General features: G+C 42.0%; 39 protein-coding genes (2 of these 39 cut by a window edge). 13 read left to right on the forward strand and 26 right to left on the reverse strand.

Features of this window, described 5'->3' with window-relative positions:
• The 10 genes from F580_RS0104085 to F580_RS0104145 form a co-directional block, all read right to left on the reverse strand.
• Nucleotides 1-3,356, reverse strand: partial view of a choice-of-anchor U domain-containing protein gene (locus tag F580_RS0104085; protein ID WP_019026417.1) — the 5' portion only. The gene continues 10 nt to the left of window position 1, outside the view; the window shows 3,356 of its 3,366 coding nt (coding positions 1-3,356); the start codon lies at nucleotides 3,354-3,356; its stop codon lies beyond the left edge, outside the window.
• A gap of 128 nt (nucleotides 3,357-3,484) precedes the next feature.
• Nucleotides 3,485-3,721 carry a hypothetical protein gene (locus F580_RS0104090; protein WP_019026418.1) on the reverse strand — a complete coding sequence of 79 codons (237 nt, stop codon included), beginning with the start codon at nucleotides 3,719-3,721 and terminating at the stop codon, nucleotides 3,485-3,487.
• Nucleotides 3,722-4,348: 627 nt separating this feature from the next.
• Nucleotides 4,349-4,963, reverse strand: a complete 615-nt coding sequence (locus F580_RS0104095) for a nuclear transport factor 2 family protein (protein ID WP_019026419.1) — start codon at nucleotides 4,961-4,963, stop codon at nucleotides 4,349-4,351.
• A gap of 42 nt (nucleotides 4,964-5,005) precedes the next feature.
• Nucleotides 5,006-6,427, reverse strand: a complete 1,422-nt coding sequence (locus F580_RS0104100; RefSeq protein WP_157442994.1) for a hypothetical protein — start codon at nucleotides 6,425-6,427, stop codon at nucleotides 5,006-5,008.
• 46 nt (nucleotides 6,428-6,473) lie between these two features.
• Nucleotides 6,474-7,661 carry an alpha/beta hydrolase gene (locus F580_RS25385; RefSeq protein ID WP_083926939.1) on the reverse strand — a complete coding sequence of 396 codons (1,188 nt, stop codon included), beginning with the start codon at nucleotides 7,659-7,661 and terminating at the stop codon, nucleotides 6,474-6,476.
• A gap of 54 nt (nucleotides 7,662-7,715) precedes the next feature.
• Complete coding sequence (locus F580_RS0104110; RefSeq protein ID WP_019026422.1) at nucleotides 7,716-9,761, reverse strand: sulfatase-like hydrolase/transferase; 2,046 nt, start codon at nucleotides 9,759-9,761, stop codon at nucleotides 7,716-7,718.
• On the reverse strand, nucleotides 9,716-11,257 hold the full coding sequence (locus F580_RS23935; RefSeq protein ID WP_019026423.1) for a sulfatase: 1,542 nt from the start codon (nucleotides 11,255-11,257) through the stop codon (nucleotides 9,716-9,718). Before F580_RS23935 ends, F580_RS0104110 begins: the two co-directional genes overlap by 46 nt.
• Nucleotides 11,258-11,397: 140 nt before the next feature.
• On the reverse strand, nucleotides 11,398-13,890 hold the full coding sequence (locus F580_RS0104120) for a fibronectin type III domain-containing protein (protein WP_019026424.1): 2,493 nt from the start codon (nucleotides 13,888-13,890) through the stop codon (nucleotides 11,398-11,400).
• 799 nt (nucleotides 13,891-14,689) lie between these two features.
• The gene (locus tag F580_RS0104135) at nucleotides 14,690-16,261 is read right to left on the reverse strand and encodes a glycoside hydrolase family 30 protein (RefSeq protein ID WP_169338294.1); all 1,572 of its coding nucleotides are present in this window, start codon (nucleotides 16,259-16,261) and stop codon (nucleotides 14,690-14,692) included.
• Nucleotides 16,262-16,439: 178 nt separating this feature from the next.
• On the reverse strand, nucleotides 16,440-18,188 hold the full coding sequence (locus tag F580_RS0104145) for a fibronectin type III domain-containing protein (protein WP_019026428.1): 1,749 nt from the start codon (nucleotides 18,186-18,188) through the stop codon (nucleotides 16,440-16,442).
• A gap of 276 nt (nucleotides 18,189-18,464) precedes the next feature.
• Between F580_RS0104145 and F580_RS0104150 the strand changes: the two genes are divergently transcribed.
• The 4 genes from F580_RS0104150 to F580_RS0104165 all read left to right on the forward strand — a co-directional run bounded on the left by F580_RS0104150 (nucleotide 18,465) and on the right by F580_RS0104165 (nucleotide 23,721).
• Nucleotides 18,465-19,181 carry a response regulator gene (locus F580_RS0104150; protein ID WP_019026429.1) on the forward strand — a complete coding sequence of 239 codons (717 nt, stop codon included), beginning with the start codon at nucleotides 18,465-18,467 and terminating at the stop codon, nucleotides 19,179-19,181.
• Complete coding sequence (locus F580_RS0104155) at nucleotides 19,178-20,626, forward strand: sensor histidine kinase (RefSeq protein WP_019026430.1); 1,449 nt, start codon at nucleotides 19,178-19,180, stop codon at nucleotides 20,624-20,626. Before F580_RS0104150 ends, F580_RS0104155 begins: the two co-directional genes overlap by 4 nt.
• Before the next feature lie 62 nt (nucleotides 20,627-20,688).
• On the forward strand, nucleotides 20,689-22,170 hold the full coding sequence (locus F580_RS23940; protein ID WP_019026431.1) for a sulfatase: 1,482 nt from the start codon (nucleotides 20,689-20,691) through the stop codon (nucleotides 22,168-22,170).
• 6 nt (nucleotides 22,171-22,176) lie between these two features.
• The gene (locus F580_RS0104165) at nucleotides 22,177-23,721 is read left to right on the forward strand and encodes an arylsulfatase (RefSeq protein ID WP_019026432.1); all 1,545 of its coding nucleotides are present in this window, start codon (nucleotides 22,177-22,179) and stop codon (nucleotides 23,719-23,721) included.
• Between the two features lie 357 nt (nucleotides 23,722-24,078).
• Here the strand turns inward: F580_RS0104165 and F580_RS0104170 are convergent, their stop codons facing one another.
• The 10 genes from F580_RS0104170 to F580_RS0104220 form a co-directional block, all read right to left on the reverse strand.
• Complete coding sequence (locus F580_RS0104170; protein WP_019026433.1) at nucleotides 24,079-25,800, reverse strand: sulfatase family protein; 1,722 nt, start codon at nucleotides 25,798-25,800, stop codon at nucleotides 24,079-24,081.
• Between the two features lie 84 nt (nucleotides 25,801-25,884).
• A complete protein-coding gene (locus F580_RS0104175) occupies nucleotides 25,885-27,369 on the reverse strand; it encodes an arylsulfatase (protein ID WP_211215606.1) in 1,485 nt (494 codons plus the stop codon).
• 112 nt (nucleotides 27,370-27,481) lie between these two features.
• A complete protein-coding gene (locus F580_RS0104185; protein ID WP_019026436.1) occupies nucleotides 27,482-29,095 on the reverse strand; it encodes an alpha-L-fucosidase in 1,614 nt (537 codons plus the stop codon).
• 264 nt (nucleotides 29,096-29,359) lie between these two features.
• The gene (locus F580_RS26800; protein ID WP_019026437.1) at nucleotides 29,360-29,494 is read right to left on the reverse strand and encodes a LacI family DNA-binding transcriptional regulator; all 135 of its coding nucleotides are present in this window, start codon (nucleotides 29,492-29,494) and stop codon (nucleotides 29,360-29,362) included.
• A gap of 81 nt (nucleotides 29,495-29,575) precedes the next feature.
• Nucleotides 29,576-32,242 carry a TonB-dependent receptor gene (locus F580_RS0104195; protein WP_019026438.1) on the reverse strand — a complete coding sequence of 889 codons (2,667 nt, stop codon included), beginning with the start codon at nucleotides 32,240-32,242 and terminating at the stop codon, nucleotides 29,576-29,578.
• 505 nt (nucleotides 32,243-32,747) lie between these two features.
• Nucleotides 32,748-35,165, reverse strand: coding sequence for a glycoside hydrolase family 2 TIM barrel-domain containing protein (locus tag F580_RS0104200; RefSeq protein ID WP_019026439.1), 2,418 nt, complete (start codon nucleotides 35,163-35,165; stop codon nucleotides 32,748-32,750).
• Between the two features lie 70 nt (nucleotides 35,166-35,235).
• Nucleotides 35,236-36,723, reverse strand: a complete 1,488-nt coding sequence (locus F580_RS0104205) for an arylsulfatase (protein ID WP_157442995.1) — start codon at nucleotides 36,721-36,723, stop codon at nucleotides 35,236-35,238.
• 85 nt (nucleotides 36,724-36,808) lie between these two features.
• Nucleotides 36,809-38,314: a sulfatase family protein gene (locus F580_RS23945; RefSeq protein WP_211215607.1), complete on the reverse strand. Its 1,506-nt coding sequence runs from the start codon at nucleotides 38,312-38,314 to the stop codon at nucleotides 36,809-36,811.
• 41 nt (nucleotides 38,315-38,355) lie between these two features.
• Complete coding sequence (locus tag F580_RS0104215) at nucleotides 38,356-40,896, reverse strand: glycoside hydrolase family 2 TIM barrel-domain containing protein (protein WP_019026442.1); 2,541 nt, start codon at nucleotides 40,894-40,896, stop codon at nucleotides 38,356-38,358.
• Entirely contained in the window at nucleotides 40,893-42,458 is a 1,566-nt protein-coding gene (locus F580_RS0104220; protein WP_019026443.1) for a sulfatase family protein, read from the reverse strand. The genes F580_RS0104215 and F580_RS0104220 overlap by 4 nt, the downstream gene beginning before the upstream one ends.
• Before the next feature lie 281 nt (nucleotides 42,459-42,739).
• Here F580_RS0104220 and F580_RS27085 point away from each other — a divergent pair, with 281 nt between their 5' ends.
• The 3 genes from F580_RS27085 to F580_RS27090 all read left to right on the forward strand — a co-directional run bounded on the left by F580_RS27085 (nucleotide 42,740) and on the right by F580_RS27090 (nucleotide 43,533).
• The gene (locus tag F580_RS27085) at nucleotides 42,740-42,874 is read left to right on the forward strand and encodes a hypothetical protein (RefSeq protein ID WP_281167205.1); all 135 of its coding nucleotides are present in this window, start codon (nucleotides 42,740-42,742) and stop codon (nucleotides 42,872-42,874) included.
• 12 nt (nucleotides 42,875-42,886) lie between these two features.
• The gene (locus F580_RS26685) at nucleotides 42,887-43,177 is read left to right on the forward strand and encodes a response regulator transcription factor (RefSeq protein ID WP_281167206.1); all 291 of its coding nucleotides are present in this window, start codon (nucleotides 42,887-42,889) and stop codon (nucleotides 43,175-43,177) included.
• A gap of 230 nt (nucleotides 43,178-43,407) precedes the next feature.
• Nucleotides 43,408-43,533, forward strand: a complete 126-nt coding sequence (locus F580_RS27090; RefSeq protein WP_019026446.1) for a hypothetical protein — start codon at nucleotides 43,408-43,410, stop codon at nucleotides 43,531-43,533.
• Between the two features lie 817 nt (nucleotides 43,534-44,350).
• Here F580_RS27090 and groL read toward each other — a convergent pair.
• The 3 genes from groL to F580_RS0104250 all read right to left on the reverse strand — a co-directional run bounded on the left by groL (nucleotide 44,351) and on the right by F580_RS0104250 (nucleotide 47,212).
• Entirely contained in the window at nucleotides 44,351-45,997 is a 1,647-nt protein-coding gene (gene groL / locus F580_RS0104240; RefSeq protein ID WP_019026447.1) for a chaperonin GroEL, read from the reverse strand.
• A 249-nt stretch (nucleotides 45,998-46,246) separates the two neighbouring features.
• The gene (locus F580_RS0104245) at nucleotides 46,247-46,537 is read right to left on the reverse strand and encodes a co-chaperone GroES (RefSeq protein WP_019026448.1); all 291 of its coding nucleotides are present in this window, start codon (nucleotides 46,535-46,537) and stop codon (nucleotides 46,247-46,249) included.
• A gap of 156 nt (nucleotides 46,538-46,693) precedes the next feature.
• Entirely contained in the window at nucleotides 46,694-47,212 is a 519-nt protein-coding gene (locus F580_RS0104250; protein ID WP_019026449.1) for an FxsA family protein, read from the reverse strand.
• Nucleotides 47,213-47,368: 156 nt separating this feature from the next.
• On the opposite strand from F580_RS0104250, the gene cutA reads away from it, so the two are divergent.
• From cutA to accC, 5 genes are all read left to right on the forward strand, one after another.
• Nucleotides 47,369-47,680: a divalent-cation tolerance protein CutA gene (gene cutA, locus F580_RS0104255; RefSeq protein WP_019026450.1), complete on the forward strand. Its 312-nt coding sequence runs from the start codon at nucleotides 47,369-47,371 to the stop codon at nucleotides 47,678-47,680.
• A gap of 5 nt (nucleotides 47,681-47,685) precedes the next feature.
• A complete protein-coding gene (locus F580_RS0104260) occupies nucleotides 47,686-49,551 on the forward strand; it encodes a protein-disulfide reductase DsbD (protein WP_026301241.1) in 1,866 nt (621 codons plus the stop codon).
• A 567-nt stretch (nucleotides 49,552-50,118) separates the two neighbouring features.
• Nucleotides 50,119-50,586 carry a type II 3-dehydroquinate dehydratase gene (gene aroQ / locus F580_RS0104265; RefSeq protein ID WP_019026452.1) on the forward strand — a complete coding sequence of 156 codons (468 nt, stop codon included), beginning with the start codon at nucleotides 50,119-50,121 and terminating at the stop codon, nucleotides 50,584-50,586.
• An 82-nt stretch (nucleotides 50,587-50,668) separates the two neighbouring features.
• Nucleotides 50,669-51,106 (forward strand): acetyl-CoA carboxylase biotin carboxyl carrier protein, encoded by a 438-nt coding sequence (gene accB / locus F580_RS0104270; protein ID WP_019026453.1) that lies wholly within the window; start codon nucleotides 50,669-50,671, stop codon nucleotides 51,104-51,106.
• A 48-nt stretch (nucleotides 51,107-51,154) separates the two neighbouring features.
• Nucleotides 51,155-52,501 carry an acetyl-CoA carboxylase biotin carboxylase subunit gene (gene accC, locus F580_RS0104275; protein WP_019026454.1) on the forward strand — a complete coding sequence of 449 codons (1,347 nt, stop codon included), beginning with the start codon at nucleotides 51,155-51,157 and terminating at the stop codon, nucleotides 52,499-52,501.
• A gap of 59 nt (nucleotides 52,502-52,560) precedes the next feature.
• Here accC and F580_RS0104280 read toward each other — a convergent pair whose 3' ends face one another.
• Nucleotides 52,561-52,872 (reverse strand): hypothetical protein, encoded by a 312-nt coding sequence (locus tag F580_RS0104280; RefSeq protein ID WP_019026455.1) that lies wholly within the window; start codon nucleotides 52,870-52,872, stop codon nucleotides 52,561-52,563.
• Between the two features lie 92 nt (nucleotides 52,873-52,964).
• Here F580_RS0104280 and F580_RS25875 point away from each other — a divergent pair, with 92 nt between their 5' ends.
• Nucleotides 52,965-53,132, forward strand: a complete 168-nt coding sequence (locus F580_RS25875; RefSeq protein WP_019026456.1) for an oxidoreductase-like domain-containing protein — start codon at nucleotides 52,965-52,967, stop codon at nucleotides 53,130-53,132.
• 110 nt (nucleotides 53,133-53,242) lie between these two features.
• Here F580_RS25875 and F580_RS0104290 read toward each other — a convergent pair whose 3' ends face one another.
• Together F580_RS0104290 and F580_RS0104295 are read right to left on the reverse strand one after the other, a co-directional pair.
• On the reverse strand, nucleotides 53,243-56,362 hold the full coding sequence (locus tag F580_RS0104290; protein ID WP_019026457.1) for an efflux RND transporter permease subunit: 3,120 nt from the start codon (nucleotides 56,360-56,362) through the stop codon (nucleotides 53,243-53,245).
• On the reverse strand, nucleotides 56,355-57,671 hold the end of the coding sequence (locus tag F580_RS0104295; RefSeq protein ID WP_019026458.1) for an efflux RND transporter permease subunit. It continues 1,998 nt past the right edge of the window; the window shows 1,317 of its 3,315 coding nt (coding positions 1,999-3,315); its start codon lies off the right edge, out of view; it ends in the stop codon at nucleotides 56,355-56,357. Before F580_RS0104295 ends, F580_RS0104290 begins: the two co-directional genes overlap by 8 nt.

Genomic DNA, 57,671 nt, shown 5'->3' on the forward strand with positions numbered 1-57,671 from the left:
CGCTTTGCTCTTCTGCGTAAACCCGCTAAGCCAGCCAAGAACAATAAGGCACTAGTGCCTAAACTACCACCACCACTGGTCTTTTCCTCCCCAACTTCGCTTACCTCAACATTCACAGACGCTGTGGTCGAAGAAACACCATCGCTCACCGTAACTTCAAATGTTAAAGTGGTCGTTGCGTTTGGTCCAACAATCATTGCTACCTTTTTATCAGCGTCATTAAAAACCGTTACAGTTTCACCGGCTGTTTGAACCCAGCTATAGGTTAAATCATCGTTATCTGCATCCGATGCACTTGCGGTCAAATCGACTAAACCACCACCAACAATGTTGATAGAACTCGCACTGGCAGACACATCTGTTGGCGCAGAATTCACTTCAACAATAACGGCTGGGTCAACAATAACACCATTGGCTTCACCATCGGCATCATTAACACCACCGTCTACAATCGTCAGTTTCACACAATCGTTGTCTAGGTTTAAACCACTTTGCCAATCAATTGAATCCGCCGCTGGACAATCGCCCTGTGCATCACTTATTGCCGACTTAATAGTATTACCATTGTTAGTATCAAAGACGACTAGCGAACCGTCTTCTTGAACTTTACGGTATTCAGAATTTATCGGTAGCGCAGTAGGTAACGGTATGATGATATTAACCGCTTCGCCCGCATTTGCGCCGGTAATCTTAAAATCTATCAACGGAATTAAGAAAGCCTTAACATCAACTAACGATGCTGCAATATCTGCATCAATAACATCACCTTGATCATCAACCGCAACGTCAACTAATAAGACATAGTCATCCATTGTTGCTACTTCAACACCGATGGAATTAGCCAAACCTGATTCAAGCTCTTTCAATACGTCACCAATTGACAGGGTCAAGCCTTCATCAACCGTGATAGTCACCGCATCGTCACCAGTACCTATGTTTTGCTGATGTTTTTCTAAAGTGGAATCATCAAGGTAGTTGGCAATGCCGTCACCATCGTCGTCACCATAACCTTCGATTGAATCTGAAACACCATCACCATCAGTATCATCACCAGTTAAAACGGCTAACTCTGGTTCAACACTAACTTTCAGTGTTTGTGATGCACTATACAGATCATCAGTCGCTAATTCTGTAACGACAACGCTAATATCTAAGCTACCCGACGCTAAGGCATCAGCATCAACTGGAACGACTATTTCCGGGTTAGTCACATCATTGGTGGCATTAAACACTTCGACGTTATTGATGGTAACAACCACACTATGCTCGGTATCCATATCAATATCAGTGATATTAATAGCAATAGCAGCATTGGCAGTTTGGTCTAGTACGGTAACCACTTCACCATTATTTAATAGTGCAACATCAACTGCCGGAGCGGTATTACCTAGTGATATAATCTTGGTTACTGAATTAGCCGAGATAGCAGCGTTTCTTTCAGAGCCTTCAAAGAATACCACTTGATAATCGCCGATAACTTGCCCTGGCAATACCACTGACAGTGTTTCACCTTCATCAATGGTTAACACAGCTTCATCAATAATGAAGGGAACTTCTTCCATCGTTTCAAATCGGTAGGAGAAAGTCACTGGGTATAATAGTGGCGCGCCAGATAAATCTAAGTTAAAGGCTATCTCTTTATTTTCGCTTACCACAACCGTTTCAGGGATAAAAACTGTCGGAATAATGTTTAAAACAAGGTCAAATGAAATAATCGAGCCAGCGTTATTAATAAGCGCTACTGTTAGGTTATGACTACCTGAGCTTCTTAACGCATCACCGTCAATACTGTTAACCGAAACACCAGTAATACCTGCTTCTGCTAACACTTGACTAACAAAAGCGTCAACAGCGGGGCTAATCTCAGTGTCAGCACCTGTGGCATCAATACTTAATGTGCCTGCAGTTTCAATCGCATTAATCGCAGTTACTATATCTGCAGCATCATTCGCATCATTTGGGAAAAGGTCTAAAGCAAGCCCTGTAGTCGAGTCGTCAGCACTATAACCGTCATTCCAGCTATCTGGCGCACCGTCATTATCTGTGTCGATACTGGCGGCGATATCATCTGGGAAAGCGTCATCGCCATCTGACACACCATCGCCATCAGCATCGTTAGCTTGATTTGGGAAAAGGTCTAAGGCAAGCCCTGTGGTCGAGTCATCAGCACTATAACCGTCATTCCAGCTATCTGGTGCACCATCACCATCGGTGTCGATGCTGGCGGCGACATCATTTGGGAAAGCGTCTAAGGCAAGCCCTGTGGTCGAGTCGTCAGCACTATAACCATCATTCCAGCTATCTGGCGCACCATCATTATCGGTGTCGATACTGGCGGCGACATCATTTGGGAAAACATCTAAGGCAAGCCCCGTGGTCGAGTCGTCAGCACTTTTATCTGCATTCCAGCTATCTGGCGCACCATCATTATCGGTGTCGATACTGGCGGCGACATCATTGGGGAAAGCGTCTAAGGCAAGCCCCGTGGTCGAGTCGTTAGCACTTTTTTCTGCATTCCAGCTATCTGGCGCACCATCATTATCGGTGTCGATACTGGCGGCGACATCGTTGGGGAAAGCATCATCATCATCTTGCACACCGTCGCCATCGCTATCGACGTTGTCACCGCCATCTTGAGGTGGTCCCATTAAAGATAAATTATCAACCCACATTGGTGCACGTTCATCTTTAAAAATACCCCCTGTTTTCGGGTAGGCCTCGCTAGGTGGAGTTTTAATAAAGACAATAAAAGGTTGAGCCAAGTCAATATCATCGGGCGCAACAAAGCTGTCCGTGACCGTTATCCAGGCATTATCAGACACCACAATGTTAGTTAAATTTACAGTGGTTACTTCTGCTAAACCATCAACAATAGGCGCGCCTACTTTGCTGTAGGAGTAGGCCCAGCGCAGGCTGCCTTTGTTTGCACCATCACCGGATAAGTAATAGGTTGCGCCTGGTACAATATTATCTACTTGCCTGCCTATGCCGTGGCTATCTTTACCACGTTTAGGAGTACAAGCGGCGTAATCGCTGGAGTAGTTAGCACCATCTTTTTGGGGAGCAAGAATAAACCCTGTATGTGCTGTACTAACAAACTTACATTGCCCTGTTTGATTATAATAAGAGCCGGCATTGTCATCAACATTCCAAGCTAATGTTGGGTTGGGTTTCGGGGCAGTTTCAGCATTAAACTCGAGTGTGCCGGCGCTGGAAAAACCAGTCAAGCCCTCTAAATCACCATCAGTAAAATTTTCAATGTAATTGTTCGGTATATCTTCAGCAAGTGTCGGTGCACTTGCCAATAAAAGTGCTGCAGCAACGGCGCCGGCAATGTTGTATTTTGAAGTAATCATTATCAATTCCCCTATGTACATTTTGTAAGTTTGGCCATGAAAATGGCTCTTTATGTTATTAATTGTCGTTAGCGATATGGTAAGGGTCTTTTACTATGAGTAAATTAGAAAAACCCATCTAGAGCTATTTAAAGACCTATGGCCACACATTTCGCCTTTTTGTTTTCAGCTTGTTTAATTCTTCTAGCGGGAGCTTTTTCGGCTTTGACATCGGCTTTGGCTTTTATTATTTGAGCATCTATTCTACCGCATGATTGTTCCGTAGCCGTCCATTTAAATTTTTCTTTTTTTACTTCATCAGCTTCAGCAAAGGTTAAAGCTGAAACTGATAATAATAGGGTTACTAACGCGATTTTTTTGTACATAATAGGTCTCTCATATATTGTTTAATTAGCGGCTTTTGTAAATAATACCAATCGGACTAATTTATTGATCACTTAGCCAGAATTAAAAGGCTTAGAGGCAAGCCATTGATTGACGAGAATGGTTTTTCCCTTGTCAAAATCAATAACGCCGCATGTAAGCCTTTTAAACTCGCCCTTCGGGAGCTCAGTAGCAACCTGATAACTTCACAAAATGAATGAAATATAGAAAAACTATGTTTAACACATTTCGTTTGTTCTAATCTTGCTACTGAAGCTCAAAGTTGGTCAATTAATTAATCCGTTTGGTATAAATCTCCCTGCAAGTTTGCATACCAGCATCCTGCTAAGTATTTTTCCTAATACGGCATCTAGCTAACACTACTAAAACACATGAATATGTCAAAGATATGCCCGAACAATACGATATTGTCTCAATTGAGTTACGTAAGGATACATTTTGATACAAGCCGAAATCCCCGCCTCTGAAGATCATTTGATAAATACAAAAACATTTAGTAAAAAGAGTAAAAAATAGTAAAAAACTCTCTATATTCCATACTAATACAGTTATTTAGATATCATCAATTTATTCATAACAAAGGAGGCATGTTTGAAGAGTCTGTTGATTCACTTCTTTCTGCTGGGAACTAAACGCATGAGATTGATCCTCCAGCCTTTGGTGGTTTTCTTCAATACGTATCGATATTGTCCGATCATCACCCTCTCTTGACTACGCTTGCCACCTTCAGGAAAATGCCTCGCATGTAGAGTGGATTTGACAAAAGCGGTGTCTCCATCAATGTTTATAGAGTAGATAGAAGCCATGTGCTGAGTGGAAGCCCATTTCACTGCAGATTCCTCTCTCAATGCGATGCGATCATCGATGCTTATGGCTAAAAACTTTCCGTTTTTGTAGTGTTCATATCTTTCAGTAAAGATCTCCCGCTGAAAATCCCAATCTCTAGAGTCCATGGTCAGGGCATAATATTTGATGACTGCGGTGATCTCTTCTCTGTCTAGGAGGAATTGAATTTTTTCCTCTATACTTTTTTGGCTGACCGTAGAAAATTGCTCCCCTAACCCTTTTTGTGAATGATCTTCTACAATGAAACGTTGCTCTTTTGACAGCTTTGCAGTTTGAGTTGTCTTTTCAGAGGATGATGCCTCATCGGCAAAGCTAGTTGAACAAATTAGTAACGATAGTGTTAAGACGGCTAGAGGCTTTTTGATAATACTTGTCATGTTAGTTCCCTGTACTATGGAATAAAGTGATGAAAAAACAACTTAATTTGAAGGTACTGATACCATCAATTTATTCATAGACCATGCGGGTAATGACACCTTTTTATCTTGTTTAGGGCGATAACTCACTTTTTTATCTTTTTGTAAAATCCCAGGAGTAACATAGGACTCTTTACTGATAGTTATTTTTTTACCCTGTAGAGAGTCATCAAAACCAATGACAACATCTACGGCTTCATTTGACTTATTGATTAAATATAATTGAAGTTCAGATGTGATAGGGTCTTTAACCGAAAACCCATATACGTGCCTTTTAGAAGATTCAATAAAGAGCAGTTCTTTCTCCATAGCGGAAGCAAACAATGTAAACACGCTAGCGCTTGGATTCAAGCCAACGAGTTTACCTTTATTAGTATTTAATATTCTACTATCACCACTTCCCATGTTTAAATTCCAATAACAAGCCTGAAAGACCTTATTACGAAAAATTTCGATTAGGAAGTCTGCTGCAATCAAGCCATAATCAAATTTTGAAGCCCCGTTAATATTACCTAATCCCCATTCATTCAACGATAGTCGCATTTCAGGTTTGTTGATCAGCTTCATGTTTTCATGAAAATCATTGATATAATTTGCTAGACGGCCGTTATATAAAGGAAACTCTTCTCTCCATTGTGATATTGATGTGCCTGTTTCTAATCCCCATTCATTTCCCCATTTTTCATGAAATTCGAGCACGTCTAAATGCTGTGATTGTTTGGCAATGTTGATGGCTTGTTTATAGCGTTGTTTTTTAATAGGACCAAACTTCCAATCGCCAATGATAGTAATATCAGGGTCAACTGATTTGAGCACACTGGCATACATATCAATATATTGGGCATATTTCTTAGCACTGAATCCTTTAGCATAACCCTCGTTACCTATATACCAAAACTTTACCTTGTAGCCATTAGACTTTACATGCTCAATTAAACGTTTAGCTTCATCCAACCCATCTTGATCACGGCCATACTTTTTACCAGAACGAATATTTAATCCAATCATAGGTTCGATATTTAATTTCTTTGTATAAGCTAAATATTCGTCAACATCCATAAAGTTGTCTGGAGATTTTGCCACTGAATTATATTCCGGATCCCAGCTATCAATTTTAAAGGGAATGCCGTTTAAATCATCCCAATGGTAATACTGAACCGCAGTGCCGCCAGGCCAACGTATAGTGCCAACCTTACTTTCTTGCATCCAAGCACTAATGCGTTGTTCTTTGTACAAGTTGTCACTCTCAACCGCATAAACAAAATGCGAGCCTGTCAAATATTTCGAGGTCTGCCAACGTTCAATTTCGGTATTAACATTGACGAAAACAGTTTCTTTGCCAGTTTCTTTGCCAGTTTCTTGGCAAAGAGCTGGCAAAGACACTGATAAGAGTGCAATAAACAATAATTTGAATAAATTCGACATATAATATTTTTCACTGTTACATTTTTTCATAGACTGACTGTTGACCTTATTGTGCCTTCAGATACACCGTTTTCCCGATCTTGATTTTATCGGCATCGCTGATTTCTATCTTGGCCCCATTTCCGTTCTTCCAAAAGAGCATATAGTTGCCATCGCGCACTTGCCACTTCAACTGGACTTCAGCCGGACTGATCGCGATATTATTGGTCTTAAACTCAAAAACCTTCGCAGAACTGCCTTGCTTGAGCCACTTTCCAATCAGTTGAAATCCGGCGGGCAGCTCGACCGGTTTTGACACAAGGGCCTTTTTTGACACATTGGCTTGTTTTGGCGGTAGGGCATAGTCGGAAAGCACCGGCTTTTTATTGGTCAAGCCGAAGACAAACGAGGTGTGATCAAGCAGCGCTTGTGTGGTCACTACTTGGTAAGGAGCCTTGTTGAAAAAGGCATGGCCTGCTCCGTTATAAGCTAAAACATCTGCGTTTCCGCCCTTAGCGCGGATAGCCTCACTAAAGCGGTAAGCTTGCTTGACGACAACCGTTGTATCGGCAGTGCCATGATAGAGCAAGGTGTCCGGCGGATTATCCTTTATCATGTACATCGCTGAAGCACTTTTCTTTTGAGCTTCAGTGGTGCCGGTATAGTCACCACCACCAAACCTGCCGCCATTGCGCTCAAAGGCATCGAACAAGCCGTTAAAACCATCGTAAGAAATACATTCAGGAGTTAATTGTGCCGCGATTGATGAAAGATGCCCACCTGCAGAGCCGCCAGCCAGCCCGACGCGGTTGAAATCTAAATTAAATTCATCCGCACGCTGGCGAACAAAGTCTATCGCGTCCATAACATCAGAGATTGCTTGTGGATATTTCGCGCCGTGTTTTTTCCAGCGATATTCCAAGCGAACACCGGCAATTCCGTTATCAGCCAGCTCGAACGACTCATGAGTAAATTGCGCCTTGCTACCGGTCCCCCATGCTCCGCCATGAACAAAAAACACCACAGGAAACGGACCACCGGTTTTCGGGCGGACTATTCGGAAATCGAGCTCCAGCTCCGAACCATCTGGCAGCGCTACCTTTTTAAACACAATGCGGTCCGATCTTACCTGTGGATACTTCGCCTGATACTGAGCTGAAATATCCTCAGCACGTGCCTGTTGTTCTTGCCAGCTTGACTTGCCCCAGCAAGTAAACGCCCCCAACAGCAATCCTATCAAAACCAAAAGCCGCATTACTTCAAACTCCCGTAATTCTCAACCATCACAACTACCAATTTTTCTATGACCTTAACCATTAACATTAGCAACCCTTAAAAATTTTTGAAAATCATTGTACAAATGTTCATCTGGACGATACGGCCCGGATTTCTCGCTAAATTTCACTTTAAACGGCTTGGTTTTTCCCTTAATAAAGACTGAAACAGTGACCGTCTTACCGTAATTTTTATTGACTAGGCGATCAAAGTCAGCAAGACCAGAGACAGAATCGCCATTAATCTTCTCTATGATCATCGATGTCGCTAATTTTGTGCTGACTCCTTTGACCTTGTCTGAGCCAACAATGATCACGCCACCCTTTTTGTTGAATGAAAAGTTATGACGCAAGTCATCGTTAAGGGCCATCACCACCAGAGGGCCAGCTTGACGATAGGCGCTTTGTTCATTGCTCTTTTTAACTGGTACCTTGGCGCCAGTTTTTTCGCGCCATTGCACCAACTGTTGCCACAATTTATGCGTTAATTCCGGGTTTCCTTTACTTATGTCTTTGGTCTCGCCCATATCATCGGCTATGGCATAAAGCTCTAAGCGGCTACCATCTCCGGGAACCTCTTCACCAACAAAGTGCTCCACCAGCTTGTGGCTACGGGTACGAATTACACTAACAGGCGTAGAGCGCCAATAAGCTTGTGTCTTTCCCTTACCCCAATAACCCAGGGCATAAGCGGGAAAATGGAAGGCCAGAGTGTCACGATCCAGTTTGGCATCGGCATTATTCATCAGCGGCAGCATACTTTCACCGTCAAGGACTTGATTGTGCTTTTTCTCAAAGGTGGCTTTATCGGTTCCTGCCAGCGCTAATAGGGTTGGAAAAAAGTCGATACCCGCCACCATTTCATTAGTCACTTGCGCAGGCGCAATTTTGCCTTTCCAATACATGATCAGTGGCACACGGATGCCACCTTCGTAGAGCATGGTTTTGCCCCCTTTTAGCGGCTCGTTACCTGTATGCTCACTTGCCCCATTAATGCCAAGACTTTTATATCCGCCAACGCCGCCATTATCTGAATAGACAATCACTAGGGTATTATCGAGTAGATCGAGTTTTTCCAGATTTTGCATCAATAAGCCTAGACTATCATCCAGCTTCTTCACCATAGCAGCAAAGACCGGATTTTTATCAGCGCCATCTGTCACTCGAGATCTAAAAGGTTTAATATCTTGTTCAGGCGCATTGACTGGGCCATGAACCAGATAATGATTCATCATCAACAGGAAAGGCTTACCTTGGGATTTTAAGTCTGCCAACATGACTGGTGTTTTGCGATCAATATAGTCGCTGAGGTATTCGCCCCTCAAAGCTAAAGAGTCATCAGCTACGGTAAAATTATCCGATTTGTTATTGCGCTTGTCATTCATGTCACCGTATATCATTTGAAAACCGCCCTCAGCCTTCTGAGATCCTGTTCCGCCCATAGCACCCATGCCTTCACTATCGTGGAAATGTGCCCAGCGTGATGGTTTATAAAGAATTTCACTCATAAAAGAGCCCGCATAAGGGCCACTGCTATAACGCGCTTTAAAACCCCGCTGTGGCGGAAGTGTTTTTGCTGTATAACCCAGATGCCACTTGCCAAACTGCACCGCATTGTAACCTTGATCGGTGAGGGCATCGGCAAAGGTTTTAACATTAAGGGTCAGATCACCTCGGTTGGGCGGGGGAATAAGGCTGCGATGAATACCTTTACCACGCTCGGCATAACCCACGTTATACATGCCGGTTCGGCCATTGTATTGCCCGGAATAAAGCGCGCCCCGTGCAGGCGCACAATTAGGTGAGTTTGCATAGGCATCAGTGAACTTCAATCCCTGGGCTGCCAAACGATCGATATTGGGAGTCGTATAGTATTTAGCCCCATAAGCGCCTAGATCGCTATAACCTAGATCATCGGCATAAAACACCACGATATTAGGCTTGTTCTGAGTTAGAACAGATTGTTTTGCCAGGGTATTAGATGCTTGTAGCGCTGCGACCAACACGCATATAATTGAAATAAACCTTGTTACTCTCATGACCTTGCCCTTTTTTTCTGTATCTTCTTGTATGCTGTCCATTCTATTTTGCTCATCACTCCATCCTTATCGCTATCAGCAGTTGGGTTTGATTTAAACATTTCCTTTAGATACTTAGTGTTTTGTGAGGTTCTCTCAACCTCTACTGGTGGCTTAAGTGGAAAACCACCTTGGACCAAATGCTGCTTGAGTTGATTGCGAATCAAGGCATGAAACTCTGGCCGCTTGTTATTGGTCGGGTGCAACAGGTTAACAGACTCAGCCTGATCGCTGCGGTGATCATAAAGCTCTTCCCCACCACTGGCGTAGCGGGTGTAACGCCAATGCTCACTGCGCACCGAATGTGAACCACTAAAATTAGTGCTGATCGCCGGGTGCTCCCAGCTCAGTTGTGGATTTTTAAGTAATGGCACTATGGATATACCATCGCTTTGCCCTGCAGGGGCTTTTACACCGAGTAATTCGAAAACAGTATTAAAAATGGAGATGGAATCGGCTGTTCGAGTGGTCACACTGCCCGCCTGTGTCATACCGGGCACGACCATGGCAAAAGGGGTACGGGTAGCTTCTTCCCACAAGGTCTGTTTATGCCAGTTATTCTTCTCGCCAAAGTGCCAACCGTGATCAGACCAAAACACAATGATGGTATTGTCTATTTCGCCACTATCTTCAAGCATATCCAAAATACGACCAATTTGCTGATCGGCAAAATAAGTAGAAGCTAGGTAAGCCTGCACCGCTTGTTTTTCCAAATCATTGTCAACCATCAGCTGATGCTCACGCTCGCGTTTTTTGTAGTTCTCGATGTGCTCCACAGGAATATCAGCAGTATCGTTATGACCCTTCTCAGGTAGAATTATGCTTTCTAATGGGAACATATCGAAATATTTTTTCGGTAAAATCCACGGCAGATGAGGGAAAAACTGGCCAACAAAAGCGGCAAAGGGTTTATTCTTGGGGCGGTTGTTAAAATTATTAATAAAGTCGGTGGTTATACGATGATCTGGTACCAGCTCATCATTATTAGGCAATTGATACCAATCAAAGCCACGAAACTTCATCGGTTTTTTGATCTCGTCTTTATGGCTGTCAGGAATGTCGGCGTGCAGTGAGTTGACTTTATTAGTCTCGTTCTGCACATTTTTATAACTGGTATACTTATCCCAATACTCGACGACTCTGCCACCGCCACTGCCCCCGTGAAATATTTTACCTGCACCAATGGTGTAAAAACCATTATTTTGCAGGTGCTCATGCAACACTGTTGAGCCATCCATATAATGAGCATCATTGTTAGTGTGAATACCCGATACATGAGGCCGTATACCTGTCCAAACAGCTGCTCTTGAGGGATTACATAAAGGCACGGCGGTATGAAAATTTTCAAACCTCACACCCATGGATGCAAGCCGATCGATATTAGGCGTCTTCGCCTGTGGGTGACCGCCGTAAGCACCCACCCAATCATTTAAATCATCGGCCATAATCACCAGCAGATTTTTCTGACTATGGTCTTTGTTGGCCATAGCAGCGGACATGTTAAGCCCCGCTAGTGATACCAATAGGATAAATAGTATGCGCGTTATTTTCAAAACCGGGTCCTTCTGTAATGAGTCTGTAAAATGTAAGTCAAGTCGCTTATTTAATTAACAAGCGCATTAGAGCAGTTGATTCTCGATCAAATCACCCGCTCCCTTTGTTTTTTTTGTATCTTTTTTGTTCTACGACGCAAACAGGCAACTCCTGCTAAACCAAACAAAAATATCGAGAAACTACCACCACTGCTGTCATTACCACTGCTGTCGGGGGTGGGATCTGGAATGGGGGTAGGAACTGGAATTGGCGTACTACCCGGTGTAGCTGAAATTTCCATAGCAACCGACTCATGATCGGCTGTGTCAACGGCGACGACACGATAGGTATAGAGTATATCCACCACTACATCCGTATCAGTGTAAGTGGTGGCCGTTAGGTTTGATGTTAACAATTCAAAAGGCACATTGGGGTTAATCTGACGGTAAATACGGTACTCAGAAAATTCATTCAACCCGGCATGAGACCAAGTCAGCTGCACTTGATCGGTGTCCGCACTAACGCTTAGATTGGTCACCGGGTCTGGAATGGAAGTACTACCCAGTGTAGCTGAAATTTCCATAGCAACCGACTCATGATCGGCTGTGTCAACGACGACGACACGATAGGTATAGAGTATATCCACCACCACATCCGTATCAGTGTAAGTGGTAGCCGTTAGGTTTGATGTTAACAATTCAAAAGGCACATTGGGGTTAATCTGCCGGTAAATACGGTACTCAGAAAATTCATTCAACCCGGCATGAGACCAAGTCAGCTGCACTTGATCGGTGTCCTCACTAACGCTTAGATTGGTCACCGGGTCTGGGCTGTTACTGCTGTCACTATCGCTGTTGGGTGGGCAGGGCTCTGGAATGGAAGTACTACTCGGTATAGCTGAAATTTCCATAGCAACCGACTCATGATCGGCTGTGTCAACAGCGACAACACGATAGGTATAGGGTATATCCACCACCACATCCGTATCAGTGTAAATGGTGGTCGTCAGGCTTGATGTTAACAATTCAAAAGGCGCATTAGGGTTGATCTGACGGTAAATACGGTACTCAGAAAATTCATTCAACCCGCCATGAGACCAAGTCAGCTGCACTTGATCGGTGTCAGCACTAACGCATAAATTGGTCACCGCGTCTGGGCTTGGTAGCGCACTTACGACACGAGGGATCTTTATTTGCGTGTATGATAATGCAGGCAAGGTGCCGGTGAAGTTATTTGTAGCTTCAACATAGGTAATAGCCGTTGAAACATACTCTCCCCATTTGTCCTCGGTATCAACCATAGTGGTGGCAACCGGAGCACTGGCGTAATCTAAGTCGACACCAGCAACAGCGATATTAACCGGCTGGGCTTCGAGCGATTTATTCAACAAATACACAGTGACTTCATCAACCGTTTTTGATGTAAAACCATAGACCTGCAGATGATCTGATGAAGACTGCACCATCATAGTGCCCTGTGCATTGGCTAACAACCCCATACCAAGATGAAAGGGATTCATTCGATAATTTTTTCCGTGGTTTATTAGGGCGTCTTCTGCCCCCGTCGGGCGGATATTGCTCCAGAACGCCGTGGTGAACCAGTTACCTAGCACAAACTCTTGCAACATATCGGTCAGCAGTAAACCTTTGCTGTATTGATCAAAGCCTTCATAGTTTGAGCCTTTGCCCAGACCGTATTCATTGTTGGATATCAATAAACCCGGTCGGCCGAGGGATTTAGCGGTGCTGCGATAGCTATTGGCAGCATCACGCCATGCACGCGCATTATTTTTCCTATCCAATAATGGCACTTCAACAGTCCACTCATCGAAAGTACCAGGGGGTAAACCCGGTTTACCCCCATAGGGCCATTTTCCGTGGGTTTCTAAACCGTCAGCTGAACCACCGTCATTGGCAAGAAACTCGGTAATTTGGTTAATATTTGCTTTGTTGTTATTCCAGAAAATCAGAATATTTGGATCTGCCGCTTTCATGGCCTCTGCATGAGCTTTGAATGTTTTGGCATATTCTGCCATTGAGCCATGTTGAAATTCTTCTTCATTGCCAATATACCAGATTGCGCCACCTTGCCCCTGGCCCAACACGTATTTAACCATGCGTACAGCGCGGTCGATACTGTCTTGCTGGCGATTGAATTTATGACCCGACAAGGAGTTCACACCGAACATGCCACTGATACCGCTCGCATTAACAAACGAAATATACTCGTCCAAACTCATCCATTGTGAAGCAGCTTCATTGAGTATGGGATCCCATTGTGGATCCCAGGGATCACCGGTGGCGACACCCGACGGATTTTCCCAATCCCAATATTTAACGACGGAGCCGCCGGGATAACGCGAGGTGCCAATGCCCACTTGACTGGCCCAAGCGGCGATAGAGCCATCATAGGCAGCGTCAGCATCCGAATAATAGATATGATGCATACCAACCAGCTTGTCGCTAATCAGCCATTTTTCGTTATCAGCGTTCACCGAGACCTCAACCGCTGCAAATAAATTGCAGCTTAACAAGCCTAAACTCAACGCTGTGACTAAAGCTAAAGGTTTTTTAAAATACTTATCTTTAAATATTGCCATTAAATTTACCTTATTAATTCGTTAGCTGGGTTTTGTCTTGCTCAGGAACATAACGAATGACTCAGCTTAATGCTTGTTTGCGTCTCTATAGTCAATCTAAACATATACTCTGATACTGGTAACAATTACATCACAACAAAGTGTCGCAAATACCTCAAAACTTCAAAAAACCGTCTCAAATTGTCTCGAGATTGTAACAAGGTTGCGACAATTACCGACCCTCAAGCAGTATATTGAGCTTGCTACTACTCGGTGTAGCTGAAACCGCCATAGCAACCGACTCGTGATCGGCTGTATCAACGGGGACAACACCATAGGTATAGGGTATACCCAACACCACATCCGTTTTAGCGTTAGGAAATGAACAGTTTAAGAAGCCCTAAGCGGCAGAGCTGTAATTGAAGGAAAACGTGGGAGGCCTATTGGTTGGAATAAAGAGGCAGACATGCGTGATTAATTTAAAACGACTCTGACCACTTTTATACCAATTCCAATAAGTTTCTTCCCACTCAGCGAGAGTTAAAAGACTTAGAGGCAAGGCATTGATTGTAGAGAATGGTTATTCAGGAAAATATGCTCCTGCATTTTCTAATAAACCACATCCATGTGGCGTCCTTGTCAAAATAAATAACGCAGCATATAAGTCTTTTAAACTCGCCCTTTGGGAGCTTTCCAGCGATTCGATAACCGCAGAGAATTTCTTTCAGATAGAATAACTATATGAAAAAAAATTCTATTTGTTCTCAAACCGCTGGTAAGCTCTGAGTGGGAACTAACTTAATGGACTTGGTATTATTGCTTATTTCCAAATAAAGGTGGAGATTGACCGTGACGGCAAGGTTACTTTAAATAATTTGTCGCCGTTTATCACATCGAATATACGATCTTCCTTATTTAAATTAGCCGCAACCAGCCCAATAGAACCATCGGGCCGTTTAACGGCAAGGACAGGGATATTGCCGCCGCCATTTTTCACTTTGCTTTCAATTCTTAACGAGCCGGGTCTGACGGCTTTGGAAACCTGTGCCATGGCGTAGAATTCACGTTCAAACTTAACACTTTGCCAGGTATCGGAATTAACTGTTACCAAGCCAACACCTAAAGAGTCGTGGCGGGTGGTTGGCCCATGTTTGTGATCTAACACTAGGTTCCACTGCAGAGAAACTGAACCTCCTGCTGCGATGGTCGCCAGCCAATTGTTTTTTATTCCCCAAGTAGAGTCACCCTTCCAGCCTTTTTTTGACCACTCACGCCAGCCAGATGCTTCTGTGGTATATATTTTTTTTGATGGGAATTCACTGGTTAGCCGTGCATAAAGCTCCTTCATATCTTTTGGCGAACCGTAATAGCAATGCCATGCCGATCCGGTAACATATTTCCCTGCGACAGGGTCATTGTAGATTTTCTTCACCAGTTGATACGGATCTAGTTTTGCGTCTCCACCGATGACTTTCTGATCATTAGGATGCAGTTTCCAGTTATGATCGTGAACAAATATCTCGGTATTAAGTTTAGAGTTCTCAAGTTTTGGACCGAGCGCGCGAACAAGTTTAATTTGATCGTCAACTGTCATACGCATCGACGGGTAATCTGCTGCATCAAGTTGCGGTTCATTCTGTAGGGTAATAGCATCAACGGTAACACCTGCTGCCTGATAGTCTTTGATATAGTTAACAAAGTAGTCTGCGTAAAGATCAAAATATTCAGGTTTAAGGCGGTTGGACTTGCCGGCTTTTTTTTGTGATGCAGTTATGCCACCAATATCATTATTGGTTTTCATCCATCCCGGAGCACTCCACGGGCTACCTATAATCTTAATTTTCGGATTAATTGCCTGCGCTTCTTTGAGCATAGGAATGATGTACTTCTTATCGTGTTCAATTGAAAACGATGCTAGATCTTCAGACTTTTTGTCTGCGTAGGTATAACTGCCCGCTGTCGCGGTATAGTCTGACGAGCCGATCGGGCGACGTAACATGGAAAAACCGGCGCCATCTTCTGAAAACAGGCGTTTCATGACATAGTGATAAAGCTCAGGGTTCTTGTCTTGCAATTGACTGAGTAACCATGCCGAGGAATCGGTCATCGATGCTCCCAGTCCCTGAATCGTTTGATAGGTAATGTCATCATTAATGACGATAGCGCGTTTTGATTTTTTCGTTTTATCAGTAAATTTAATGTTATCGAGCTTACGCAATAAGACATATTTTGAGTCTTGATCTAAGCCGTAACTGTCAATATCTATCTCTTTCTCACGCTTGGAGCCATGATCAAATTTAGTTTGCCAAACCGATATTTCCTGACTGCGCGCAGTGAAAGCCGTAGTAATAAGCAAAGCTACCGTAACCAATGGTGCCAATTTATATTTCAATATCAACTTATCCTCATGAAATTCTTAAAGCGAGTTGTCGCCTAACGAGTAAAATTATGCCTGAGCCTTATATTTACCTTGCGAATGCTATTTCCTCAAAATTCAAACAAGCCCCGCACGTTGTCGTGATTTCATTTGCTTGTGCGGCTTTTGTACTTAGCCAGGCATAAGTCGAAAATTACCGACCATCAAGCAGTGCAGTGAGCTTGTTACTACTTGGTGTAGATGAAACCTCCATAGCAACCGACTCGTGATCGGCTGTGTCAACGGCGACAACATGATAGGTATAGGGTATATCCACCACCACATCCATATCAGTGTAAGTTGTGGCAGTTAGGTTTGATGTTAACAATTCAAAAGGCGCATTGGGGTTGATCTGACGGTAAATACGGTACTCAGAAAATTCATTCAGCCCGGCATGAGACCAAGTCAGCTGCACTTGTTCAGGGTCAGCACTCACGCTTAGATTAGTTACAGGGGCTGGGCTTGGTAGCGCACTTGCCACACGAGGGATCTTTATTTGCGTGTATGATAATGCCGGCAGCGTGCCGGTGAATTTATTTGATGCCTTAGCATAAGTAATAGGCGTTGTTACATATTTCCCCCATTTATCCTTGGTGCCAACCATAGTGGTGGCAACCGGAGCATTGACGATATCCAAATCGACACCCGCAACAGCGATATTAACCGGCTGGGCTTCGAGCGATTTATTCAACAAATACACAGTGACTTCATCAACAGTTTTTGAAGTAAAACCATAGACTTGTAGATGATCTGATGAAGACTCCACCATCATAGTGCCCTGTGCATTAGCCAACAACCCCATACCAAGATGAAAGGGATTCATTCGATAATTTTGTTTGTGGTTTATTAGGGCGTCTTCCGGCGAACTGCCACGGATATTACTCCAGAACGCCGTTGTGAACCAGTTACCCAACACAAACTCTTGCAACATATCGGTCAGCAGTAAACCTTTGCTATATTGATCAAAGCCTTCATAATTTTTGCGTTTACCCAACCCGTATTCATTGTTAGATATCAATAAACCCGGTCGGCCCAGAGATTTGGCAATATCGCGATAACTATTAGCAGCATCACGCCATGCACGCGCATTATTTTTCCGATCTAATAGTGGCACTTCAACAGTCCACTCCTTAAAAGTACCAGGGGCTAAACCCGGATTTCCACCGTAGGGCCATTTCCCATGGGTTTCTAACCCGTCAGCTGAACCACCGTCATTGGCAAGAAATTCGGTAACGTGCTTAATACTTGCTTTGTTGTTATTCCAAAAAATAAGAATATTTGGATCTGCCGCTTTCATGGCTTGTGCATGAGCTTTGAATGTTTGCGCGTATTCAGCTACTGAGCCATGCTGAAATTCTTCTTCATTGCCAATATACCAGATTGCGCCCCCCTGCCCTTTCGCCAACACGTATTTAACCATGCGTACAGCACGGTCAACACTTTCTTGCTGGCGGTTAAATTTATGACCCGATAAGGAGTTAACACCAAACATGCCACTGATACCGCTCTTGTTAACAAACGAAATGTACTCGTCCAACCCCATCCATTGTGAAGCTGGTTCGTTCTTGGCCTGATTCCAATCAGGATCCCAAGCATCACCGGCCAAAACACCCGTAGGATTTTCCCAGTTCCAGTATTTAACGACAGAGCCGCCGGGATAACGCGAGGTGCCAATGCCCACTTGATTGGCCCAAGCTGCGATAGAGCCGTCATAGACAGAATCTACGTCCTCAGTATAGAGATGATGCATACCGACCAGCCTGTCGCTGATCAGCCATTTTTCGATATCAGCGTTCACCGAGACCTCAACCGCTGCAGATAAATTGCAGCTCAACAAGCCTAAGCCCAAGGCTGTAACCAAAGCTAAGGGCGTTTTAAAATACTTGTCTTTCAATATTGCCATGAAGCTTACCTTATTAATTCGTTAGCTGGGTTTTGCCTTGCCAACAACATGACGAGTGAGCCAGCTTAATGCTTGTTTGCGCTCGTATAGTCAAGCTAAACAAAAACTCTGATACTGGTAACAATTACATCACAACTATGTATTGCAAATACCGCAGGCATTCAAAAAATCGTCTCAAATTGTCGCAAGATGTATCAAATGTGATGCAATATGAGATATTTTCGCGCAAACTGTCAGTTATAGTATTTAGCAGTATCAATAAAAGATAATTAGATCATGATGAAACATATTCTTATAGTGGACGATCAGGCAGAAATTCGTGACTCCTTAGAAACCTATTTGAAGCAACATGCCTTCCAAGTTACCCAAGCCGATGGTGGTAAAGAAATGCGCTCAGTATTAGCAGCCGAGCAAATAGACTTAGTGCTATTGGATGTGATGATGCCAGATGAAGATGGTTTGACGCTATGCAAGTATTTACTAGAAATCCAAGGCCCTCCGGTAATTATGTTAACGGCAATGGACGACGCAACCGACTGTGTGGTTGGCCTAGAGATGGGCGCCGATGATTATATTACTAAGCCTTTTATTCCCCGAGTATTGTTGGCCCGTATTAAAGCCGTATTACGCAGGCAACAACCGGAGACAAAAACGACAGAAATACAGAAAGAAAGCGATACCGCATATCACTTTGATATTTGGCGACTGGATAAACAGCAGCGACAGTTAATTCGTAATGACGATCTGATCGTTCCGCTGAGTAGCTCAGATTTTTATCTACTCGAAGTCTTTCTAGCGCATCCGCAACAAGTATTAAGTCGTGATCAAATTCTCAATTTAACTAAAGGCCGAGATGCCTTCCCATTTGATCGCAGCATTGACAATCAAATCAGTCGATTACGAAAGAAAATCGAAGTTGACCCACAACACCCTAGCTTGATTAAAACCGTTTGGGGTGATGGTTACATGTTTACCGGAAAAAATAGCAAGTGAAAAAACACCAGCAATTAACCAAACAATTAACCAAACAATTTTTTAAGCTCAGCCTCTGGCCTAAAAAACTAACCCATCAACTTATGGTATTGTTTTTGTCGGCCTTGCTATTATCTCAAGGTACTAGCCTGTGGTTACTCTTTGACCGTGATCTAAGTTCCATAGAAACCCAGAACCAAATGAAAATAACGAATGATGTGCTTAATCTGGCAAAATTACTGAATGCCAGCCAGCCACAATTACACCAAAGAATTCTGTCCACTTGGAAAATTCCCGGAGTGATTTTTAAGCTAACAACACAGACTGATATTGGCCCACCGAGTACTAAACGAGAAAAGTTCCTTAGTAAAAGGATTCTCGCTTGGTTACAGGATGAATTTGGCAAGTCACCGCGACTAAAAATTAAACTCTCTGAAATATCCCAAAGTGAAAGGCAAAAAAACACTTGGCTGAATAAACTTATCAAAGAGAATACAGGCAAAGATTATAACCGCCTGAACTCTTCACCTGTTGATCAACTCAATGTCGCCATTCCATTGCAAGACGGCCGTTGGCTTGAAGCGATGGCTCAACCGCCAGCAATATCCTCACTAATTAATTCCCAAAATACCCTAGTATATATTCTAACTGTTACCCTATTGATCTCAGCAATACTATTTTGGAGCCTACGTAAAATAACGAGGCCGTTAGCACAACTCACTCTAGCAGCCACTCGGTTAGGTCGAGGGCAAAAAGTAGCGACAATAGAGCAACAAGGCCCGGATGATATACAAAATACCATCGCAGCTTTTAATCTGATGAATGAACGATTACAGCGCTTTGTTTCTGAGCGCACCCATATGTTGGCAGCGCTTTCGCACGATCTTAGAACGCCTTTAACCAGCATGCGCTTACGTGTAGAGGTGCTGCCAGAAAGTATTGAGCGAGACAAGTTGTTGGAAAGTCTCAATGAAATGACGCAAATGTCTGAAGCAACGCTGGCATTTATCAGTACCGGCAGAGATCAAGAAAGCACGGTTAAAATTGATATTGCCGCCTTGCTTTGCAGTGTTTGTGACGATCTTATCGAGATGGGTGAGCCGGTACAGTTTGAATATGAACGCGCTATTATTCTGTCTTGTCGTCCCATACGTTTGAAGCGATCCTTTACAAATTTAATTGGCAATGCCATCAAATACGGAAAATGTGCACAAATCATGATTGAGCAACAAGATAATACCGTCATTATCACTATTCAAGATAAAGGCCCAGGTATCCCAGAAAAATATCAAAGCAAAGTTTTTGAGCCTTTTTTTCGCATTGAATCGTCACGCAGTCGTGACACTGGCGGCATTGGCTTAGGCCTATCGATAGTGCAACAAAATATCAATAGTCATGGCGGTAAAATAGCACTGCGTAATAATGACATCGGCTTACAAGTGATAATTAGCTTACCTTGCAAGTAGCCGTCTCATTAAATAAGCGATATATACTCGTTCCGCTATAACTTCATCACCGGAGATGGAATTTGTTTCAACCATATAAAAAATTTATACTTACCTTTGCTTTGATACTTGCCTCTATGGTTACTTTCAGCCCAGCAATAAATGCCAGTAGCCCACCCAATAAACAGCCCAACATTGTCTTTCTTCTAATTGATGATTGGGGATGGCAGGATGTCGGCTTTATGGGCAGCAGCTATTATGACACCCCAAACATGGATGCCTTGGCAAAACAAAGTATCCGTTTTGATCATGGCTATTCTGCCGCACCTAATTGTGCCCCAACACGCGCGGCGCTGATGTCTGGTCAGTATGCCCCGCGCACAGGTATTTATACTGTCGGAGACCCCGCCCGTGGTAAAACCGAGCAACGGAAATTGATCCCTAGTGACAATACTACCGTGCTAAGTAATAGCGTTGTCACTATGGCTGAAAGCATTAAAGCTGCGGGCTACAATACGGCTTTTATGGGCAAATGGCATTTGGGTTCAGGCGTAAATGGGGGGCCACTGGTGCAAGGTTTTGATGTAAATATTGGTGGTAATGAGACCGGTGCACCTAAAGGAGGATATTTTGCCCCTTATAAAAACGCTGATATGGCGCAGGGACCTGATGGGGAGTACTTAACTGACCGTCTTACACAGGAAGCGATAAGTTATATTGAACAGCAATCGAATGATAAACCCTTCTTCCTCTATCTTTCTCATTATGCAGTTCATACCCCCATTCAGGCCCCGGAAGATACCCGTGTTAAATATGAAAAACGCCAAGGGGATAAATTTCACCATAACGCCAAATATGGCGCTATGGTTGATCATGTTGATCAAGGGGTAGGTAAAATACTGGCGACATTAAAAAGTAAGGGGTTTGATAACAATACCCTAATAGTACTTACCGCAGACAATGGTGGTCATGGCCCGGTTACTCAAGCACCCGATCTACGAGGTTTTAAAGGCTCGCCCTATGAGGGCGGAAATCGCGTGCCTTTGCTCATTCGTATGCCAGGGCACATGGGCGCAGGTCGCATCACCAATGTCGCGGTGAACTCCATTGACTTTTACCCAACCTTAGTTGAAATGGCTTACGCTAAGATGCCGGAGGGGCAGATTTCTGATGGAGAAAGCCTAGTACCTATCCTAAACGGTGGCAATGCCTTGGCGCGTGATGCCCTCTTCTATCACTTCCCAGCTTACCTTCAACCCAAAAGTAATAACAAAGGAGTCTGGCGTGCTCGGCCATTTGGCGCTATTCGCATGGGAGATTATAAGCTGATTGAATTTTTCGAATATGGTCAGCTTGAACTCTATAACCTGGTCGAGGATAGCAAAGAAAGTAAAAATTTAGCCCTTGAAAAGCCACAAATCACGGCCAAACTATTGAAAAGAATGCAGGCGTGGCGCACTGAAACGAATGCGCCAATCCCTACAAAGATAAACCCTGAATATAATAAGAAATTTACGCCTACCTCTTTTGTAACATGGCCAGATGTTAAGGCGCTAATAAAGTAACTAAATATGGAAAAACTTTTGATTAAATTAAACTTTAAATCCTGCTCACTACTGTCAATTTTAGCGATAGCAGGTTGTACCCAGCAAGCTGATACCTTGGAAACTCGTACCGATAAACGTCCTAATATCATCTATATATTGGCAGATGATTTGGGTTATGGCGACATAGGGCCTTTCGGTCAGAAAAAAATCAAAACACCCAGTCTAGATATAATGGCCCAGCAAGGTATGCGCTTAACAGAGCATTATGCGGGCAGTACCGTGTGCGCACCTTCTCGTGCATCATTAGTAACAGGTAAGCAACCAGGAAAAGTTCAGATTCGAGGTAACTTCGGGTTGGGCTCTTTTCTAGATGAAGAAGAGTGGGGACAATTGCCTCTTCGTCCAGGCACTGAAACTATCGGAACACTAATGCAAAAAGCAGGTTATGAAACAGCATTAATAGGCAAGTGGGGCTTAGGTGGCCCAGAGTCTTACGGTATACCTAACAAACAAGGCTTCGATCACTTTTTTGGTTATTTAGATCAAAAACAAGCCCATAATCATTACCCTACTCACTTGTGGTTAAATGAAGAAAAATTTCCGTTAAATAATGAATTTTTGCATACCCATCAAGCGTTACCAGAAAGTGCAGATCCAAATAATTCATCAAGTTACTTACCGTATAAGCGCAATGACTATGCCCAACAACGTCTTGCCGATGACGCCCTGAGGTATATTGAAGAGAATAAAAATAAGCCATTTTTCCTTTTTCTATCCTTTGCTGCTCCTCATGCAGCATTGCAAGCACCAGACGAAGAATTGCAACCTTATAGCCACTTTAAAGAAACGCCAAATGTCGGTGGTGAACAACAATACATCCCGGTGCAAAAACCAAACGCGACCCGCGCTGGTATGATTTCTCATATGGATAGAAGCATCGGCAAAGTATTAGCAAAATTAAAAACGTTAAACCTAGACAAAGATACCCTCGTTATTTTCACTAGTGATAATGGCCCTTCATGGGAAGGTGGCGCAGATTTAAACTTTTTTGATAGCAATGGTCCTTACCGAGGATATAAGCGTGATCTATATGAAGGTGGCATAAAGATGCCAACCATTGCCTGGTGGCCAGGTAAAATAAAGGCAAATTCTAACTCTGCTCATTTATCGGCATTTTGGGATATTATGCCTACACTGGCGCAATTAGCCCAAGTTGAAACGCCTGTTGATACTGATGGCATTTCTTTTCTACCGACATTATTATCTTCTGGCGAGCAAAAATCTCATCAACATTTATATTGGGAATTTCACAATAATAATGGCGACCATGCCCAAGCAATTCGTTTAGATGATGACAAGGGTCATTGGAAAGCCGTACGGTTATACAACAAAGAGCATCGTAGCAATCCGCCAATTGAACTTTATAACTTATCGGTAGATGCAGCAGAGCAAGTTAATATTGCCAATGCACACCCTGATGTAGTATCAAAAATGAAACAACTCATGGCAGAGTCTCGTACACAGTCAGATATCGATGCTTGGAATTTTGATTATTGGCCAAAAGATTAATAAATGAATACCAAACGGATTAATTATCCAACTTAGAGTTTTAACAGCAAGCTTAGAACAAACAAAATTTGTAAAACTTACTCTATATTTCGATCATTTAGTGATGTTATCACTTTACCAATGAACTCCCAAGAGCGAGTTTAAAAAGCTTATAAGCGGCGTTATTGATTTTGACAAGGTTCCTACACGGATGTAGGACATTAGGGTAACGCAGGAGCAGTTACCGAGAATAACCGTTCTCGGCTTTGTCTCCTGAGTCGCTCTACTTTCTCCATCCATGGTGTCGTCTTCAATCAATGCCTTGCCTTTAAGCCCTTTAATTGTCGCTGAGTGGGAAAGAACTTAATCAAAATTGTATTAGTCACCACCTTTCATCCATTTCGATACCGCAGGTGGTGTAGACAATTGACCTTTATGTGTCATCGGACGCTTTAAAAATTTTGTAAACGAGTCAACCAGGGAATTCATTAATTTTGGGTGAGCATCTTTAATATCTTCTGATTCATCTTCATCATCAGAAAGCAAATAAAGTTCATCTCCCTCTACTTCCAAAACTTCTTTGTCCATCTTTTTACTGATGATAGCCGTCCACAGCTTATAATCAGCATCATAATCATAAAATGACCATGCATAACGACTTTTGTCACTATGTCCTTTCTTCTTCACTGCTTGCTGAGATTCGGCACGTCGATTGGCCTGTATAGCCATATATTCTCGTATCGGAGGATTTTTGGTTGAAATAGGTTTCGGATCCACTAAGACATGTGAAAAATCGTAACTATCAACAGCTTGGTTGTCAGGAATCCGTATTCCCGCTAACGTAGACACCGTTCTATACACATCTGAAAGACTGATCATTTGATCGGTTATTCTTGTATTGGCAGGAAACATAGCATTAGCGCCATTGTTGCCAGCCCAATGCCAAATAAAAGGCACTCTATGCCCTCCTTCGTAAACATAACCTTTTTTACCACGTAACGCTTTTCCATCTAAACCAATACCTTGAGCGTTTACATAACTAGCCTTCTTTTCACCTTTGTCCTGAAACTCGATACGGTCCCCGCCATATACTCCATCTTTGTTATCTTTATAAAGCTTATTGCTCCAAGTATATTGTTTAGGCTTGCCAGCTCCATTGTCACTCGTGTAAATGATAATCGTATTTTCCAACTGGCCAAGCTCTCTAAGCTTTTCTACAAACAATCCTATCGCCACATCGGATTCATACACCATATCCGTTCTCTGATTAACCGTTTGACCTTTGACAGAAATTGCGCCTTTTTTTGTTAAATTTTCCGTATCAAGCGGATCATTAACATTAAAAGCTACTGGTGGTTTGTGTGGCGTATGACCAGCTTGAGACATATAGTGAATATAAAATGGCTTATCTGCCTGCGTAGCATAATGGTTATCCAAAAAGCTTAATGCATTCCTCATTAGCAATGGTCCAACGCTTTCAGTAGTATAGTTGTCCATTCTTTTACCCTTCTTTGCATCGACCAAGTGCTTACTTATTTGGGCTTTAGTCAGTTGCTTAAAACCGCCATCTGAAAATCTGGCTATCTTACCATTTTTGAAAAAGGCATATGGAGGTGCTTGTATACCATTTGCCAATGCCAAAGAGTGATCAAAACCATGGTCGAAAGGTCCATCTTTGTATGTACCCTCTTCTACATTGGCATATCCTCCCAAATGAACTTTGCCAAAAAAAGCCGTGTGGTAGCCATTCTTTCCAAGTTGGTCAGCCAAAGTTTCCTGATCAGGTAATATCTGATTGGCTTCTTCATGTCCCCAAGTACCCTTAGGTAATTTTCCTCTATAAACATGATTGCCCGTTAGTAATGCATATCGTGAAGGGGCACAAACAGATGCTGGAGAATGTGCATGATGAAATGAGACTCCCCCCTGTGACAACTTATCAATGTTAGGAGACAATGTTTTATTTGTTGGGTTATAAGCGCCAATATCTCCTTGCCCAATATCATCAACCATAAATATTAGAACATTCGGACGTTGGTTTTGTGCATGTAGTGCAGTGCTTATTATTAAAGCAATAATAAATAGTGTTAGTCGTTTCATTGTTTAAAAGATTTCATCCTAATTATAATTTCAATTATTCTCGGCTCATAAAGCTCAGCAAAGCTAGGAGGTTGTCCGAGCCCCTCACTTTTTCTTACCCGACTTGCCCTTGCCCTTGAAAAGAATGTCGCCGCTTTCGATTTGCGCTAGATCGTTCAGCATGTCAGGCTTCACCTCTTCCCACCAACGATCCAGGTGTTTTTTATAGCGTTGAACGACTTCCGGGTGCTGGGCGCTGACGTCGGTGAGACCGCCGGGATCAGTGATATAGTCAATCAGCTCGGGGGCTGTGCCTGGCTGGCCCCAACTCATTCGGTACTGCTTGTCGTAAACGGCGGCGTAATTGTATTTGTATTGCTCGAGTTGGTCACTGCGTGGCCAGCGCCCCCTGTGGGATACCAGTATGCGATTTGCTGGCACGGCGCTACTTTGCCCTAAGATGTCTGGCAGGAGACTATGGCCGCTGATCTTGGGGTCATCCAGTTTCACCCCCGCTATGGCAGCAAATGTGGGCAGCAGGTCGGTTGCACTGGCAAGAACATTGTTCTTGCCAGCTTGGGTCACGCCTTTCCAGCGAATGAAAAAGGGAACGCGGGTAGAGCCAACCCATGCCTGACTTTTGGCACCTCTCATGCCTGCATTAAAGAGACCCGATTCCTGCAGGAAGCCATCGTTATCGTGTCCGGCACCGCTTGCTCCTGAGATGGCGTGTCCATTGTCAGTCATAAAGATCAGTATCGTTTTGCGGGAAAAACTTTGCTGTTCCTGCCACTTCAACAGACGACCTACGTTAGCATCCAAAGCACTGACCATGGCGTAATAGCCTTGCTGATTTTTCGTCAGTTTCGTGTCCTTGTATAAGTCCAAGAACTGCTGCGGCGCCGCGACCGGACCGTGCGGGATACTGGTAGGGATATAGGCGAAGAAGGGTTTACTGGTATCTGCGCCTTCCATCCACTTCATCGCTTCAGTAAATAATACGTCGGCGCAGAAGCCTTTATACTTGACCCTCTTACCATTTAGCTTGAGGGTCGGATCGAAGCGTTTGAGCTGGTTGAAGGTCCAGAGCGCATGATCAAAACCGCGTTGATGGGGTTCAAGCGGTTTACCGCTAAGCCCCAGCTTATCTTTACTCGTACTCAGATGCCACTTCCCGAACATGGCCGTCTGATAAGATCCCTTTTTCATAACCTGCGGCAAAATGGTGATATCATCCCGCAGGTTATTGCGCTTTAAGATAGTGTGTGTCACGCCCGCTACAAAATGATGGCGACCGCTCATTATCTCCGCCCTCGTTGGTGCACAAGAGGGCGCCACATTGAAGTTACTGAACTGAAGCGACTCAGCTGAAAGCTTGTCTAAATTGGGTGTATGAATGAGCTTGTTGCCCATCATTCCCAGTTCTCCCCAGCCCATGTCATCAGACATCACAAGGATAATGTTTGGTTTCGACATGCTCACTACAGATGGATTGTCGACTATTGATTGTGCCGCAACGATTGAACTTTCGGCGAAAAAGGCAGCGCAGAAAATGGAAAGTAGCGGTTTACAACTAAGTAAAATAAGCAATAGTTTGATCCTTGTATAGATTAAAAAAGTTGCTAAAAAGGACAGCTGGGAACTTAACAAACAATAGGCATATACTACACAGCCTATTGTTAATGTGCTTCGGCTAGTTTCCTTAGCCTTTTATTAGTTTAAACGTCACAGGCCACATATCATTGTCAAAAACGGCATCAGCTGGCGGGGTGATCACAATACCTTCAGCCGTGCGTGTCCATGTTATTTCTGCATCACTGCCAAGTAATGAAAGTGATTTAATTTTTACATCTTTTCCTACAGCGCTCTTTGAAAAACTGGTAATGGTAAAAGGCTGTTCCGGCCAGCCCAAACGGGTTGCGTAGATATTCTGACCATCCTTGCTGCGGGTAAAACGAATATCGCCATCGTTAAGTTTAAAGCGGCCCATTTGAATACGCTCAGGGTCATTATAAACATGTGCCTTCCAGGTTGGTTTCACTTCACCTATAGATTTACCTGGCTCCAGCTCTCCGTATACCAACCAGGGACGGCTGGCATGGATCCCTTCGCCAACGACATCCATCCAACGCTTCATCTCTTTTAAAAATAAAACTTCTTTTTCCTGGATGGAGCCGTCTGATTTTATTGCAAGATTAAGCATCATATTGCCGTTTTTACTAACTGTGTCGATGATTTTTCTGAAATTCCTCTCAGAAGCCGTATTCCCTCTACCAGGCCGATAAAACCATCCTGAGATGCTACTGTGTGTTTGCCATTTATAAGGGGCCGTACCTACCAGAAACCCTCCTTCATAATCTGGAACAGCTTCTTCTTTGTAAAGCGATTCGCGCTTGAAAGTGATGACTGGCTCAACGCCCCATCCTTGAGATTTATTATAATAATTAGCCACGATCCGGCGAAAAGCGTCTTGGATGACATAGCTGCCTGTGGCATCAAAAATATCAGCTGTTCCGCCATCAACAAAAATATAGTCAGGGTGAAATGTATCCACCAATTCTGCAAGGGTATCTTCCCATTTTTTAGTGGCTTCAGGTTTTGGTAAACCGTATTTATCTAAGCCTTCACCGTAAAGTTGAACATAACGCGGGTCTGCGCTGTCATAACCTTCTACCTTGTTATAATACCAAGAGTGCCTAGCCACGTGGGTAGAAACACCCACCTTAACCCCTCGTTTTCTGGCTGCATCGATAACAAGTTTAGTTGTGTCTATCTTCGGTCCCATTTTAGCCGCATTAAACTCATCGATTAATTTTGAGTCCCACATGGCAAAGCCGTCATGGTGGATGGCCATAGGCACAATATATTTGACGCCGGCCTCATCCAATAAGCGGACCATTTCCTCAGGATCAAAGCCGTCGCTGCTCATCAGCGGAATAAGATCTTTGTAGCCAAATTCTTTAGGATCGCCATACCATTTTTTTTGCATAAGATAAGTCGCGTCTTGTTCGTTATCCGGTTTATTTGGAAAACGAGGATACATGTGGGCTGCCCACTGCCCAACTGGGTTTTTAATAGCGGTCCCTTCATATTTTCCTCTTTGCTTAAAGAAAGCCGCAACATCTTTGTTAAAATGATCACCCATTATTGAGTGCGGTCCCCAATGGTAGAAAAAACCAATTTTGGCATCTTCATACCATTCCGGTACCTCATAGTTTGAAAGGCTCTCCCTGGTGGGTTCAAACGTCTCAGCTTGCGCAAAAGTCGAGCCTAAAAACAGGCTCAACATGACAACAGATACCATTTTATTTTTCATATTTTCTACGCCTTTCTCATTCGCTTATGAGTAAAAGAAACACTATATTTCCCCTTCTTCAAAAGCTGATAAATACTGATAACAATTACATCACAACAAAGTGTCGAAAATACCTCAAACATTCAAAAGGTTGTCGTAAATTGTCGCAAGAGGTATTAAAGGTGATGAGATATTTTAACGCAAACTGTCGGTTATAATATTTAGATAAAGTAACCACGCCGATGCTAGAAGGTTTATGTCCGAGAGGGCCATATAGTTTAAAAGTTAAACAGATTGTTTTTTAAACTGATCGGTGCTCTGGCTGTACGTGCCAACCTTACCTTGTTTTCGAACAACGCGAGAGACAGTTGATGTTGAAACACCGGCAACACGAGCAACATCCTTAATTGTAATCATCATTCCATTCATAACGCCTCCCAAAGAACCTAGTTTTTAACAACGGGCTTGAGTAACCTGACTTTCAGGTTACTCACCATGAAGCTAAAGTCTATAAGAGACACTTAGCTCAACGCGTCTGTCGCTATAACCAAAATTTTCTGGTCGCTCCATGTTTTCATAATACGAATGTAATTCAGTGCGGGTTAGATTTTTTCCTTTAATAGATACTTTTAAGTTTTTACTTACTCGGTAATTAACAGACGCCGATAAGCTGCCACTTGCTTCACGGAAGATCGCATCACCGTTGTTTACCTCTTGATGATAGTCATCACGCCAGTTCCAGGCAACTCTTGCCGAAAAATCATCTTGAGCATAAATGCCGACCACGTTGTAGCTGAACTCAGACAAACCCTCTAGTGGCAAATTACGCCCCTCTTGCCCCTCTATATCAGAAGGTGTTTCACTGTCAATCCAAGTGCCATTCACCTGAACACCTAGATGTTGTAAGTAGCCGGGCAGAAAATCAAAAAATTGTTGATAAGCAACTTCAAGTCCTTTTAAATCGCGCTTTTGACCATTAACTTGGCTGGTTATTTCAAACTCAATACCATCATAGGTCTGATCGTAAGTAGATTTTCGCAGAAAGCCATCAATTTTTTTGTAAAAAAGCGAGCCCGATACATAGCTGTTATCATTAAAATACCATTCCAAAGTAACATCGGCATTATCAGAGGTATATGCTTTGAGGTATGGGTTGCCTGCTTTTCCGGTAAACTGCTCATAATTCAGGCTAGTTGTTGACGGGCTCATGGCTATAAAACTAGGTCGTCCCATCGTTGTAGAGGCGGCAAAGCGGAAAATTAATTCATCACTTAAATCAAATTTAACATTCATTGATGGCAGAATATGATTTTCATCCGTATCAACCGACAGTGGCTCGTAGCCACCGTCTGCTTGTAATATAGCTCCTGTTGAAGAAATGTCACTTTTGACTAGTCGCACACCAAGATTACCCGAGACCGGAATACCTGCCAACTCAGAGACCATATTTAGCTGAGCATAAGCGGCGTAGGTTTTTTCGGAAAAATCATAAGTATCATTTTCAAGGGGGGTATCGTAAATATCCCCAATACCGTATGCTGCCAGAATCGCCTCTTTATTATTTCTCAAGAATTCACTATCGGCGATAACCATGCCCTGTGGCCGAATGACCCCACCTTCTTTGGCATAAAAATCATCAGAGCCGGCGATAAAGAGCCCATCGAAACCATTAAGGTCATCAGCGAGGTTATTTACCTTTAGATCAAAAGAATCACGTACTGCTTCACGTGAAGTAATACGAATGCCGACGTCAATACTTTCGATAACACCATCATATAAGTCATAGGTAAAATCGACACGTGCTGCCGTTTCGCTGCCGGTTAGATCTTGTGATCTGTCACGATATTGTTTAAGTTTATAATTGTCAGGATCACTGACATCTAATGGTTCACCACCAGAAAAGACAGTTACCGATGGGGATCTATGATGAGCATTGGTATAATCCATGCTGAGAACATTATTTTTAGACTTGGCCTCCGGCTTCATATTGACTTCTTCTTTATGACTATCACTGTCGGTATAACTGACCTCAGCACTTAATTGCATATCACCGAATGAATAATCACCACCAATGGCAACATTATAACTGTCAGTATCGCGTACGTTGTACTGAGATAACGCATTGTAAGTAGCTTTGTTAAACTGAGCTGTGACAACATGTCCTGAGTCATCAAAGGTAATAGCAGTAAGATCTTTAATTTTGTGAGAAAATACCTGAGCCTCTCTACGCTGAACACTTTCGTACTGGGTAAAGCCGGTATCTAGGAAAAAACTGAGATCGTTATTAGGCACCCAATCAAAGCCTAACAAAACATTAGTACGCTTAGTTTCTTCTTGTCCAAAGACGATATTGTTACCGTATGACATTTTAGCGCCAGCGGGGGGATTAAATTTTTCGGGAACTTCATCTCTCCAGCGAAAGGTTTTGCTACGCTCAAAAGCTGCTTGACGCTCTTGATAATTAACCGCGAGCAAGGCACCAATATCACCCATGCCAGTTTGCCAGTTATTGCCAAGCACTAGGCTAAATTTAGGGCTTAGTGGATCTACCCCCTCGGCATCTGCGGCCAAATCAGCATATTCTGCGCCAACAGTCACCACCGCTTTAAATTTTTTAAAATCGGTAGAGCGTAGGCGATGCATATTTATGTTGCCACTGATACCACCTTCAATCTGTTTGGCCACAGGTGACTTAGTAACATCGACTCTTTTCATCGCTTCAGAGGGTATATCGGTAAAATTCACATTTCGTGTACCACCGGTAAACACCGTTCGGCCATTCACTAAAGACAAGGTTTCTCTTAACCCTCTAAGGGCTACCGAGTCACCTTCGCCACTGTCACTACTGCCGATTTGTATACCTGGCACCCGCTGTAAAGCTTCGGCTATATTAGCATCGCTAAACTCGCCGATATCTGTTGCAGCGATGGAATCTAGTACCTGTGAAGCGTGACGTTTTTCAGTCATTGCCGAGGTAAGCGCGTTACGTATACCTGTAACCTCAATCACTTCAATTAGTTTGGTTTCTTGTTTTGTTGCATTTGTTTCTTGCTTTGTCTCTTGCTCTGTCTGCGCGGCTTGAGCTGGAATTAGTGCGGCAGAAATACAAATTGCCAGTGTTGTTTTTAAAAATCGATGCTGCTTTATTTTATTTTTATTTTTATTCATTGTACTTCCCCTAATAAGATTGAAGTTAACTCAGTAATATCAAAATGACCACATACGCGTGTTGGCATATCAAGGTCTTGCAGACTATTATTTTTCCTTATACTGCATCTGGATCAGAATCTGACTATCACTAGTAAAACAAATGAATGTGTCAAAGATATGCCCGAACAATACTATTTTTCCTCAATTGGGTTACACACGGATACATCTTGATACAAATCAAAAATCAAACTATTTATACTCGTGTCACTTCAAAATGTACTTTCAGAGCTACAGAGAGATTTCACTTTTAGGCGCATCAATGAAGTCATGGCATTCCCTTACGAAATGATGCAACAACAAAGTGGGATTGCTCTGTAGCTCCCTATGGGTGGGTTTTAAAACACTTTATGCCGCGTTATTTATTTTGAGAAGGGAATAACCATTCTCTGCAACCAATGCCTTGCCTAAAGTGTTTTAAACTCCCACTGAAAGGAACATCTTGAAGTATCACGAGTATATATCCTCAATTTGAGCTTATTTTAATACTTTGCTGTGACAACATTTGACTCTGCGCCTTAATTACCGCGCCCGTAAGCGAGTCCCCCACCCTGATGAGCACACTTGCAATACCTGCTTCGGTTTTAACGCTATTGCTATTAACGACACTGATATCGCCCTCAACAGTAAAACTGATTTCCTCACCCGAGAGAGGAATGACATTACCTTTTTGATCGACAATTTTTGCATAAACAAAGACGGTATCATTCACACCCGCTTGTATTTGTTTACCACTTTCATCAATTTCCAGTTCAATTTTAAAGGGGGCTTGGGGTGTAGCTATATGATGGTGCGCTGTTACTTTACCGTCAATATAACCTAACGCCTTAAGTTCACCCTGCTCAAATTTATCCAGATTGAAAGTAAAAGGTGGGTGCGCCAAATTGTTGCTATTGGCGTTTTTATCGGGTTTTTGAATACCTAAACTTTTACCATTTAAAAACAACTCCACCTGTTCGCAGTTACTGAAAATACGTACATTTAAGTCAGATCCTTGCTGCCATTCACTGGCGATAAAAATCATCGGTCCGCTATCATATTTTTCCGAGACTTCGCTAGCATCACGCTGTGACTGGAAAAAATAGTAGCCATATTTAGGCAGTCTATCTATGCTCATGATGCCAGAAGACTCAAGATCTGCTGAAAAGCCACGATTATAGTCAAACATTACCCAATAACCATCGGCAAAGGCTCGGGTATTGAAATTATCATTATGAGACTCTTGAATATTAGTAGCCTGTTGCAACAAACGTTTTTCACCATCACTCAACAGTTGACGACTAGAACGATCAGCCGCCATTAGCCCTGCCCAGTTATCCTGATTGAGGCCGGCATTCATCGCATGATATTCCCAATCACCATACTCAGAGACAATATAAGGTTTATTGCTTTGCTGCTTGGTTTTCTTATTTTTCTTCTTACCCTTTTTATGCTTAGCGTGTTTTAGTCTGTGCTGACGTGCTTGTACATAAATATCATAACCATACTCCTTCCACCCTGCGGAGAAACACTGATCACTTGGACACTCTTCATGCACAGCCGCATTCAACTTATCGATAAATTTTTCGGTCATGCGAGACTCATTGAGGGAACACTCCCAAGCCAATACAGAAGGGTGATTACGATCGCGACGTATCATATCCCGGCAGGTTTTTATGACATGCTGGCGAAAAGCTTGGCTGTCGCTATAATATTGCCAGCCGAGAATATCATTGAGCACCAGTAGACCAAGTTCGTCGGCTGCGTCCATAAAAGCCGGGGACTGTGGGTAATGTGACAAGCGGACGAAATCAAAGCCAGCGGCTTTAATTTTAACGGCATCGCGATACTGAGCGTTGTCGGAAAGCGCGTAACCTATATATGGATATTCCTGATGACGGTTGACGCCACGCAAAAACATCTCTTTACCGTTAAGTTTGAAGCCATCTTTAGCTATTTCAAAGCGTCGAATACCAAGACGCGTCTGCTTTTTATCAACCACTTTCGCTTCGCTAACCACTTCAGTGACTAGTTGATACAGGTTAGGCTCGTTTGTTGACCAAAGTTTAGGTGTCGCAACTAGCATAGATTGTTGTACTTCAATGTCATGCCCTGCTGCTAAGCTAAGCGCCTTGGATGTTTGCTCTAATACTTTAGTTTCTTTGAAGTATAGTGTTTGCCTTAGTTTAAATTGCTGGTTTTCTTTACTGTCATTTTTAATGTGAGTTTTAATGGCAATTTCAGCTTCTTTACTGCTTACCCTTGGAAAGGAAGCATAAACGCCACCGCTGGCGACCTTGTCAGCAAACATTTCATCACTAATATGCAGTTGATTTTTTATCAACAAGAAAACATTGCGGTACAAACCACCATACATATTGAAATCAAGCCTAGTTAGCGGTTTAGGACCCGTAACCAGACTATCTCGGTTGTCTAACTTAACCACAATTTCATTCGGCTGATCAAAGCTTAAAACGCTGGAAAGGTCGATAACGAAGGGCAAATAACCCCCATGGTGCGTTATCATTTTTTTATTATTTACCCAGACCTCTGCCTTATTCATTGCCCCTTCAAAACGTAAAAAGGCTTTTTTTCCACGCCACTGGGGCTCAGCAGTAAAAGACTTTCGGTACCAGGCAAAACCTTGCCACTGATCGTGAGTAACTTTAGGTTCAATTCGGGTTGTATGAGGCAGTTCAACCTGCTCCCATGCGGCTCCCTCAATTGACGAAATGTCAAAATTCTCTGCACCTTTGTCAGCTACAGAGTCAACTCGATAGAACTGCCATTGCTTGTTGAAATTTAATGTAGTGGGAGAGTAGCTCTCCCCTAATTGCTGATTGGAGCAAACAGCAAACGAAACAGTAAGGCAGAGTAACGCCCATATAACTAGCGTTTTTATCATCGTTTTAAACCCTGCTATCAGAAAGTTGAAAGTGCACAGGCCGACAAGTTATCAAGCCTGTGTTGTTTTGTTATTTATTCTTCTTTTTTTTACTTTTAGCCTTACTCTTTAACATATCCAACATTCTGGTTACTGGGGTCATTGGAAACTCAGGGTGATCAACATGTGCTTTTGACATCAGGCCAGTCATCCGGCTAACTTGATCTGGATGTTGATCAGCGACATTATTTTCCTCACCGATATCAGCTTTCAGGTTATAGAGTTCAGGGGCTTTACCCTGAAATTTCACCAATTTCCAATCGCCTTCCCTAACCGCTTGAATAGGGCCTTGCTTTTCGTTAAATTCCCAGTAGAGATAATCATGTTGCTGCTGTTTTTCGGTATTACCTAGCAGTGTGGGAAGGTATGAAAGACCATCACTTTTTTGGCAGTTTTTAATCTGCGCTATAGCACAGCTGGTAGCCATCAGATCCCAAGAGGCGAACACGTGATCTGAGGTTGTTCCCGCTCGGATGGTTTCAGGCCACCAGGCAATAAATGGCGCTCTGATTCCCCCTTCATATAGATCTCTTTTACGGCCCCTAAAAGGTCCATTACTGTTGAAAAAATCTCTATCGAATTCATGGCCATGATCACTGGTAAATACTACTAAGGTATTTTCACTGAGTCCCTGCTCTTTTAAAGTATTTAATAGGCTACCTATATCTCTGTCCATACGAGACACCATACCGGCATAAGCAACATTTCCTTCACTATCGTTACGGTAATGTCCCTCGGTATTGAGTTTACGCTTAGGCCAGCCGAGGTTTTTATACGCCTCTTTAGAGTCATCAGGCACGGTAACCGCCAAATGAGGAATGGTATAGGCTAAATAAAGAAAAAATGGCTGTGTATTATCATTGTCTTTAATAAATGACAGCGCTTCTTGCGTTAAAATATCATGGGTGTAAGTACCTTTATTATTAAGATAATCATTACCTTTGATAATTGAAATATCATTATTCCGATACATCTTGTCCCAGTAATAATGGTGCGCTTCTACATGTTTTTTAAAACCATAGAAATAGTCAAAACCTTGCTGTAATGGCATCGCCGCATTTGAAGGGTCTTCTGCTTCGGCTAAACCCCATTTACCAATAGCCGCAGTGCGATAACCGGCTTGCTGTAAAACTTCGGCAACCGTGACATCTTCAGCTTTGAGATCAACTGGCTCACCGGTTCTTGTCCATTTAGGGTTACCACGAATAGGACTGTGTCCTGAATGTAAACCTGTCATTAAGCTTGCTCTTGATGGACCACACACGGGCGCCGCTGCATAATGCTGAGTAAAAAGCATACCTTGCTTAGCCATTTGGTCTAAGTAAGGTGTTTTTATTTTTTGCTGACCGTACGCGCCGATATCGCCATAACCCAAATCATCGGCCAAAATGTAAATAATGTTAGGCCTAGTGTTAGCATTGGAGTTATCCGCTGGTGCTAAATCAGCTGATGCCTGCGCATAACTGCTGGCCATGAGTAACAGGGACAAACATCCTGTCACCTTTTTAAATCTTTTCATTTGTTAATACCTTAATACCTTAAAATTTAATCTTGCTCCCTGATGACCAAGCGTGTGGCTAGTCATCAGGGCTGATTCAAATTAGTTATATTTTGTCAGTTTTTTTCTTCTTTTTATTTTTTTTAGCTGTCTTACCTGCGCATAATTTTTTATTCCTTTCTGCCGCAGATCTAATACTACAAATATCAAACGCTTTTAACACCGGTTGCCAGTCACCATTGGCATCTTTACTTAAGCCATGATCATTTGAATTTTCAATCCATTGGTCTAATTTTTTCACTAAACGCGCTTTGATTTTTTGATGAGCCGCTGAATCTGCTAAGTTATTAAGCTCCCAAGGATCATTTTCTAAATCGTAAAGCTGTTCACGTGGTTTAGTTTTTGCGAAAAAGGTAGCCTGATCTGCATTTAACTTACCCGCAGCGTGTAACTCTCTTAATAAAGGTAAAATCGGCCGAACTGTTGGTATATCGTAATAAGCCATACGTGCATCCCAAGGTACTTGCGGCATAAAGTTAGCGATATATTTATAACGTTTTTCAACCACTGTACGGCTGTTATCAACGATTTCGTCATGTCGATCACGGGCAGCAAAAATTTCCTCTTTTGCTTGGTAGTTGGAATTATTTAATAGTGGCTGTCCCTGCATATGGTCAGGCACTTGAATGCCGGCCAGATGTAAAATACTTGCGGTCAAGTCGATGCCATCAGTCATATCATTATTTATCTGATTAGCAGCTATACCAGGCCCAGCGACAATCAGTGGCACATGAATACCATCTTCAAACAAATAACTCTTGCCTCGTACCTGACAGCGACCGTTATCACCCATAAAAATGATAATGGTATTATCCAATACGCCTTTTTCTTTCAACTGCTGCTGCACTAAACCAATCTCATGATCAATATATTCAAGCGTGTCGTAATAGGTGGCAATATCAAGTCTAACTTCAGGGTGGTCCGGTAAATACGGCGGTACCTCAACGTCACTCAAAGCTACCGGATGTTTAGAGGCTTTACGTACTTGCTGCCAAGTATCGTCCATCGCTCGGTGAGTCATTTTGAGCTGAATTTGCATAAAAAATGGTTTACCGGCTTCAATTTTCTTTTTTCGATCGAAAACTGGATTTTTTTTGTCGGTTTTGAAATTAAGGTCAAGCTTCCTGCCTGCCGTATACACTAACTCGTTGCCCAGCAGCACCGAATAACCGGCCTGACGAAGGTAATGTGTCATCGGCTTTACATGCTCTGGTAAAACATTTTCCTTATCCCTGTGGTGATGTCCGCCCATACTAGTTTGATACATGCCCGTCATCAGTGAGGTACGACTGGTAGAGCAAATCGGTGAGTTAGTATAGAAACGATTAAATTGAATACCGTTTTTCGCGAGCTTGTCCAGATTAGGGGTCTGTAAACCTTTGGTGCCATAGCTGGGTAGATCAATGCCAATATCTTCTGCCATCAATAAAACAATATTTGGCTGCGCTGTTATTTTCTCTTGCGCTTTCACCTGCACTGATAATGCAATAAATACCAGTAACATCAATAGTATCAATAGATAATTGACAGTTTGGTTCCTTGGACTCTTCATTAACCGTTCTAACATTTCATACTCCAGTTAAGCTTGTTTGCTTATTGCTTATGCTTCATTGCTTTTATTGTTATTTCTTGCGCTTGCAAGCCTTCACCACGGACAGTGAAGACGATATCCCCAGCTTGATCTGTCGCTTGTAGTAAAACTAACACTTTACCCATAAAGGCTTTACGTGTTGGCACCTTGTGGGGATCCAAGTCGAGAATATCGCCATTTTCAACACCGATGAGGCGGGCCGGTCCGACAAGTTCAAACGTTAACTGGTTATCGGCATATGGCACAAAATTACCTTTGGCATCGACAATATCTATTTCCAGCTGAACAACATCACGTCGGTTGGCATTGATGACTGTTTTATCAGCCAAAATGGAAACACTCGCTGCTTTTCCTGCGCTACGCACTGTATGCTCGGTGATAACCTTACCGGTTGCATCCTTAGCAACGGCTTTTAACACGCCAGGCTGGTAAGGCACTAGCCAGACCAATTGCATATCGTCTGTCATTTGCTTTTCACCCAGAGACTGTCCATCTAAAAACAGTTCAACCGAGGCTTGGTTGGTATACACCACTATCGGTAGTACAACGCCCTCTTTGCCTGGGTGGGTCCAATGAGGCTCTAACCGAACCATAGGCTCACTAGACCACTGACTTTGATACAGATAATAAACCCCCTTAGGGAAGCCAGCTAAATCGAGTACACCAAAGTTGGCGGTACGTGCAGGCCAACCGAAAGACTCTCCCAGATAGTCATAGGCAGTCCAACGGAAGGTACCTAACAGATAAGGAAGATCACGTGCTTTTTTGATCTCATCTCTGATCGACATACGCACCAAAGAGTTATCAAAAGAAGAGCCATATTTAATATTATGCTCAGGAAATACCTCAGTTTCAGTTAAATCAGCGACCGGATAAACTTTGTCCTTTATCTTCTGCCATATTTTTTTTGCATCGCGTATTGTTTCCCAGGGGGCAGGGTTATCACGAGTACGATAGCGTGTTTTAGAGCGATAAACACCACGGGTATGCATGGTGTGGGTTATTTCTGTGCCAATCGTTGGTACATTCGGGTTTGCTTTGTGAAATTTCTCTATCGCGTTTTGGTATTCGCCATGACCGTTAAAACCAGCAATATCAAGATGACCACCGGCATAACCGCGACCTTGAGTAACCGGGCGGGTATTGTCGAGTTGTTCAACAAAGTCTTTAATAAGCTTTTGCTGATCAGGGGTATAGCCCCGCACTTCATTACCAATACTCCACATTATTACACTAGGGTGGTTGCGATCGCGACGAATAAAGTCCGAAAGATCACGCTGCCACCACTGTTCAAAATATAAACCATAGTCAAATTCAGCTTTTGGTGTCCACCAGCCATCAAATGCTTCATTCATAATGACAAAGCCCATTTCATCGGCCATATCATAAAATTCAGGTGCAAAAGGATTATGGGTGTTTCTAAGTGCATTTACCCCCATGGCTTTAAGCATGGTTAAACGACTACGTAAAATATCATCTGGCACGGCGGCGCCTACTGGCCCAGCATCGTGATGCATACTAGCACCTTGTAATATTAAGGTTTCTCCATTGAGTAAAAAGCCACGATCGACGGTAAATTCTATGCTGCGAATACCTGTCCGGCTATCTAAACTATCGAGCAAAACCTCATTTTGACTGATTTTACTACGCACGGTATAAAGGTTCGTGTCATGGGTTGACCAAAGTTTTGGATTGCTAATCTCTAATGCTTGCTGCGCACTGATAGTTTTTCCTGCTGGCAATATTAGCGCCGCGGTATCTGTGGCAACCACCTTCCCTAATGCATCTATAACTTCTGTGATTAGCTCAACTTTCTGATCTGTCTCTGTGGCATTGCTCACTTGTGTATCGACTTTTAAATCGGCATGTTTAGTGCTGACATTCTCACTACGTATCCAGGTGCCGTCTTTGGCAATAAAGACGGGGGAGGTAGTGGTTAACCATACGTGACGGTATATGCCTGAGCCAGTATACCAACGACCACTGGGGGCTTTGCTGTGATCAACGCGCACAGATATCACATTATCCCCAGCTTTAAGAAAGTCAGTGAGATCGTAAGCAAAACCAATATAACCATAGGGACGTTTACCCAGGAACTGGCCATTAACCCAGACTTCACTGTTCATATAGACGCCATCAAATTCAATCCGTACCTGTTTTCCGGCCCAGTCCTCGTTCCATGTTAGGTGTTTTCGGTACCAACCAATGCCTGTAGGTAGATAGCCCCCCATAATGCCGGCGGGATTATTTTCATCATATTCACCCTCTATGCTCCAGTCGTGGGGTAAATCTAGTTTGCGCCAGTGGCGATCATCAAAGTCGGTGTTTTTAGCCAAGCTCTCATCACCCAGATAAAACAACCAGTCAAAATCGATACTGACTCGCTCGCGTGCTCGGTCAGTGATACTTTTGTCGACATCTGCCATGCTACAGGCACAGAGAACAATTAATAATAAAGTCGCCAAAGCCGCCTTGATTCGCTGGTGCTGATCAAATATTTTACTCAGCATTCTACTTAGTCTTTTACTCAGTGAAGGTTTCATGATTTTGTCTTCCTATTTTTCTTGGCTGCTTTGTCCATCTTGGTTTTATTTTTCACCTTTTTGCTATTAAAACTGCTGGGAGCTGTATTGTTTTTAGACCATTGCTGATACTTGGCCTTGAGTCGGTTAACTATTTCAGGGTGCTTTGATGCCAAATTAATGCTCTCGCCCGGGTCTTTATCTAAATCATATAAAAATTCACCAAGGTCCAATTCGACATGCTGCTTGACCGCATAGATATCATCTTTGGCCCAGTGATATTTCCACTTCCCTTCCCTAACAGCGACTTCATGGCCGGTATCCCAAAATAACAGTTCATGGGAAAGTTGCGGCGCCTGACCGTTTAACAAGGGGCTTAAGTCAAGACCATCAATAGTTGACGGCGCCTTAATACCCGCAGCTTGTAAAATAGTAGGGTACAAATCCATGGCACTGACAACATTTTCTAGCACCTTAGCCTCTGGATATTTATCAGGCCAATTGACGATCATAGGTACCCGAATTCCACCTTCATATAAGGTATACTTACTGCCTCGTAGTGGACCGTTATTCGCATAAATTGGCGTAGATCCACCATTATCACCGATATAGATAACGAGAGTATTTTCTGCCAGTCCCTGCTCTTTCAGAGTCGCCATAATACGACCAATTTCTTTATCAAGATAAGATAGTTGTCCTAAGTAGTAGGCTCGCCCCTCTGGGTTATTGGGATAACGTCCATTTCTGTACCAATCCGCGTAACTTTCTACTTCTGGTCGCCAGTCATGAATACCCTTAAGCCCCATATCATCTAAATACTTTTGCGGTAACTGATGGGTGAAGTTATGAATGGCATTAAATGATACCTGTAAGAAAAACGGCTGGTCAGTGGACTGCTTTTGATGATCCTGCAGAAAATTTGTTGCCTGTTCACCGATAAGCTCAGTAGAAAATCCCTCTTGGTCAACAAGCTCCTCATTTATCCATACCGGACCATTTGCCAACCCTTGACCAAATCCTTTTACAGCTTTCTGATTTTTCTTAGCGACTTTTTTCACCCGCTCTTTGTATTTAGCTTCTGCGTCGGCATTATGAATTAAATAATGTTTACGACCACCGGAGAAACCATATAGGCTATCAAATCCGTGGCGCAGCGGAAAATTACGGTGGCTGGCTGAGAGATCCGAACCATAATGCCACTTACCGATATAACCCGTGTTATAACCATTATTTTTCAACTGTTCAGGTAGGGTTACAAACGCTGCATTTTTAAGGCCGTCTCCCCCATACCAATATCCACCAAATCGTTGGGTATAGGAGCCGGTGATCAAACCTGCCCTAGAGGTATTACAGATAGGAGAAGTAGCGTATGCCTGGGTAAAACGTAAACCGCTACTTGCCAAGGCATCAAGATTTGGCGTTTTAACATCATTGGCATACCCTGTAACCCCCATATCGGCATAACCATGATCGTCACCTACGATCAATAAAATATTGGGCTGCTCTTTAGCATTAACAAAAGATACCTGACCCCAAAGTACTAAAATGGACAAGCAACCTATTAACTGTTTTTTTACCAACATAAACTTTTCCTACTTTTTAAATACTGACATCAAATAGCTAAGTTCAACGCACTAGAGCTGCAATACCTGATGTAAAATTAGGGTTAACACCGTGAAATTTCTTCCACAGATTGAGTTATGCGAGTTAGTTTGACCTAAGAAGGTCGTAGAAAGATATCGAAAGCAACGCAAATTGTCGCAAGATGTAACGAGTGTGATGCAATATGAGATATTTTATGAAATATTTTGGCGATAACAACTTGTTATGTTATTTAGCAGTTTCAAGAAAATATAAGTTGAACATGACGAAACATATTCTTATTGTGGACGATCATCCAGAAATTCGTGATTGCTTAGAAAGCTATTTGAAGCAACATGCCTTCAAAATTAACCAAGCCGATGGTGGTGAGAAAATGCGCTCAGTTTTAGTCGCCTAGCAAATAGACTTAGTGCTACTAGATGTGATGATGCCTGATAAAGATGGTTTGACTCTATGCAAGTATTTGCAAGATATTCAAGGTCCTGAGGTGATTATGTTAACGGCAATGGACCACTCTACCGACTGTGTTGTTGGCCTAGAGATGGGCGCCGATGATTATGTTACTAAGCCTTTTATTCCCCGGGTATTATTGGCTCGCATTGAATCGTCACGAAGTCGTGACACTGGCGGCATTGGCTTAGGCCTATCTATCGTGCAACAAAATATTAATAATTATGGCGGTAAAATAGCGAGTGCGTAACCCCTATACTGACCGAATTATATTCTGGAGCTTAAAACTCACTCTAAATCGATACAGACCTTTACCAATATGCGCTGTATGTAAGTTGTATTAAATATAGTAAAAACACCTAATTATGGGATAAGGCTATCAATATTATTTGTATTCTAGGATTAATCCCCACTGAATTTGATAAAGCCTTAAGCATTAACAGTAAAACTACGTAACTTTTTGAAAGTTAAAGGTAAAAAATGATTTATTCAGTCAGCGCTGCCTTTGATAGCTGGCAAGCAGCACGTAATAGATATGATACCGTTTACCAGTCATACCTTACACAGTCAGATATTGCAGAAGCTAGTTATCTAGTTTTACGTTAAACAACCTTCTAAAGGTAATCTTGAAAGCTATGAGTATGCAAGGCAAACTGCGAGTTTATTATTCGTAGAAGTGACAGAAGCTCAAGCAGGCTTAGAAAATGAGTATGGTTTGTTGGATGATTTAGGAGTAGCTGACACACCACATTAATAATAATGATCATGTTATCAAGCCCAGTTTAATAGCTGGTTTTTTTTATGCCTAAAATGTACTAACTTTAGGTATTAAAAAGGGACACTAACGTGCTGCCACAAATCTGTAACACACTAATTCAAAGGAAAATAACTAACGTTAAATTAAAGTACCCTGCATTGTACCCTTGAGATACTAACGTTATATAATAACTGGATTGTTTCCAACAAATTTAATATAATTTTTAAAGTTTCAATAGTTATAACTGGCTTTATTTTATCAAACATAGCATGAAAAAATCAGCTTTTGGCTTAACAAGCCTATAGTTTAAAAGATAAAAATTCGAACAATTAACTCTTGGTGAACGTTAATTTCTTCACATTGCAGGTGTTATTTTTTGAATGGAATTAAGTACCAAGCATCAAAAGCGGACATTGAACCATCTAAGGCTATATAAATTTAGAAGTAAAACTCTAACTCGCTTTCGCCCCATTGCGCCTTAGAAAACTAAACATGTATGATTAAATCAGTAATGTTCGCTTCCTCATGACAGCACTTCAAACCGATAAGCTCTTTACTCCATTATTTCAGAGTTTCGCAATGGCAAACATAAAGCCCGAATATTACTATTCAGGCTTTATTTTAAATGATTAGAGCTGTGTAAAAATAGAGTTTAAATTCTATTTTTTACATCATACCGCCCATGCCGCCCATACCACCCATGCCGCCCATATCAGGCATAGCAGAAGATGACTCTTGAGGAGCATCAGTGATCATAGCTTCAGTAGTTAACATCAAGCCAGCAATTGATGCAGCAAACTGTAAGGCATTACGTGTTACTTTAGTTGGGTCTAAAATACCCATCTCGATCATATCACCGTAAGTGCTGTTACCAGCATTGTAACCGAAGTTACCTGTACCATTACGTACTTCGTTAAGTACTACTGATGGCTCATCACCACAGTTAGCAACGATTTGACGAAGTGGCGCTTCCATAGCGCGGATAGCAACGTTAATGCCGTGAGTTTGGTCTTCGTTAGCACCTTCTAAATCTTTAATCGCTATCGCTGCACGAACTAAGGCAACACCACCACCGGCAACAACACCTTCTTCTACTGCAGCACGCGTTGCATGCAATGCATCTTCAACACGGAACTTCTTCTCTTTCATTTCCATTTCAGTAGCCGCGCCGATTTTAATTACCGCAACACCACCAGCTAATTTAGCTAAACGCTCTTGTAATTTTTCTTTATCATAATCTGAAGATGAATCTTCAATTTGACCACGAATTTGGCTAACACGTGCTTTAATATCGGCTTCTTCACCAATACCATCAATAATGATGGTGGTATCTTTAGAGATAACGATACGTTTGGCTTGACCTAAATCTTCTAACGTTGTTTTCTCAAGCTCCATACCTATTTCTTCAGAAATTACCGTACCGCCCGTTAAGGTGGCAACATCTTGCAACATAGATTTACGACGGTCGCCAAAACCTGGTGCTTTAACCGCAGCAACTTTAACAATACCGCGCATGTTGTTCACTACTAAAGTAGCTAAGGCTTCGCCTTCAACATCTTCAGCAATAATTAATAATGGTTTGCCTGATTTAGCAACGCCTTCAAGCGTCGTTAATAATTCACGAATGTTAGATATTTTCTTATCAACTAAAAGAATGAAAGGGTTTTCTAATTCAACACTGCCATTTTCTTGGTTGTTAATAAAATAAGGAGATAAGTAACCACGGTCGAATTGCATACCTTCAACAACGTCTAATTCGTCAGTTAAGGCTTGACCTTCTTCAACCGTAATAACACCTTCAGTGCCAACTTTATCCATTGCGGTAGCAATGATTTTACCAACAGTTTCATCTGAGTTAGCAGAAATAGTACCTACTTGCTCAATCGCTTTGTTGTCAGTTACTGGCGTAGAGATTTCTTGCAATGCGGCAACAGCAGCGATAACGGCTTTGTCGATACCACGTTTAAGATCCATTGGATTCATACCGGCAGCAATAGATTTTAAACCTTCGCTAACAATGGCTTGTGCTAAAACAGTTGCAGTAGTTGTACCGTCACCCGCTTCGTCATTAGCTTTAGAAGCAACTTCTTTAAGCATTTGCGCGCCCATGTTTTCGAATTTATCTTCTAATTCAATTTCTTTTGCAACGGTAACACCATCTTTAGTGATTGTTGGACCACCAAAAGATTTATCAAGTACAACATTACGGCCTTTAGGACCAAGGGTTACTTTTACCGCGTCTGCCAATATATTTACACCACGTAGCATTTTTGCACGTGCATCATTACCAAATAAAACGTCTTTTGAAGCCATGTTATTTATTCCTATAATTTTTGTTTATTGACACTGTTTTTAAAAACAATGCTAAGTCTATTTATTCATTAAGGCTTTACTTTAAGCTAGGCAGCTTAAAAGCAAAGGTCGCTCTTTTACATCCATGTAATTGCGACATTAGTATGTCCTATACGTCAAAAAGCGCGGAGCTTACGCTAGTAAGTGAGCACTTTTGATGCCGCTGCTTTCCTTTAGATAAGATGAAGTAGCGACATAAAATTTCGGTGACTATTCTACGATTGCTAAAATGTCTGATTCAGAAAGGATTAAAACTTCTTCACCATCAATTTTTTCTGTTTTAACGCCGTAACCTTCAGAGAAGATCACTTGGTCGCCAACTTTAACGTCTAAAGCACGCACTTCGCCGTTTTCTAAAATACGACCATTACCTACAGCAATAACTTCACCGCGAGTAGATTTTTCTGCAGCGCTGCCTGTTAATACAATACCGCCAGCTGATTTTGTTTCTGCATCTTTACGTTTTACGATAACGCGATCGTGTAGTGGGCGAATAGCCATTTTTTTCTCCAAAAATGATTCTGTTTGTATGAGGTAGTGATTAAATAAGTAATAAGCATTTATCACCAATCTTTGTTGCTAATAGAAATGGGGATAAAAAAAGCCGACACAAGGTCAGCTTTAAATATTTTTTATACTTTTCCCCTTACTTTATCTTTAGTCTTTACGCTTGAACTCACCTTCTAAAGTTTCACCTTGATGATGTGACAGTGATTCATGAGATGAAAATTTTGACGACGTGAAGGGCTCAGTGGTATTTTCATGTTGATATACATTGCCGGAAGCACCCTGTTGAAACGAAGCCCCTGCGCCAAACTGATTAACCTTAATATGCTTTTGTACTTTATTGGCTATCGCTGTACGTACATTAGGTACCAATAGCAACAAACCGAAAATATCGGTAACAAAACCTGGCGTAACTAACAATACACCCGCGACAAGTATCATTAAACCGGTGACTATTTCACCAGAGGGCATTTCACCTTGAGCCATTTTAGTTTGCACTGACTGCAACGTAGCTAAGCCTTGTTGACGGACATATTTAGCCCCGAGCCATGCGCTCAAAATAACGATAGCCACTGTTGGCCAAATTCCAAGTAGTGCGCCTACTTGCATAATCACCGTAATTTCGATGATAGGAATGATGATAAAAAGTACAAATAATAGTTGAAACATAATGATTCCTTATTTTCTATGAAACTTATATTGGGCCAATCAGGTCTTTTTCAATGACTGGTGATAGGTAGCCATAAAGGAGCCCATATAAAGCCTAAATTTTACTTAATACTCAGGGTATACTATCAACAAGATTACTAGTGATAGGTAACAAAAATGTATCAATTAGTGTTAACAACCTGCCCAGATGAAATGGTGGCACAAAATATTGCCAAGCAGTTAGTTATCGAAAAATTAGCTGCCTGTGTAAACATTGTACCTAATATAACCTCAATATATAGTTGGCAGGGCGAATTACACTGCGACAATGAAGTGCAATTATTGATTAAAACTGATGAAAATAAATTCGCTGCCTTAAATGAACGAATTAACCAATTACACCCCTATGACGTGGTGGAAGTTATTGCTTTGAATATCCAGCAAGGCGATAAGCATTATTTAAACTGGATCACCAATTCTTTGAAGTAGGCTTAATGAAAAATTTACTTTCCCTATGCTTAATAATGTTAACACTCTTTACTTTTTTTCCTGCTTCGGCACAAGAGAAGCAATCGATTTTTGATATATCTAACACCAGCTTATTTAGTAATGATGATGAATTTCTAAAAGTTGAGCAAGCATTCAGTTTTAACTTTTATCAGCAAAATAATCAGTTAGAAATTAGCTTTGATATTGCTCCTGGCTATTACCTTTACCGTCATCAATTTAAGTTTAAAGGTAAAAACATCAACTTTACCCCGGTTGAACTACCTGTAGGCATAGACCATGAAGATGAATTTTTTGGTATTCAGAAAGTATTTACTGAGCACTTAAGCTTCATCATAAATCTAGAACAGGTCTCAAATGATGGCAGTATCAAAATCACCTACCAAGGATGTGCTGAAAAAGGCCTATGTTATCCGCCTACCAGTAAGGTAGTCGAACTAAGTAACATCACTGTAGTTCAAGTTTCCTCAGCTAACACCTCAGTTAAGTCACCCTTATTTAGCGCCAGTGAAAATGATAATAACCTGTTACAACAAGGAATAATGCAAAAAAGTGAACAACATCAACTTGCCGATATGCTTAAGCAAGAGAGTTTGTTATTAACACTGATTGCTTTTTTTGTCGGTGGCTTATTGTTGTCATTCACGCCCTGTGTTTTCCCTATGTACCCCATTTTAACAGGCATTATTGTTGGCCAAAGTAAGAACGGCGAGCCCTTAACGACGAAGAAAGCCTTTACCTTGTCTTTTGTTTACGTACAAGGCATGGCGGTTACTTATACATTGCTTGGTATTGTCGTTGCGTTAGCAGGAGCCAAGTTTCAAGCGGTATTTCAACACCCTATCGTACTGATCAGTTTAAGTGTTTTATTTATTTTCTTAGCCCTATCTATGTTTGGACTGTTTAATTTAGCCTTGCCTGCTAGCTGGCAAAATAAGCTCAATGCTATGAGCAACCAGCAAAAAGGTGGTTCATATGCAGGTGTATTAATGATGGGTGTTATCTCAGGGTTAGTCGCCTCACCTTGTACTACAGCACCATTAACAGGGGCATTGTTGTATATATCACAAACTGGCGATGTTGTTTTGGGCGCCTCGGCTTTATATGCGTTAAGTTTAGGCATGGGTTTACCCTTGTTAGTACTGGGTAGTTCGGGCGGTAAACTATTACCGAAAGCGGGTGCTTGGATGAATATAATTAAGAATATCTTTGGCTTACTATTGTTAGCCGTACCTATATTTTTACTCGAGCGTTTTATCCCTGAAGTTGCTAGCCAAGCACTATGGGCATTATTGATATTAGCCAGTGCTAGTTATTTCTATGTCGCCAACCAAAACCATGCAGCAATACAAAAGAGTCAACAAGAAAAAGGCTTTTGGTTCGGCTTGCGCTCTTTGGTTATTTTCTTGATGTTATTTTTTGGTGCAAATATGGCCTACCAATTAGTATTCCCAAACAGTAATACTATTATCTCTAGCGAGCAACATGCTAGTTTTAAACAAGTAACGTCTTTAGCGCAATTAGAAAATGAAGTTAGCAATGCCAATATTCAGGGCAAAACAGTGATGGTAGATTTATATGCTGATTGGTGCATTGCGTGTAAGGAATTTGAGAAATACACTTTTGTCGATGCTCAAGTACAGCAAGCATTGAGTAATAGTGTCTGGTTACAAATCGATATGACGGACTTTGATTCACCCGACAATGCCGAGCTTGTACAGCATTATACTATTTTAGGCTTACCCTCAATTTTGTTTTTTGATTTACAAGGTAATGAATTGACCAAGCAACGTATCACTGGTTTTGTGGGCGCTAATGAGTTTAGCGCTCATGTTCAAGCAATATTTAAATAGCCCCTCAACTATTAGATTTAGCGCAATCAGTACTAACTGAGTTTGACCAAAGTTAGTTAGTACTGATTTTGAGCAAAGTTAGTTAGTACTGATTTTTCTGCGGATAAGTCTTCTCTCCACTGTTAGCGCCCCCCCCCCATACTCCCTTGTCATTTACTTATCTACTAGGATGGCTTGCCTTTTCATAGGCGGAATTCAGTAATAGTATTATTGGATGATCTCGCAATAATTTTCAGTCAGACAAAATTAAAAAGTACAGAAAATTCACATAAAGTCGTTCAAAATCTCTTAAAATCCATTAGAACCGCCTTAAAGTCACTTAAAATCAACTAGGTAATAGCTAAACAGCAGTAAGTCCTTGCAGAAGTAGCCAAAATCAACAAAAAACAATTAATCCATTGCTCCATCAAGAGGTTTGACCAGTACTTGGTAGCTATATTCTGCGAAAAAGCAGTTATTATCGCCAATAACAAAAAAAATGATAAATCCCATCTTTTTTAGTTCACAGCAAGGCTGTTTTGTGTAATTATTAGCACCAATATTATTTTAACGGTGTTTTAGCAGAAGATGAGCGCAAAGTTTACAGTTTTAGTGTTAAATGGCCCTAACTTAAATATGTTGGGTAAACGTGAGCCTACCATTTACGGTAAGCAAAGCTTAGCTGACATTATTACTGAGTTGAGCCAACAAGCTGCCGATAAGCATATTGAACTAAAGCATCTGCAAACAAATGCCGAGCATGAGTTAATCGATGCCATTCACCAAGGTTACCAGCAGGTCGATTTCATTATCATTAATCCTGCTGCGTTTACCCACACCAGTGTAGCGATAAGAGATGCTTTACTTTCTGTTGCCATACCTTTTATCGAAATACACTTATCAAATGTACATGCGCGTGAAGAGTTCAGAAAGCATTCTTATTTATCCGATATCGCCACAGGCGTAATCTGTGGATTTGGTGCCCAAGGCTATAGTTTTGCATTAGATGCTGCACATACCTACTTAACAAAAGCGCAAATTGATACACAAAAGTAACAAACCCTAACGGTTAATGACCTGTCATTACCCTATATTTTTAAATAATGAATTTAGTAACCCAAATAATTAAGGTGTCCCAATGGATATTCGCAAAATAAAAAAACTTATCGAACTAGTTCAAGAGTCTGGTATCAACGAACTAGAGATCTCTGAAGGTGAAGAATCAGTACGTATTTGTCGTGGTGTTGTTGCAGTGGCCCCAGTAATGCAAGCGGCTCCTGTAGCGGCTCCTGTTGCCCCGGTTGCAGCGACTCCTGCTGAAGTCGCGGCTCCAGCACCTACTGGTCATATCGTTCGTTCTCCTATGGTTGGTACTTACTATGCTTCGGCTTCACCTGATTCTCCAGCATTTGCTGAAGTTGGTAAACACGTAAATGCTGGCGATACATTATGTATTGTTGAAGCAATGAAAATGATGAATCAAATTGAAGCTGACAAGTCTGGCGTTATTAAAGAAATTTTAGCGCAAAATGAAGACGCTATCGAATTTGACCAACCGCTATTCATCATTGAATAACCCGCCACTTATCTTAAATAAAAGATTTCAAACATTAAGGGTTATTCCATGTTAGATAAAGTTGTTATCGCCAACCGTGGCGAAATTGCCTTAAGAATATTACGTGCTTGTAAAGAGCTTGGTATTAAAACGGTAGCCGTTCATTCAACGGCTGATAAAAACCTAAAACACGTTTTATTAGCCGATGAAACCATCTGTATTGGTAAAGCACCTGCGCCTGATAGTTACCTTAATATTCCGGCCATCATTACTGCTGCAGAAGTAACTAATGCCGTAGCGATTCACCCTGGTTATGGTTTTTTAGCAGAAAATGCTGATTTTGCTGAACAAGTTGAAAACTCTGGTTTTGTCTTTATTGGTCCAAAAGCTGAAAGCATCCGTATTATGGGTGATAAAGTTCAAGCAATTAAATCAATGAAAGCAGCAGGTGTACCTTGTGTACCTGGCTCAGATGGTCCATTGACTGAAGATGAAGCGAAAAATAAAGCTCACGCCAAACGCATAGGTTACCCGGTAATCATTAAAGCGGCTGGTGGTGGTGGTGGCCGTGGTATGCGCGTAGTGCGCACGGAAAAAGAATTGGTCGAGTCTATTGCCTTAACCAAAAAAGAAGCCGGCACTATTTTCAAAAATGATATGGTTTACATGGAGAAATTCCTCGAAAATCCACGTCATGTTGAAATTCAAATCCTTGCTGATGGTCAAGGCGGCGCAATTCACTTAGGTGAACGTGACTGTTCAATGCAACGTCGTCATCAAAAAGTGGTTGAAGAAGCACCTGCACCTGGTATTACCCCTGAAATGCGCGCCAAAATTGGTGAGCGTTGCTGTAATGCTTGTCTCGACATTAATTATCGCGGTGCTGGTACTTTTGAATTCTTATATGAAAATGGTGAATTCTACTTCATTGAAATGAATACTCGTATTCAGGTTGAGCATCCAGTCACTGAGATGATCACCGGTGTTGATTTGATCAAAGAGCAACTTCGTATTGCCGCTGGTCAACCGCTTTCATATACCCAAGACGATATTAAAATTTCTGGACACTCAATTGAGTGTCGTATTAATGCTGAAGACCCACGTACTTTTATCCCGTCTCCGGGTAAAATCACCCGTTTCCACCCACCTGGTGGTTTAGGCGTGCGTTGGGATTCTCATATTTATGCGGATTACTCAGTGCCACCACATTATGACTCTATGATTGGCAAGCTAATCACTTGGGGTGATAACCGTGATGTCGCTATTGCGCGTATGCGTAATGCTTTAGCTGAACTAGTGATTGATGGTATTAAAACTAACATTACTTTGCATCAAGATATTTTAAATGATCAAGGTTTTGTTAATGGTGGTGCTAACATTCACTACTTAGAGCACAAGTTAGCTGAACTTGATTAGTTTTTGTTAGAAACTAACATTGCTCACCTCTATACCCAAACTACATGAAGATGTAGGTTTCAGCTGGAATTAAAAACGCCTTTAGGCAAGGTATTGATTGAAGAGAATGGTTGTTCCATTGTCGAAATCAATAACGCAGCATAAAGCGTTTTTAAACCAACCCTGCGGGGATTCTTGAGAAAATCATGCTCTTCGTTACCTCCATTTTTAAGGACGCTGCATGGATGCTGCTTAATAGAGAATGCAGGAGCATATTCTCCTGAATAACCATTAATAAAAGAAGGCGCCTTGATCATGAATTGCTCAAGTGTCCTGAAACACACAGCTTCAAGTAGCTTGGGTATAAACATCTTGTCTGTTTGAGTTAGCATACCTATTAAAAGCTCTGCATTCGCAGAGCTTTTTTGTTATTCTAGCCCGATAAAACTAAGTAATCCTTCCACTTATTTCGAGTTAAAAAGTAATGTCAGACTCCCATAAAAAACCGATCGCCCCTGCCGATGATGATTGTTGTGGCGGTGGCTCTTGTAACCCTTGTGTTTGGGATCACTATTATGCCGAATTGCAAAAATGGCGTATTGAAGAAGCTAAACGAAGAGAGCAAGTCGAAGCAGATAAAAACTCAAAGTAACCGCTTTGCTTTAGCCAATAAAAAAGCCAGTAAAAAAGCCAGTAACACGAAAGTATTACTGGCTTTTTACTTTTATCTACTTTCAATAAGAGATACTGCTAAGCTAGATTTTATGACACTTTAGCAATACGTTTGGCAAAAACATTGGCTTTATTAAAGCCAATACTGGATTTCCTTGCTAGTTTGGTAAACATCAAATAACACCAAGGAACCAGATATAAACTGGTCACTGTTGAGAAGGTTAAGCCACCAATAATCGCGATAGCTAGCGGTGCGTAAGAGGGGCCATCACCGCCAATTTGTGTTGAGCCTAGCGCCAGTGGCACCATACCCAGTACGGTTGTCGCTACGGTCATTAATACTGGGCGAAGTCGAGTAATACAAATATCCGCGATCACTGTCTCCAATTCTTCAATTTTGGGTGACATCTGATTGATTTGATCAATAAGCACAATACCATTATTGACCACTATACCCATTAATATCAAAATCCCAATCATGCCCATCACCGACATACTGCTACCGGTAAGTAGGAAAAACCAAAAGACACCCACAATGGAATACAGAATAGAGCTAATGATTGCCGCGGGTAACAATAGCGACTCAAATAAAGCCGCCATCACGATATAAATCATCGCTAGAGCCAACAGCATATTCACCAGCATAATATTTTGCTCTTGTTGCTGACGATTAAAGCCACGCCCTAATTTCCAAGTGTAACCCGGTGGTAAGCTCAACGTTTCCATCGCTTGTTCAATACGCTCTTTCGCTTGCTCCATCGTTATATCATTCATGTTTGCCCCTATGGTCAAGGCTGTTTGTCGCTCTTCACGATAAATTGCCGATAACCTTGGCTGAACATGAAATTTAGCGACACTTTCCAAACTAATACTTTGGCCATTGATCTCAGTGATCGGTAATTTTTTCAATCGATCTAACGAGTACTTCAACCTTTCATCGTACAGTAAGCGAATATTAACTTCGCCATTGGGATCATGACGAAAACTCCGTAATTCAAGCCCTCTCAATGCTGTACCGACGATTTGGGCCACTTGGCGAGAATCAAGTCCTAACTGATTGGCTTTAAAACGGTCTATTACTACCACCATTTCTTTTTGATGTTGAGAGACATCACTTTTGACATCCGTTAAACCATCAATATGGGCAAGAACCGGCACAATTTGCTCAGAAAGTGTCATCAACATTTCTGTTGAAGCGCCCAATAAGGTCAGACTAACACCACCACTTTTAGCACTTTGCCAACCAAAGTCGGGTTTCGCTTCAGCAAATACCGGCAGATTTTTTCGAATACGTTCTTTTAATTCATTCATGGAAATATCGCGACTTTCTTTCAGTAACAAAGTAGACGATGCACGTTCTCCACTGTAGTAGCTATAAACCGACTCAATATAAAACTCTTCTTTGTTTTTATATAAGTAGTCTTCCATGCGATTGACCATGGCCTCAACATGTTCAACAGGAAACTGGCCTTCAACGTGATAGCGCATAAACAACCGCGTACCATCTTGATTGTCATTATTATCTGAGGTAATAACTCCCATAGGAATAGCTGAACTTGCTAAGATCAACAAAGCGACAAAGCCGGTGATTTTTGGATGAGCTAATACCCATGAAAGACTTTTCTTGTAACGCATACTGCCCTGTTGAGGCATCACACCATCTTCTTTATTAGCCAGTTCTTTTGCTTTGGCCTTGCTAGGTTTTGCCGCAAGGCTCTCCAGTGACATTTTACTTAATAATAGCGGCAGTAAGGTTTTAGCGATTAATAACGAGGCCGCCAATGAAATACAAATAGCAATAGCAACATGCTCTAAGAAAACAGTCAGCTGTACCTTTTCGCCAATGATATTAGGCAAGAACACGATCATAGTCGTTAACGTACCGGTCATTACCGCTAGTGATACATTATCAACTCCTTTTAATATATTATTAATCTTTTCTTGCTTGGTACTTGCAGGGTTATTCCGGTGTTCTGCAGCAATGGACTCAGTGATAACGACCGAGTTATCCACTAACATACCTACCGCTAAGAGTAAGCCCATCATGGAGAGGATATTGAGTGAGTAACCTAAAAAGTACATTACCGCTAAGGTGATACAAATGGAGAAAGGCACAGAAGCGACCACTAAAATAGTGGCGGTAGTGTTGCGCAGAAAAAGAAAGAGCACGATAAATGACAATGTCGCGCCAATACCACCAGCCATCAATAAATCGGATAAGGAATCTGTCACTCCTTTTGCCTGATCTTCCATCATAAAGATGTTGATACCACTAAACTGCGAGCTATTCGATATTTCATCAACAGCAGCAACCACTCGGCCAGCAACATCCACTAAGTTAGCACTAGACTCTTTAAATATATTCACGCCAATAGCGTAACTTCTATCTAAATGTCGACCATCTCGCCTTTCAGGTTGTTCAAATAACACTTGCGCTATATCGCCAAGGTAAACATTATCTTTAACCATCAGCGCTCTAATATCATTTAGCTCAGTAAACTCTCCTTTAGGGCTAATGCGAATAGTATTGGTCGCTGACTTTAATGAACCGGCATTAATGGTAAAATTATGCGCTTGTAGTAATTTGGTTAACTGGAGAATATCAACATTATGACTTGCTACTCGTTCACTTAATAAACGGATAGATATTTGCCTTTGGTCAACGCCATAAAGTTCAACTTTTGATACCCCTTGCATACGCTCAAGTGGTTTTTTCAAATAATTATTTAGTAGTTGAAAACTATTTTGTAATTCACGCTCACTAGATATACGCAGCGTTAAAATAGGCATATCAGCGGTTGAAAATTGATAAACAAAAACCCGCTGTAAATCTTCCGGTAGCAAGTGGCGAATCGCATCGATTTTTTCTCGCGCTTCTATCGCTTTCCCCGTTAAACTACTTTCCCATTCAACTTCAATGCCTATTTCTGCGCCATGCTCTGTTGAGGTAGAAGTTAGTCGCTGTATTCCCCCCATCGTAGCAAGTGCTTCTTCAAGCGGTTTGGTCACTAAGCGCTCAACTTCTGCGGGCGTTGATGCTTGGTATGGCGCACTTATCATCATTTCAGGGATGTCGATACCTGGCCACTTTTCTAGGGGCAGTAGTTGAGTCGAGGCTAGGCCCATCATCAACATAGTTAAACAAAGCATAAATGTAGTTACTGGCTTTTTAAGCGCCAGCGCAGTTAAGTTAAACTTGCTATTAGACATTTTGAGGCTCCGCTAATGAGTTTATTCCAGACTCTTTGTTCACGTTAAAACCTTCAGTATTTTCAACGTCTTCAACCTCTAGCGAGCTAAACTTTTTATGGTCAAACAACTGATAAAGTACCGGTAAAACGATTAAGGTTAATAACGTTGAGCAAATTAAACCGCTGATGACCGTAACTGCCATAGGGACTCTAAGTTCAGACCCCTCCCCCACTCCTAATGCCATGGGAAGTAAGCCAAGAGCCGTAGTCAATGTGGTCATTATGATAGGACGTAAGCGCGACTTCGCGGCTTGCTTTATAGACGTCATTTTATCCAAGCCCTGGGCACGCAATTGGTTAATTCTATCCAAGAGCACAATGGCATTATTCACCACAATACCCGCTAACATGATCAAACCGATAAAGACGATGACACTGATATTAATGCCACATAAATATAAGCCATAGATTGAGCCCACTGCGGCTAACGGTACACTGAACAAAATTAATAATGGCTGTAATAACGACTCAAACTGAGATGCCATCACCAAGTACACTAAAAATACTGCCAAAGTTAAGGCCATCAACATAGAGGTAAATGACTGTTGCATCTCTTCACTTTGGCCACCAAAAGTTGGTATGACGGTTAACGGCAGTTTTAATTGCTTGATTAACTCATTAGCCCTAACTAAGGCGCTATTTTGATCGCCCATGGCAATATTTGCGCTAATAACGGCAACACGCTGCTGGTTAATACGATTAATCTGCGCCGGCCCAACTGTCTCAACAATATTACTGATACTTTCTAGTGTGATGGGAAATTCATCATTTGGGTTAACAACAAGCTCTCTTAAATCTCCAATAGAGTCTCGTTGTTTCTCATCGCTACGTACTAATATATCTATCTTGCGATCAAGTAAGGTATATTTACTGGCTATATTGCCGCCAATTTTAACCGCTACAAGTCGGGCGATATCCGGGGAGTTTAAACCTAACTGGGCAATTTTTCTCTGGTTGAAATGTATAGCTAACTCAGGCTGACCTTGACGTTGGCTGTTCGCTACGTCAACAAACTGTGTATCTTGCTGCATCAATTTTGTTAAGCGTTTGCTGTAGGTTGTTAATAAGCTTAAGTCATAACTTGCCAATTCAATACTGATTGGTTTACTAAAAGTGAACAGCTCAGGTTGATTTAATTGCGTGGTCGCACCAACAAGCTTTCGCGTGTATTGACGAATATCAGCCATGACTTGCGCTTCATTTTGGCTGTCATGCAGCATAATTTGCAACCTAGCTTGGTGTTCGCCGCCTTTATCAGCATTGCTGGT

The sequence above is a fragment of the Colwellia piezophila ATCC BAA-637 genome (genome assembly GCF_000378625.1).
GTDB lineage: Bacteria > Pseudomonadota > Gammaproteobacteria > Enterobacterales > Alteromonadaceae > Colwellia > Colwellia piezophila.

Bases quoted from the DNA above. Each gene is read 5' to 3' on its own strand.
- accB (WP_019026453.1), top strand. From the start codon at position 50,669: ATGGATATTCGCAAAATAAAAAAACTTATCGAACTAGTTCAAGAGTCT.
- F580_RS0104195 (WP_019026438.1), bottom strand. From the start codon at position 32,242: ATGAATAAAAATAAAAATAAAATAAAGCAGCATCGATTTTTAAAAACA.
- F580_RS0104280 (WP_019026455.1), bottom strand. From the start codon at position 52,872: ATGCTAACTCAAACAGACAAGATGTTTATACCCAAGCTACTTGAAGCT.
- F580_RS0104215 (WP_019026442.1), bottom strand. From the start codon at position 40,896: ATGAAACCTTCACTGAGTAAAAGACTAAGTAGAATGCTGAGTAAAATA.
- aroQ (WP_019026452.1), top strand. From the start codon at position 50,119: ATGAGCGCAAAGTTTACAGTTTTAGTGTTAAATGGCCCTAACTTAAAT.
- F580_RS0104145 (WP_019026428.1), bottom strand. From the start codon at position 18,188: ATGGCAATATTGAAAGACAAGTATTTTAAAACGCCCTTAGCTTTGGTT.
- F580_RS0104165 (WP_019026432.1), top strand. From the start codon at position 22,177: ATGGAAAAACTTTTGATTAAATTAAACTTTAAATCCTGCTCACTACTG.
- F580_RS0104100 (WP_157442994.1), bottom strand. From the start codon at position 6,427: ATGTCGAATTTATTCAAATTATTGTTTATTGCACTCTTATCAGTGTCT.
- F580_RS0104220 (WP_019026443.1), bottom strand. From the start codon at position 42,458: ATGTTGGTAAAAAAACAGTTAATAGGTTGCTTGTCCATTTTAGTACTT.
- F580_RS0104150 (WP_019026429.1), top strand. From the start codon at position 18,465: ATGATGAAACATATTCTTATAGTGGACGATCAGGCAGAAATTCGTGAC.
- F580_RS26800 (WP_019026437.1), bottom strand. From the start codon at position 29,494: ATGATGATTACAATTAAGGATGTTGCTCGTGTTGCCGGTGTTTCAACA.
- accC (WP_019026454.1), top strand. From the start codon at position 51,155: ATGTTAGATAAAGTTGTTATCGCCAACCGTGGCGAAATTGCCTTAAGA.
- F580_RS0104185 (WP_019026436.1), bottom strand. From the start codon at position 29,095: ATGAAAAATAAAATGGTATCTGTTGTCATGTTGAGCCTGTTTTTAGGC.
- F580_RS27090 (WP_019026446.1), top strand. From the start codon at position 43,408: ATGATTTATTCAGTCAGCGCTGCCTTTGATAGCTGGCAAGCAGCACGT.
- F580_RS0104205 (WP_157442995.1), bottom strand. From the start codon at position 36,723: ATGAAAAGATTTAAAAAGGTGACAGGATGTTTGTCCCTGTTACTCATG.
- F580_RS27085 (WP_281167205.1), top strand. From the start codon at position 42,740: ATGACGAAACATATTCTTATTGTGGACGATCATCCAGAAATTCGTGAT.
- F580_RS0104110 (WP_019026422.1), bottom strand. From the start codon at position 9,761: ATGGACAGCATACAAGAAGATACAGAAAAAAAGGGCAAGGTCATGAGA.
- F580_RS25875 (WP_019026456.1), top strand. From the start codon at position 52,965: ATGTCAGACTCCCATAAAAAACCGATCGCCCCTGCCGATGATGATTGT.
- F580_RS0104260 (WP_026301241.1), top strand. From the start codon at position 47,686: ATGAAAAATTTACTTTCCCTATGCTTAATAATGTTAACACTCTTTACT.
- F580_RS0104200 (WP_019026439.1), bottom strand. From the start codon at position 35,165: ATGATAAAAACGCTAGTTATATGGGCGTTACTCTGCCTTACTGTTTCG.
- F580_RS23945 (WP_211215607.1), bottom strand. From the start codon at position 38,314: ATGAAGAGTCCAAGGAACCAAACTGTCAATTATCTATTGATACTATTG.
- F580_RS0104250 (WP_019026449.1), bottom strand. From the start codon at position 47,212: ATGTTTCAACTATTATTTGTACTTTTTATCATCATTCCTATCATCGAA.
- F580_RS0104290 (WP_019026457.1), bottom strand. From the start codon at position 56,362: ATGTCTAATAGCAAGTTTAACTTAACTGCGCTGGCGCTTAAAAAGCCA.
- F580_RS25385 (WP_083926939.1), bottom strand. From the start codon at position 7,661: ATGCGGCTTTTGGTTTTGATAGGATTGCTGTTGGGGGCGTTTACTTGC.
- F580_RS0104170 (WP_019026433.1), bottom strand. From the start codon at position 25,800: ATGAAACGACTAACACTATTTATTATTGCTTTAATAATAAGCACTGCA.
- F580_RS0104120 (WP_019026424.1), bottom strand. From the start codon at position 13,890: ATGGCAATATTTAAAGATAAGTATTTTAAAAAACCTTTAGCTTTAGTC.
- F580_RS0104090 (WP_019026418.1), bottom strand. From the start codon at position 3,721: ATGTACAAAAAAATCGCGTTAGTAACCCTATTATTATCAGTTTCAGCT.
- F580_RS0104245 (WP_019026448.1), bottom strand. From the start codon at position 46,537: ATGGCTATTCGCCCACTACACGATCGCGTTATCGTAAAACGTAAAGAT.
- F580_RS23935 (WP_019026423.1), bottom strand. From the start codon at position 11,257: ATGTCCGCTGCTATGGCCAACAAAGACCATAGTCAGAAAAATCTGCTG.
- groL (WP_019026447.1), bottom strand. From the start codon at position 45,997: ATGGCTTCAAAAGACGTTTTATTTGGTAATGATGCACGTGCAAAAATG.
- cutA (WP_019026450.1), top strand. From the start codon at position 47,369: ATGTATCAATTAGTGTTAACAACCTGCCCAGATGAAATGGTGGCACAA.
- F580_RS0104095 (WP_019026419.1), bottom strand. From the start codon at position 4,963: ATGACAAGTATTATCAAAAAGCCTCTAGCCGTCTTAACACTATCGTTA.